The following is a 56,924-nucleotide window of genomic DNA, read 5'->3' on the forward strand; positions in this document are numbered from 1 at the left end:
GCCCGAGCGCCTGCAACAGGGCGTAAAGAACTTCGCCGGCGATCAGGAACAAGCCACCTATAGTGAAGGATCGACACAGCAACATCGCGCCCCGGCCAGTGCTTGGGTACAATTGTCGGCCAACTTGATCGAGTAACAGGACCTTTACATGATCGCTTGCCTGCGGCTGCTCACAGCCCTCTGCCTCGCCGCCCTGCTGGCAGCCTGCGCCAGCTCGCCCTCATCCAGCCTGGGCGAACTGCCACGCACCCCGGACGCCAGCATCGAGCAACTGCTTGAAAAGGCCGCCTCCAGCAAGTCTGCAGAAGACGCCGCCCTGCTGCGCCTGAGCGCGGCCGACCTGGCCTTCAAGCAGAAGGACTTCCCACGCGCCGCACGCATTCTCGAGCAGGTCCCGCTGGACACGCTCAAGCCGGCCCAGCAAGTGTTCGCCAGCACCCTAGCGGCTGAACTGGCCATGAGCCGCAACCAGCCCAAAGCAGCGCTGACCGCCCTGGCCCACCCCAGCCTGCAGCGCCTTGCCGAGCTGCCGCCAGAGCTGCAAGCGCGTACCTACACCGTGCACGCCGCCGCGCTCGAAGCCGATGGCCAGGCCCTGGCTGCCGCACAACAGCGCATACTGCTGGCGCCACTGCTCAGCGGCCAGGCCGCCAGCGCCAACAATGACGCCATCTGGGCCCTGATCGCCTCGCTGCCTGCAGAGCAACTGCAGCAACCGACCAACGATCAGGCCCTGGCAGGCTGGACCAGCCTGGCGTTCGCCGTGAAAAGCGCCGGCACCCTGGAGCAGCAGCAAGCGGCCATCGAGACCTGGGTCAAACAGCATCCGGACCACCCTGCCGCTCAGCAACTGCCGCAGGCCCTGATCAAGCTCAAGGAACTGGCCAGCCAGCCGCTGACCAAGATCGCCCTGCTGCTGCCTCAGGAAGGCCCACTGGCCGGCGTTGCCCGCGCCCTGCGCGATGGCTTCATGGCCGCCCACTTCCAAGCTCAGCAGACCGGCCAGCCGGCACCTGCCGTGCAGGTATTCGACAGCTCGCGCATCGGCTCGCTGGACGAGTTCTATCGCCAAGCGCAGGCCGCCGGCGTGCAACTGGTCATTGGCCCGCTGGAAAAGCCGCTGGTCAAGCAGCTGGCCGCCAAACCGCAACTGCCGATCACCACACTGGCCCTGAACTACGCCGACGCCGGCCAGAAGGCCCCGCCGCAACTGTTCCAGTTCGGCCTGGCTGCCGAAGACGAAGCCCGTGAAGTCTCCCGCCGCGCCCGCGCCGACGGCATGGTCCGCGCCGTAGCCCTGGTACCGAGCGGCGAATGGGGTGACCGTGTCCTGGCCGCCTTCCGCCAGGACTGGGAAGGCAATGGCGGAACCCTGCTCGCCGCCGAGCGTATCGCTCAGCCGGTCGCCCTGGCCCAACAGATTGCCGACCTGTTCCAGTTGCGCCAAAGCGAAGGCCGCGCCAAGAGCCTGCAAAGCACGGTGGGCGGCAGCATCGCGGCACAACCGTCGCGCCGCCAGGACATCGACTTCATCTTCCTCGCCTCGACCCCGCAACAGGCGCAGCAGATCAAGCCGACCCTGAACTTCCAGTACGCCGGTGACGTGCCGGTCTATGCCACCTCGAACCTGTACAGCGCCAGCGGTGACGTCAACCAGTACAATGACATGAACGGCATCCGCTTCTGCGAAACACCGTGGCTGCTCGACACCAGCAACAGTCTGCGTCAACAGGTTGTACAGCAGTGGCCGCAAGCCGCTGGCAGCCTCGGCCGCCTGTACGCCATGGGCGTCGATGCCTACAGCCTGGCGCCGCGCCTTGGCCAACTGAAAGCGCTTCCGGACAACCGCATCCTGGGGCTTTCGGGCAGCCTGAGCATCAATGCCAACCAGCGCGTCGAGCGCCAGTTGCCATGGGCCGAGTTTACCGGCGGCCAGGTCAAGCGCCTGCCTGACACCGTGCGTTGATGGTCGCAGCATCGCCTACCCGTGCCGGGCAAGCGGCAGAAACCCAAGCCCTTGAGTACCTTCAGGGGCAAGGGCTGCAGTTGCTGGTGCGTAACTGGCGATGCAAAGGCGGCGAGCTTGATCTGGTCATGCTCGACGCCGATACAGTAGTATTCGTCGAAGTCCGCTACCGGTTGCACGCGGGCTTCGGAGGCGCCCTCGACAGTATCGACTGGCGCAAGCAGAAACGGTTGGTGCTCGCCGCCAGCCTGTTCCTGCAGAAGGAGCCCCACTGGGGCAACCACCCCTGCCGCTTCGACGTAGTCGCCCTGCAGGGCAGCCACCATGCAGGCAGACCGCTTCAATGGCTGAAAAACGCCTTCGAATGCTGAACCCACTTCGTTTTTTTTGCTCTATGTATCGCGGGCTGGTCGTAGTTGCGCGTAGCAAAGGCCACCGCCCCATTTAAGGTCACCAGATGGACATGCAATCCCGAATTCGCCGGCTGTTCGAGGCCAGCATCGAAACCAAGCAACAGGCAATGGACATCCTGGCACCGCACATCGAGCAGGCCAGCCTGGTCATGGTCAATGCGCTGCTCAACGAGGGCAAGATGCTCGCCTGCGGCAACGGCGGCTCGGCCGGCGATGCCCAGCACTTTTCATCGGAGCTGCTCAACCGCTTCGAGCGCGAGCGTCCCAGCCTGCCAGCCATCGCGCTGACCACTGACAGCTCGACCCTGACCTCGATCGCCAACGACTACAGCTACAACGAAGTCTTTTCCAAGCAGATCCGCGCCCTGGGCCAGCCCGGTGACGTTCTGCTGGCGATCTCCACCAGCGGCAATTCGGCCAACGTGATCCAGGCGATCCAGGCCGCGCATGACCGTGAAATGATTGTCGTAGCATTGACTGGTCGCGACGGCGGCGGCATGGCTTCGCTGCTGCTGCCCGAGGACGTGGAAATCCGCGTGCCTTCGACAGTTACTGCGCGCATCCAGGAAGTCCACCTGCTGGCGATCCACTGCCTTTGCGATCTGATCGACAGCCAACTGTTCGGGAGTGAAGAATGACCCCTATGCGCCTCGGCCTGATGGCCCTGACCCTGTGCCTGAGCGTCACTGGTTGCAGCTCGGTACTCACCTCTACCCGCAATTCGCCGATCGAGGACGATCGCGGCACGCGCACCATTGGCAGCAAGATCGACGACTCGCTGATCGAAACCAAGGCCGCCGTGAACATTTCCAAGGCCAGCCCAGACCTGGACAAGGGCTCGCACATCGTTGTCAGCAGCTACAACGGCATCGTCCTGCTGGCCGGCCAGACCCCGCGCGCCGACCTCAAGAGCCTCGCTGAGCAAACCGCCAGCCAGGTACAGCGAGTCAAGAGAGTGCACAACGAGCTGCAAGTGATGCAGCCTTCCTCCATTCTGGCGCGCAACAACGACGCCTGGCTGACTACCAAGATCAAGACCCAGATGCTGACTGACAGTGCCGTGCCCAGCTCGCGCATCAAGGTGATTACCGAAAACGGCATCGTCTACCTGCTTGGCCTGGTCACCCGCCAAGAAGCCAACTCGGCCACTGCCGTAGTGCAGGGCGTGTCGGGGGTGCAGAAGATCGTCAAGCTGTTTGAGTACATCGACTGATTGGTCTGCGTTGAGATTTATAGCGCCTGTGAGAGCGGGCGCCGCCCGCGCGGCGCATCGCGAGCTGGCGCTCGCTCCTACGTTTGTTTCGGGCCAATTAACCCTGTGGGATCTGCACGCGAACGCCTTGGCGCATGACTCGATATTGCGTCCTGCTACCAAGGCGGCTGCGCGCGATGCGCCACGCGGGCGACGCCCGGGCTCACAGGCGCCAGAAAACTCACTGCCAGCAAAAAGGCGATCCTTCTGGATCGCCTTTTTTGTTACTTGACCACTTTCAGGCTTGGCCGACCACTCGGACGCGGCGGCTGCCCTCCATCGTCTGGCGGGCCATCGTCATCCGGCTGCACATCATCGTCTTCCAGCTCGTCGCCATCCATCAAAGACGGCTCCAGCTCGAAGACCATACCCTGGCCATTTTCGCGGGCGTAGATACCCAGGATGGCACCAACCGGCACGAACAGCGAGTGAGCCACGCCACTGAAGCGCCCCTCAAAGCTGACCGCGTCATTGTCCATGTGCAGGCTGCGCACGGCACTTGGCGAGATATTCAAGACGATCTGGCCATCACTGGCGAAACCATCCGGCACCTGAACTCTCGGGAATTCGGCATTGACCAGCATATGGGGCGTGCAATCGTTGTCGACGATCCACTCGTACAGTGCTCGAACCAGATAGGGGCGACTGGAGTTCATCAACGGCTCCTTAAAGCTTGCGCATTTCACGTTCTACGGAGGACAGGCTCGCCTGGAAAGGCTCGCGGGCGAACTGGCGCTCCATGTAATCCAGCAGCGGCTTGGCTTGCCGCGGCAACTCGATACCCAACACCGGCAAACGCCAGAGTATGGGTAATAGACAGCAATCGACCAGGCTTTGCTCATCACTCATGAAGCAGGCGAACTCGCTGAACAACGGCGAGACCCCGGTCAGGCTTTCGCGCAAGGCCTTGCGCGCCTCGGTTCGGGCAGCTTCACTGCTACGCGGGTCAAGCACGGTATCAGCCAAGGCACACCAGTCGCGCTGGATGCGGTGCATCAGCAGACGGCTGTTGCCACGCGCAACCGGGTATACCGGCATCAGCGGCGGGTGCGGGTAACGTTCCTCAAGGTATTCCATTACCACGGTCGATTCATACAACGCCAGGTCACGGTCGACCAAGGTCGGCACGCTGCCGTAAGGATTGACCTCGGCCAGCTTCGGCGGCAGGCGGGCGGGATCGACATCGATAAACTGCACGCTGACGCCCTTCTCGGCCAGAACCAGGCGCACCCGATGAGAATAGTGATCAGCGGGATCGGAATAGCAGGCTAACCTGTTGGTTGCGCCCATGTAGCGGCTCCTCGCACGGATGCTTGTGCAACTTTAAATGAAAACGCGCCCGGGGTGGCCTGGCAATACTGCTAGGCCACCCCGGGCGCGTTCAACAACCAGAAACTACTGCGTGATCAGTGCACGTCCTTCCAGTATTCACGCTTGAGCAAGTAGGCGAATACGAAGAAGAAAGCCAGGTACAGCAGCACATAGGTACCGATGCGCTGGCTTTCCAGCTTGACTGGGTTGGCCGAATAGGCCAGGAAGGTCACAAGGTTCTTGACCTTCTCGTCGAACTGCTCGGTCGTCAGGGTACCGGAATTCGGCGTAATGGTCAGCTGATCGCAAGCTTCATGGGTCAACGGGCTCCCGGTCAACGGGTCGAATTGCTTCTTGCCATCGACCACAGTCTGCACCTGCTTGCAACCTACCACCTGATTGCCTTGCAGACCAACCAGCACGTTAGGCATGCCGACGTTCGGGAACACCTTGTTGTTCACCCCGTAAGGGCGCGATGGATCCTCATAGAAGCTGCGCAGGTAGGTGTAAAGCCAGTCGGTACCGCGTACGCGGGCCACCAGGGTCAGGTCGGGCGGCGCGGCACCGAACCAGGTCTTGGCATCGCTGGGCTTCATGCCGATCTGCATGTGGTCACCAATCTTGGCACCCGTGAACACCAGCTTCTCGAGCATCAGTTCATGCGGGATGCCCAGGTCATCAGCCACCCGCTCGTAACGCTGGAACTTGGCACTGTGGCAACCCATGCAATAGTTGGCGAAGGTGCGCGCACCGTCCTGCATGGCGGCTTTGTCAGTCAGGTCGATATCGACCTTGTCCAGCTCCATGCCCTCTTCGGCAGCGAAGGAAAAGGCAGGCATCACTGCCAGCAACAATACTGCAATCAACTTTTTCATCAGCCAGTCACCCTTTCCGGAACCGGTTTGGTCTTCTCGAGCCTTGTGTAGAACGGCATCAGCAGGAAGTAGGCGAAGTACAGCACCGTGCACACCTGCGACAACAAGGTACGCCCAGGTGTCGGTGCCAGTACGCCCAGCACACCGAGGATGACGAAGGCCACGCAGAACACCAGCAGGAAGGCCTTGCTGATCCAACCCTTGTAACGCATGGAACGTACCGGGCTGCGGTCGAGCCAGGGCAGCACGAACAGCACGGCGATGGCCGCACCCATGGCAATGACGCCCATCAACTTGTCAGGCACCGCGCGCAGGATTGCGTAGAACGGTGTGAAGTACCACACCGGCGCGATGTGCGCTGGCGTCTTGAAAGCGTTGGCCTGCTCGAAGTTCGGTTTCTCCAGGAAGTAACCGCCCATTTCAGGGAAGAAGAACACCACGGCGCAGAACACGAAGAGGAAAACCACCACGCCGACAATGTCCTTGACGGTGTAGTACGGGTGGAACGGAATGCCATCCAGCGGAATACCGTTTTCGTCCTTTTTCTTCTTGATGTCGACACCATCAGGGTTGTTCGAACCCACTTCGTGCAGGGCGAGGATGTGCAGCACCACCAGGCCAAGAATCACGATTGGCAGGGCAACCACGTGCAGGGCGAAGAAGCGGTTCAGGGTGATACCCGAGATCAGGTAGTCACCGCGGATCCACTGAGTAAGGTCACCACCGATCACCGGAATGGCACCGAACAGCGAAATGATCACCTGGGCGCCCCAGTACGACATTTGCCCCCATGGCAGCAGGTAGCCCATGAACGCTTCAGCCATCAGCGCCAGATAGATCAGCATACCGAACAGCCAGACCAGCTCGCGCGGCTTCTGATAAGAGCCGTAGAGCAGGCCGCGGAACATGTGCAGGTAGACCACGATGAAGAACGCTGACGCACCCGTGGAGTGCAGGTAGCGCAGGATCCAGCCGTATTCCACGTCACGCATGATGTACTCGACCGAGGCAAACGCCTCTTCCGCCGAGGGCGTGAAGCTCATGGTCAGCCACACGCCGGTCACGATCTGGTTGACCAGCACCAGCAATGCCAGCGAGCCAAAGAAGTACAGGAAGTTGAAGTTCTTGGGTGCGTAATACTTGCTCAGGTGGTCTTCCCACATCTTGGTGGCGGGGAAGCGAGCATCAATCCAGTCCATGAACTTGCTCATCATGCTTTCTCCTGGTCGACGCCAATGACGATGATCTCGTCCGACTCATAAGAGTGCGGTGGCACGGGCAGGTTGAGAGGCGCCGGCTGGGACTTGTAGACACGACCAGCCAGGTCATAGCGGGAGCCGTGGCACGGGCAGAAATAACCACCTACCCATTTCGGCCCGAGGTCAGCGGGTGCCACTTCCGGCCGAAAGAGGGGCGAACAGCCCAGGTGCGTGCACAGGCCGACGAGAATGAGAATTTCCGGCTTGATCGAGCGAACCTCAGGGTCGACGTACGCCGGCTGTACCGAGGCCTTGGACTCGGGATCGGACAGGTCAGCCGTGATTTTTTTCAGATTGCCAAGGATTTCCTCAGTTCGCCGCACGATGAATACGGGCTGGCCACGCCACTCGGCCACCATCTGCTGCCCTGCCTCGACCTTGGCGACGTTGACCTTCACCGGTGCACCTGCGGCTTTCGCCTTGGCACTGGGAAACCATGACCCCACGAACGGTACCGCAGCCCCCACTGCCCCCGCTGCCCCGACCACGGATGTCGCGGCTACGAGGAAGCGGCGCCGGCCTGCGTTGACGCCGTCATTGCTCATTCAGTCCTCTCCCATCAGCTTGCTTGGCCAGTTGGACCTGGCCTGTACTTAGGTTGTGTCAATGGCACTAAAAATTGGCCGCCATGGTAAGAAACAAATCCACACACTGACAAGGTGATTACCCCGGCAAGGGCGACAACCCGCGCTTTGCTTGATCTGCGTCTATGCGACAAGCGGCCACTGACTGCTGACAGGTTAGTTCAAGCCTAAAAAAAAAGCCCGGTTCCAAGGAACCGGGCTTTTTTCGACTGCCGAAGCGGTATTAACGCTTGGAGTACTGAGGACGCTTACGCGCTTTACGCAGACCCACTTTCTTACGCTCAACTTCACGAGCGTCGCGGGTGACGTAGCCAGCACGACGCAGAGCGCCACGCAGGGTTTCGTCGTATTCCATCAGAGCGCGGGTGATACCGTGACGGATCGCACCGGCTTGACCGCTGACACCACCACCGGAAACGGTGACGTAGATGTCGAATTTCTCAACGGATTCAGTCAGCTCGAGCGGCTGGCGAACAACCATGCGAGCGGTTTCGCGACCGAAGAACACGTCCAGAGAACGGTTGTTGATGGAAATGTTACCAGTACCCGGACGCAGGAATACGCGAGCGGTTGCGGTCTTGCGACGGCCAGTGCCGTAATTTTGAGTCGCCGACATAATGAACTATCCCGTTAGATCTTCAGTTCTTGAGGCTGCTGAGCAGTGTGTGGGTGAGCAGCACCCGCGTACACTTTCAGCTTGCGGTACATGTCGCGACCCAGCGGGTTCTTAGGCAGCATGCCCTTGACCGCAGTTTCGATAACACGCTCAGGGGCCTTGGCGATCAACTTCTCGAAGTTGATTTCCTTGATACCGCCTGGGAAACCGGAGTGGGAGTAGTACATTTTGTCGGAAGACTTGGCACCAGTCACACGAACCTGCTCGGCGTTGATAACGACGATGTAGTCGCCGGTGTCAACGTGAGGGGTGTATTCTGGTTTGTGTTTGCCACGCAGACGGGTAGCGATTTCGGTAGCCAGACGACCCAGGGTCTGGCCAGCGGCGTCGACTACGAACCACTCGCGCTTTACTGTTTCCGGTTTAGCAGTAAAAGTTTTCATTCTCTAAAGCCTCAGAGGCCGCCCAGCGAAAAATAGACGGCGAATCTTACTGGATAGTGCACAGCTTGCCAAGGGCAAGCGCGCAGCCGAACACAGACGCTTTTGGGGGCTCGGGTCGGGCACGCCAATGTTCGACGGGGTTCTTCCTGCGTGATGGTGCATCACTTCCGCCACGCGGAGAGGTGCTGAATTATCCAGATTGCGCGAAAAATTTCAACCTGCTTTGATGAGCATCTATTGCCAAGGAGTGACTAACCGATGGAATACCGCCAGCTCGGCCGTACCGATCTCAACGTCAGCGCCCTGTGCCTGGGCACCATGACCTGGGGCGAGCAGAACATCCAGGCCGAGGCCTTCGCACAAATTGCCCGGGCCAAGGCCGCCGGGGTCAACTTCATCGACACCGCCGAGATGTACCCGGTCCCTCCACGCCCGGAAACCTACGCAGCCACCGAGCGCATCATCGGCAACTGGTTCCGTGAACATGGCGACCGCGACGCGTGGATCCTGGCCAGCAAGGTTGCAGGCCCGGGCAACGGCATCAGCCATATCCGCGACGGGCAGCTCAAGCACAACCGTCAGCACATCGTCGCGGCGCTGGACGAAAGCCTGAAGCGCCTGCAGACCGACCGGATTGACCTGTACCAGTTGCACTGGCCAGAGCGCAGCACCAACTTCTTCGGCAAGCTGGGCTACCAGCACCTGCCGCAGGATCACTTCACCCCACTGGAAGAAACCCTCCAGGTGCTCGACGAGCAGGTACGTGCGGGCAAGATCCGTCATATCGGCCTGTCCAACGAAACGCCGTGGGGCACCATGAAATTCCTGCAACTGGCCGAGAGCCATGGCTGGCCGCGGGCGGTATCGATCCAGAACCCGTACAACCTGCTCAACCGCAGCTTCGAGGTGGGCCTGGCAGAAGTGGCCATACGCGAGCAATGTGGCTTGCTGGCCTATTCGCCGCTGGCATTCGGCATGCTTTCTGGCAAGTACGAGAACGGCGCACGGCCGGACAATGCACGCCTGACCCTGTTCAGCCGCTTTGCCCGTTACTCCAACCCACAGACCGTGGCGGCCTGCAGCCGCTACGTGCAGCTGGCCCGCGAGCACGGCCTGGACCCGGCGCAAATGGCCCTGGCGTTCGTCACCCGACAGCCGTTCGTGACCAGCAACATCATTGGCGCCACCAGCCTGGAGCAGTTGGACAGCAACCTGGCCAGCCTTGAACTGAACCTGAGCGCCGATCTGCTGACAGCGATCGAAGCCATTCATCAGGAACAACCCAACCCGGCGCCTTGAGCCAAACACTGCGCGCCGCTGTTCCATGGGGTAGACACAATCGCCAAAAAATAAGACGATCCAGCCGGTGATTGACCACTCTACCCTATAAGAACAATGACAATGATGTTTACCCAACCCTCAGCGTCGCTGCGGCGCGTCAGCATCCTGGCCATTGACAAGGTGTTCGCTTCGACCTTGATGCAGGCCAAGGACTTCTTCCACCTCGCCAGTCTGCGCTACAGCAAGCAGCTGGGCCTGGGCTTGCAGCCCATGTTCGAAATCCGCCTGGTGAGCCCCGACAGCCAGCCCGTGGACAGCTTCAGCAATGTGCAGTTACCGGTTGACGGCGGCCTGGACGACGCCGATGTGATCATCCTCCCGGCCTACTGGGATGACTTCGACAACCTGCTGCAACGTTATCCCCAGGTGCTGCCGTGGCTGCGTGAACAGCATGCGCGTGGCGCGGTGCTGTGCGCCGAGGCCAGTGGTGTGTTCTGGCTGGCCGAATCCGGCCTGCTCGATGGCAAGGAGGCGACCACCTACTGGCGCTTCTTCAACAGCTTTGCCGAACGCTTCCCGCAGATCCGCCTGAACCAGGACAAGCACCTGACCGATGCCGACAATATCTATTGCGCCGGCGGTGCAACTTCAGCTTGCGACCTGTACATCTACCTGATCGAACGCTTCTGCGGCGCCAACGTGGCCCGTGCGGTGTCCCGCGATATCCTCTACGAAGTACAACGCAACTACACCCCGGGGCGCATGGGCTTTGGCGGGCAGAAGCTGCACCAGGACCTGATCATCCTGCAGATCCAGCACTGGCTGGAGGAACACTTCGCCGACAAGTTCCGCTTCGAGGATGTGGCCCGCAACCACGGCATGAGCATCCGCAACTTCATGCGCCGCTTCCAGGGCGCAACAGGTGACAAGCCCCTGCACTACCTGCAACGGCTACGCATCGAAACAGCCAAGGGGTTGTTGTCGAGTACGCGCAAAAGCATCAAGACCATCAGTTACGAGGTGGGGTATGACGATGCCAGTTTCTTTGCGCGACTGTTCCGCCAGCACACCGAGTTGTCGCCGAACCAGTATCGGCAGCAGTTCATGCAGGAAGCCTGAGAGGCCTCCAGAGCGGCAGGTTTCGCGCTTGAAGCGACAAGGAAAACCAGGGTGGATGGCGCTTTGCCCTGAATGTTCCTTGCCGCCTGAAGCTTGCCGCTGCCGTTAAGGCTTGTGCGCGCGCGCCAGGAATTCGTGCGACTGCATCTCCAGCAACCGGCTCAGGGTACGCTGGAACTCGAAGCTCAGACGCCCACCGGTATACAGGTCCTTCAACTCCACCTCGGCCGAGATGATCAGCTTGACGTTGCGATCGTAGAACTCGTCCACCATGTTGATGAAACGACGGGCGATGTCGTCGGTGGTGACACCCATCTGCTCTACGTTGCTCAGCAATACGGCGTGGAAGATCTTGCCCAGCTCAATGTAGTCGTTCTGGCTACGCGGCCCGTCGCACAGGGCGCGGAAGTCAAACCAGGCGACGTCGTCGCAAGTACGCAGGGCATTGATCGGGCGGTTCTCGATCATCAGCACGTCGTTTTCGATCGCCTGGGTGCACTCAGGGGTGAGCGCCTTGAAGCTGGCGCGCATGCTCTGGTGCGCCGCGTCATCGAGCGGGAAGTGGAACAGTTCAGCCTGCTCCAGGTGACGCAGACGGTAGTCGACCCCGCTATCGACGTTCACCACGTCGGTGTACTGCTTGATCATGGCGATGGCCGGCAGGAAGCGCGCACGCTGCAGGCCATCCTTGTACAGGCCGTCCGGCACGATGTTGGAGGTGGCCACCAGCGACACGCCATTCTTGAACAGCTCTTCCATCAAGGTGCCGAGGATCATGGCGTCGGTAATGTCCGACACGAAGAATTCGTCGAAGCAGATCACCTTGGCTTCTTCGCTGAAGCGCTTGGCGATGATGGTCAGCGGGTTCTTCTCGCCCTTGAGGGTTTTCATTTCCTCGTGCACACGCTTCATGAAGCGGTGGAAGTGCGTACGCATCTTCTGCTTGAACGGCAGCGCTTCGTAGAAGGTATCAACCAGGTAGGTCTTGCCTCGCCCTACCCCACCCCAGAAGTACAGGCCCTTGACCGGGGTCTGCCCCTTCTTGCCGAACAGCTTGCCGAACACGCCCGGCTTGTTGTTCTGCGCGTGCACCAGGTCGTCGTACAGGCGCTGGAGGTGACGCACCGCAGTTTCCTGCGCCGCGTCATGGAAGAAGTCGGGACGTTTCAGATCTGCTTGATAGCGTTCTAAGGGAGTCATGATTCGTTAGCGAGGCAACAAAAAACGGGCCGTCACTGTAGCGACAGGCCCGCTTAATGGCAATCAGTCTGTGGGAGCGGGCGTGCCCGCGAACACCGGCAAAGCCGGTGCCATGCAACGCGGCACCTGTTTCGCGGGCACGCCCGCTCCCACCGTTTGCCAGCCTCAGTCCTGCTGTGGCGCCAAAGCTTCGTTCAGGCTCTGAATGGCGGCATCACGAGCTTCGGCGCTTTCGAACTGCGGCCCTTCGGCGACCTGCTCGCCATCGAGCCACAGGCCGAAGCTCAGGCCTTCGACGCGGACATCGGCCTCGCCACCCTGCTGCAACTGCTTGCTCACGGCGCCAGCACTTTTGCCGTCGGCGAAGCTGCGCGACAGCAGCAGTTGCTCACCGTCGGCGGCCAGCAGGCGGAAACGGAAGCTGCCGTCTTCGTCACGGAAGCTGACGAAGCGTGCGCTCTTGGCAGCCTTCTTCTTCACCTCGGTGCTGGCCTGCACGCTGCTGCGGAACGAACGCAAGCCAACGGCCTCGCGCAGCTGCTCGAGGAACGGCGTGGCGATCTTGCGGGCCTTGGCGGCGCCGGCCAGCAGGATGTCTTCCAGGTCCGCCGGCCGGGCGATCAGTTGGTGATAGTACTCGCGCTTCTCGGCCAGCTGGCCGTCCAGCAGCTGGAACAGGCGCTGCTTGGCATCGCCCCAGCCCAGGCCCTGCAGCAGTTCTTCGCGGAACCCGGCGCATTGCTCAGGCGTCGAGAAGGCCTGGTAGAGGGTGAACAGGTGCGCGTTGTCCGGGTCTTTCGCCTCACCGGGCGCGCGCGAATCGGTGACGATGCGCGAGATGGCGTCTTTCATGTCCTTGGCGCTGGTGAACAACGGGATGGTGTTGTCATAGCTCTTGGACATCTTGCGCCCGTCCAGGCCCGGCAGGGTCGCCACGCTTTCTTCGATCACAGCCTCCGGCAAGGCGAAGAAGTCCTTGCCCTGGCCGAACAGGTGGTTGAAGCGCTGGCCGATGTCGCGGGCCATTTCCACGTGCTGGATCTGGTCACGACCGACCGGCACCTTGTTGGCGTTGAACATCAGGATATCGGCGGCCATCAGCACCGGGTAGCTGAACAGGCCCATGGTCACGCCGGCGTCCGGGTCTTCGCCGTTCTCGACGTTCTTGTCCACCGAGGCCTTGTAGGCATGCGCACGGTTCAGCAGGCCTTTGGCAGCAACGCAGGTCAGCAGCCAGGTCAGTTCGGGAATTTCCGGGATATCGGACTGGCGATAGAAGGTCACCTTGTCCGGGTCCAGGCCACCGGCCAGCCAGGTGGCGGCGATTTCCAGGCGCGAACGCTGGATGCGCAGCGGGTCGTCGCACTTGATCAGGGCATGGTAGTCGGCCAGGAAGTAGAACGAGTCGACACCGGGCTGCTGGCTGGCACGGATCGCCGGGCGGATGGCGCCGGCGTAGTTGCCCAGGTGCGGAGTGCCGGTGGTGGTGATACCGGTAAGAATGCGCGTGGTCATGGGTGTTCGCTTATTCAGGCTTGGCTCAGTTCGAAAGGCGCGGCAGCAGCAGATCCTTCAGATCGGTCAGCTTGCCATGGAAGAAGTGTCCGCATTCTGCCACTTTCAGCAGCTCATGGGGACGCGACAGGCTGTCGGACCATTCGTAAACCAGCTGCGGCGCGACGACTTCGTCGGCGTCCGGCTGCACCACGGTGATCGGGCAGCGCTGCGGCAGCGGGAATTCGGCGGTCAGGCGCATGACCGCCGGGGCGATCATGAACAGGTGCTGCAACTCGACACCTGCTGTTTCAAGGCGCCCGGCCAGGCTGGTGGCAACGAAACCACCGAACGAAAAGCCCATCAGCACCAGCGGTAGCCCGGGGTGCCTGGCACGCAGCCATGCTGCAGCGGCCTCGGCATCGGCCACTTCGCCAGCGCCCATGTCATGGCTGCCAGCACTCTGGCCGACGCCACGGTAGTTGAAACGCAGGGTCACATAACCGGCATCACGTGCGGTGCGCTGCAGGGTCGAGACAACCTTGTTGAGCATGGTGCCGCCCTGGACCGGGTTAGGATGGCAGATCAGCACCGCGCCACGGGCTTGCGCCACGTCGAGGTACAAAGCTTCAAGCTGGCCGCAAGGGCCATCGATGAACAAGGGGGTTTCGCGGACAAGCAAGGCACTACTCCGTGACCTCGGGAAGGGTCGATTCGTCTAGGTGTGAAATTCTGTTCTGATTTGCGATCGCTCGCGGTATACAGCGCAGGTCTGAGCCGTTAACGTAAAGCAAAGCCGTTTATAGAGGAAGGACTCGTGGAACTCTCGCTCCTTGTTTGGTTGTTGCCAACCCTGGCCTTGGTCATCGGTGTGGCAGTCGGTTTCATTGTTGCCCGCCTGCTGCCCAACGCGGCGCCGAGCAACACCCAGCGTCAACTGGATGACATCCAGAAGCGCTTCGACAGCTACCAGAACGAAGTGGTCACCCACTTCAACAGCACCGCCATGCTGGTCAAGAAACTGACCCAGAGCTACCAGGACGTACAGGATCACCTGGCTGAAGGCGCCAACAGCCTGGCCCTCGATGACGTCACTCGCCAACGCCTGCTGGCTGCACTGCACTCCGATGCGCCGCAAGGCCCACGTGACCGCCTGACCCCGCCTAAAGACACCGCCGAAGTGCCGCGCGACTATGCGCCGAAAGCGCCCAACTCGCCGGGCATGCTGGATGAGAGCTACGGGCTCAAGCGTTGATCTGCTGAACATGCAAAAGGCCTCGCAAGAGGCCTTTTTTGTGGGCTGGATTCACTGGCCCCTTCGCGGGCACGCCCGCTCCCACAGGTACACCACAGCATGTGAAACTTGTGGAATACCTGTGGGAGCGGGCGTGCCCGCGAAGGGGCCAGTGCAGGCAACCTAACAGCAGGCCTGCAATGCCTGTTCGACATCTGCCAGCAGGTCCTCCACATCCTCCAGCCCCACCGACAGACGCACCAACCCCTCCGATATCCCATGATGCGCCCGCTCCTGCGGCGTGTAGCTAGAATGCGTCATACTCGCCGGATGCTGCGCCAGCGACTCGGCATCTCCCAGGCTCACCGCCCGGGCAAAGAGCTGCAGCGCATTCATGAAGCGCCGCCCCGCCTCAATGCCACCCTTGAGCTCAAACGCAATCATCCCCCCAGGCAAACGCATCTGTCGCTGGGCCAACGCGTACTGGGCAAAAGACGGTAGCCCCGGGTAATGAATCAATTCCACCTGCGGCTGCCGAGCCAGAAATTCGGCCACCTTCTGAGCATTGGCGCAATGCCGGTCCATTCGCAGGGCCAGGGTCTTGATACCGCGCATCAGCAACGCCGCGTCATGCGGTGACAGCACCGCCCCGGTCATATCCTTCAGCCCTTCCAGGCGAATGCGATCGACCAACGCCTTGCGCCCCACCACCAAACCCGCAGTGATATCACCGTGGCCACTGAGGTACTTGGTTGCCGAGTGCACCACCAGGTCCGCCCCCAGCTCCAGTGGCCGCTGCAGGTACGGCGTACAGTAGGTGTTATCGACCACAACATGCACATCATGCCCCCGCACCGCCTCGACAACCGCCTCAATGTCCACAAGCTGCATATTGGGGTTGGCCGGTGTTTCGAAGTAGATCATCCGCGTTTTGCTGTTTATCGCCGCCTTCAGAGCCTTGGCATCGTTGAGATCGACATGGCGTACTTTGACGCCGAACTCACCAATACCGTGGTGCAGAAAAGCGAAGGTGCAGCCATACAAGGTGCGCCCCACAATCAGCTCATCGCCAGGCCGTAGCAGGGTCCAGATGGTTGAGGTAATCGCACCCATCCCTGATGCCAACGCCAAGCCCGCCTCACCGCCCTCAAGCGAAGCCATGCGCTGCTCCAGCAAGGCCAGCGTGGGGTTGGAGATGCGGCTGTAGAAGTGCCCCGCCTCCTCTCCGGCGAAGCAGGCAGCGCCGTACTCAACAGTGGGGAAGGCATAGGTGGCCGTCTGGTACACCGGCGGCACCAAGGCGCCACCGTGGGACAGCGGGTCGTAGCCATGGTGAATGGCCCGCGTGGAAAAACCGGTGTTGTCGTGGGAGTCGCGCATGGCAACGGCCTCTTGTGGTTTGTTGTAAGCTTATGCCACCGAGCCGCCCAATTTTTTCCAAAATAGCCTACACATAGGCGTGCTTTCTGGAACAAAAACAATAATCACCGGACCAGGAGGGCAAAATATGCCTTCAAGCCTCGACCGCACCGACCGTGCCCTGCTCGCCGCCTTGCAGGACAACGCCCGCCTCACCGTTGCCGAACTCGCCGATCAGGTGGCACTGACCACCTCGCCCTGCTGGCGACGGGTCAAGCTGCTGGAAGAAAACGGCTACATCACCGGCTACCAGGCCATCCTCTCGCCCAAGTCGCTGGGGTTTGGCGTGACCGCATTCGTCAGCATCATGATGGACTCGCACACCAAGGACATGGCGCTGGCGTTCGAACAGCGGCTGATGGAAATTCCCGAAATCGTCGCCTGCCACAACATCTCCGGGCGCTATGACTTTCTGCTGGAGATCCTGGCACGGGACCTGGAGTCGTTTGGGGAATTTACCCGGGAGGTGCTGCAGCGGTTGCCGGGGGTGAAGGAGATCTATTCGAGTTTTTCGTACAAAGCAGTCAAGGAAAGGCGGGTGATACCGGTGTCGGAGAAACATATATAGGACAGATCTTTCCGAACAGTGGGAAGGATCCTGAACGCGAGACAAAAAACCCCGCCGAAGCGGGGTTCTCCTTGCAGGCTAGCGCTTAGATCGCGCCACGCTGACGCAGCACGTCCAGCACCTGTTTCACGCCTTCGTCCACGCTGGTGGCCTGGGTGTCGATCACAAGATCAGCATCCAGCGGCACATCGAACGGGAAGCTCTCGCCCGGGATGTTGTCGCCACCGGCAGCGTACAGGCCTTGCGGGTCACGCTCGCGGCAGACCAGCGGCGAGGCCTGGACGTAAACGGTCACCAGGCGCTCCTTGCCGATCAGCGCCTTGGCCTGTTCGCGGCCTTCGGCATCCGGGGCCACGAACGCAGCCAGGGTCAGCATGCCGGCTTCGTTGAACTGGCGCGCCACGTGGGCGGCGCGGCGCCAGTTCTCGGTGCGGCCGGCGCGGTCCTGTGGCAGGCCCTTGTTCAGGTCGTGACGCAGGTTCTGGCCGTCGAGCACGTACACCGCGCGGCCCATGTCGAACAGCTTGCGCTCCACGGCATAAGCCAAGGTGCTCTTGCCAGCACCCGACAGGCCGCTGAACAGCACGGTGGCTGGCTGCTGGCCGAAGCGCAGGGCGCGCTCTTCGGTGGACACGTGGGCCTGCTTGCCATGATGGCCGGTGCTGCCGTGTGGCAACACGGGCGGGGCGATGATCATGCCGGCGCCAACGGTGCCATTGGTCAGGCGGTCGATGACGATGAACGCACCGGTGGTGCGGTTGCTGTCGTAACCGTCCAGGGCAATCGAGGTGTCCAGGGCAACCTTGACGCGGCCGATCTCGTTCAGCTGCAGCGCGCTGGCAGCGCCCTGCTCCAGGGTGTTCACATCGACCTTGTGGGTGATGCTGGCAATCGAGCCTGGTACGTAGCTGGTGGCACGCTTGATGTCGTATTTCTTGCCCGGGAGCATCGGCTCCTCGGCCATCCACACCAGCATGGCGTCGAAGTGGTCAGTTACCGGCGGGACGTTGTCGGCATGTACCAGCAGGTCGCCACGGGAGATGTCGATCTCGTCTTCCATGGTCAGGGTCACGGCCTGGCCTGGGCCGGCGTTTTCCAGTTCACCTTCGTAGGTGACGATGGACTTGACCCGGCTGCTCTTGCCCGACGGCAGCACGACAATCTCGTCACCTTTGTGCACCACGCCGCTGGCAATGGTGCCAGCGAAGCCGCGGAAGTTCAGGTTGGGACGGTTGACGTACTGCACCGGGAAACGCAGGTCGGTGAAGTTGCGGTCGGCCGAAACCTCGACGGTTTCGAGGATTTCCATCAGCGTCGGGCCGGCGTACCACGGCGATTGCTCGCTGTGGTTGACCACGTTGTCACCCTTGAGCGCCGACATCGGCACGAAGTGCAGGCTGCTCGGGGTCAGGTTGATGGCTTCGGCAAACTTCAGGTAGTCGGCCTTGATCGACTCGAAGACGCCTTCATCGAAGCCCTTCAGGTCCATCTTGTTGACCGCGACCACGATGTGCTTGATGCCCAGCAACGACGCGATGTAGCTGTGGCGACGGGTCTGGGTCTGCACACCGTAGCGGGCATCGACCAAGATGATCGCCAGGTCGCAGGTGGACGCACCGGTAGCCATGTTGCGGGTGTACTGCTCGTGGCCCGGGGTGTCGGCGATGATGAACTTGCGCTTGGCGGTGGAGAAGTAGCGGTAGGCGACATCGATGGTGATGCCCTGCTCGCGCTCGGCCTGCAGGCCATCTACCAGCAGCGCCAGGTCGACTTCTTCGCCGGTGGTGCCGACTTTCTTCGAATCACGGGTGATGGCCTCGAGGTGGTCCTCGTAGATCATCTTCGAATCGTGCAGCAGGCGCCCGATCAGGGTGCTCTTGCCGTCGTCAACGTTGCCGCAAGTCAGAAAGCGCAGCAGTTCCTTGCGCTCATGCTGGGCCAGGTAGGCGAGGATGTCCTCGCTGATCAGATCAGATTGGTGCGACATGGAGTAACCCTGAAATTAGAAGTAGCCTTGGCGTTTCTTGTCTTCCATGGAACCGGCGCCATCGTGATCGATGACACGGCCCTGGCGTTCGGACGTACGGGTCAGGAGCATTTCCTGAATGATGTCCGTCAGGGTCTCGGCTTCCGATTCGACAGCGCCCGTCAGCGGGTAGCAGCCGAGGGTACGGAAACGCACCTTCTTCTTGACGATGCGGGCTTTTTCTTCCTCGGAGAGGTGCTCGAGGATGCGCTCGTCGTCGATCATGATCAGGGTGCCGTTCTTCTCGATGACTTCACGCTCGGCAGCGAAGTACAGCGGCACGATCGGGATGCCTTCAAGGTAGATGTACTGCCAGATGTCCAGTTCGGTCCAGTTCGACAACGGGAAGACACGGATCGACTCACCCTTGTTGACCTTGCCGTTGTACACGTTCCACAGCTCGGGGCGCTGGTTCTTCGGGTCCCAGCGGTGCTTGCTGTCACGGAACGAATACACACGCTCCTTGGCCCGCGACTTCTCTTCGTCGCGGCGCGCGCCACCGAAGGCAGCGTCGAAACCATGCTTGTCCAACGCCTGCTTCAGGCCCTGGGTCTTCATGATGTCGGTATGCTTGGAGCTGCCATGGGTGAACGGGTTGATACCCTGCGCCACACCCTCGGGGTTGACGTGGGTGATCAGCTCCAGGCCCATTTCCTCGACCATCTTGTCGCGGAAGCTGTACATCTCCTGGAATTTCCACTGGGTGTCGACGTGCATCACCGGGAACGGCAGCTTGCCCGGGAAGAAGGCCTTGCGCGCCAGGTGCAGCATCACGGCGGAGTCCTTGCCGATCGAGTACAGCATCACCGGGTTGTCGAACTCGGCGGCCACCTCGCGGATGATGTGGATGCTCTCCGCCTCCAGCTGTTTCAAGTGCGTCAGTTTGTCGACCATGGCTACTCACGAAAAACGATCTTATGGACGGCCTGCGGGCCGTGTTCGAGCGAGCCACTTTATCACAGCGGCTGCTTCTATTTAGGAGGCTGGCTAGATCGAAAAAATCTAACGATATGACTGGGGGTTTGGGCTGGCAGGGCCGGCCTCTACGCGGGTGAACCCGCTCCTACAGGCCCGTGTAGGAGCGGGTTCACCCGCGAAGAGGGCGACACCGCTATCAGATGGGATTAGGGCAATCGATGAACAGGTGCTCCACCGCGAACCGTCGTGCCAGGTAATCGCCCAGCGCCTGCACCCCATAGCGCTCGGTGGCATGGTGCCCGGCAGCAATGAAGCTGACGCCATTCTCGCGCGCACTGTGGTAGGTCTGCTCGGACGCCTCACCGGTCAGGTACAGGTCCACCCCGGCGGCAATCGCCGTGTCGATATAGCCCTGCCCGCCGCCGGTGCACCAGCCCACCCGGCGGATCATGTCGTTGCCTTCGACCAGCAACGGCTCACGCCCCAGCACGCCTTGAACCCGACGGGCAAAATCGCGCGCGGTCATGGATTCGGCCAGCGAACCAATCAGCCCGACCACTTTGGGGTTTTCCGGGTCAAGTGGCCCTTCGACAGTGATCTCCAGTTGCCGCGCCAGTTGCACGTTGTTGCCGACTTCCGGGTGCACGTCCAAGGGCAGGTGAAACGCCAGCAGACTGATATCGTTATTCAGCAAGGTCTTCAGGCGACGCTGGCGAATGCCGGTGATGCACGGGTTCTCGCCCTTCCAGAAATAACCATGGTGCACCAGCACCAGATCGGCCTCGGCCTCGACCGCGGCATCCAGCAATGCCTGGCTGGCGGTAACACCACTGACAATACGGCTAACCTGCGGCCGGCCTTCGACCTGCAGGCCATTTGGGCAATAATCCTGGATCTTCGCACTGCCCAGATAACGCTCGGCTTCCTCGACCAGGGTACTTAGAGCAACGGCCATGAAAATCTCCTCGAAAACTGCGCTTTTCTCGGGCGCAACGCCTGACGAACGCCCGTATAATGCCGGCCATTATGGGCCGTCGCCGTCACTGGGGGAACCGGTGTATGATCGCGCGCGCTCATGCCCCACTGCCAGGCCGCTGGCCCCTGCTCTTTCCAGGATTCGTTCATGTTCAAGGCTTTGCGTTACTTCGGCTGGCCCCTGCTTACCGGCATACTGATCGCCATGCTGATCATCCAGCGTTTTCCGCAATGGGTCGGGCTGCCCAGCCAGGACGTCAACCTGCAGCAAGCGCCACAGACCACGCGGATCATGCAAGGTCCGGTGTCGTACGCCGACGCCGTGACCCTGGCCGCCCCGGCGGTGGCCAACCTGTACACCACCAAGGTGGTGAACAAAAGCGCCCACCCGCTGTTCGAGGACCCGCAGTTCCGCCGCTTCTTCGGTGACAACCTGCCCAAACAGCGCCGCTGGGAATCAAGCCTGGGCTCGGCGGTAATCATGAGCCCTGAGGGCTACCTGCTGACCAACAACCATGTCACCAGCGGTGCCGACCAGATCGTCGTCGCCCTGAAGGATGGCCGCGAGACTTTGGCCCGCGTGATCGGCAGCGACCCGGAAACCGACCTTGCGGTGCTGAAGATCGACTTGAAGAACCTGCCGGCAATCACCATCGGCCGTTCCGACAACATTCGCATCGGCGACGTGTCGCTGGCCATCGGCAACCCGTTCGGCGTCGGCCAGACTGTGACCATGGGCATCATCAGCGCCACTGGCCGCAATCAGCTGGGGCTTAACAACTACGAAGACTTCATCCAGACCGACGCGGCGATCAACCCAGGCAACTCCGGTGGTGCGCTGGTGGATGCCAATGGCAACCTGATCGGCATCAATACCGCGATCTTCTCCAAGTCCGGCGGCTCGCAGGGCATCGGCTTCGCCATCCCGGTAAAGCTGGCACTGGAGGTGATGAAGTCGATCGTCGAACATGGCCAGGTGATACGTGGCTGGCTGGGCATCGAAGTACAGCCACTGAGCCAGGAGCTGGCAGAGTCGTTCGGCATGAAGGACCGCCCAGGCATCGTGGTGGCGGGCATCTTCCGCGAAGGGCCAGCCGCCAAGGCCGGGCTGCAACTGGGTGACGTGATCCTGAGCATCAATGGCGAGCCGGCCGGAGACGGGCGCAAGTCGATGAACCAGGTAGCGCGGATCAAGCCCAACGAGAAGATCACCATTGAGGTGATGCGCAACGGGCAGCCGTTGAAACTGATCGCCGAGGTGGGGCTGCGGCCGCCGCCGGCGCCGGCTGCCAGCCAGGAAAATAAATAAAGCCGGGGCTGCGTTGCGGCCCTTCGCGGGCACGCCCGCTCCCACAGGATTTAAGTAGGCTCCAAAGCCAACGCTAAACATGTGGGAGCGGGCACGCCCGCGAAGGGCTGCCGCGCAGCCCAAACAGCATCAGTGGAGGATCTGGCTGAGGAACAACTTGGTCCGGTCACTGCGCGGCCGGTCGAAGAAATCATCCGGCGCGGCCTGCTCCACAATCTCGCCCTTGTCCATGAAGATAACCCGGTTCGCCACGGTACGGGCAAAGCCCATTTCGTGGGTCACACAGAGCATGGTCATGCCATCCTCGGCCAGGCCCACCATGGTATCGAGTACTTCCTTGACCATTTCCGGGTCCAGTGCCGACGTCGGCTCGTCGAACAGCATGATCTTGGGCTTCATGCACAACGCGCGGGCAATGGCCACACGCTGCTGCTGGCCGCCAGACAACTGGCCAGGGTACTTGTGTGCCTGCTCCGGAATCCGCACACGCTCCAGGTAGTGCATGGCAATTTCCTCGGCCTTGCGTCGTGGCATCTTGCGCACCCACATTGGCGCCAGGGTGCAGTTCTCCAGAATGCTCAGGTGCGGGAACAGGTTGAAGTGCTGGAACACCATGCCCACCTCGCGGCGGATGGCCTCGATCTGCTTGAGGTCGTTGGTCAGCTCCACGCCATCGACCACGATACGCCCTTGCTGGTGCTCTTCCAGGCGGTTAAGGCAGCGGATGGTGGTGGACTTGCCCGAGCCGGATGGCCCGCACAGCACGATGCGTTCGCCCTGGCGCACGTTCAGGTTGATGTCCTTGAGCACATGGAACTGGCCATACCACTTGTTCACACCCTGCATCTGGATGATGCCTTCGGGGCCAGCAGGCTGCTTGATCGCTTCACTCATTTCGAAACTCCTAACGCTTGTGGCCAGTGTCCAGCTTGCGCTCCAGATGCATGGAGTAGCGGGACATACCGAAACAGAAAATCCAGAACACCAGGGCGGCGAACACGTAGCCCTCGGTGGCCATGCCCAGCCAGGCCGGGTCTGCGGCTGCTTGCTTGACGCTGTTCAACAGGTCGAACAGGCCGATGATGATCACCAGGCTGGTGTCCTTGAACAGGGCAATGAAGGTGTTGACGATGCCGGGAATCACAAGCTTCAGCGCCTGCGGCAGGATCACCAGCCCCATCGAGCGCCAGTAGCCAAGGCCCATGGCCGCGGCGGCTTCGTACTGACCCTTGGGGATGGCCTGCAGGCCGCCACGCACCACCTCGGCGATGTACGCCGACTGGAACAGGATTACACCGATCATCGCCCGCAGCAGCTTGTCGAAGCTCATGCCTTCGGGCAGGAACAGCGGCAACATCACCGACGACATGAACAACACGGTGATCAGCGGTACGCCGCGCCAGAACTCGATGAAGGTCACACACACCACCTTCACGGCCGGCATCCTCGAACGCCGGCCCAGGGCCAGCAGGATGCCCAAAGGCAAGGCGCCGACAATGCCCACGGTAGCGATCACCAGGGTCAGCATCAGCCCGCCCCACTGGCTGGTGGGTACGTTTTGCAGGCCCAGATACCCCCCATGCAGCAGGGTGTAGGCCAACACCGGGTACAGCACCAGGAAGGCCAGGCCGTAGATGGCCTTGCGCGGGAAACGCTTGATGAACAATGGCGCGGCGCCGATGACTGCAAGCCACACGGTCAGGTCCACGCGCCAGCGCAGCTCGGTGGGGTAGTAGCCGTACATGAACTGGCCGAAGCGCTGCTGCACGAACACCCAGCAGGCGCCCTCCTTGGTGCAATCGGCACGGGTGGTGCCGACCCAGTTGGCGTCGAGCAACGCCCACTGTAGCAATGGCGGCACAATCAGCCATATCAGGTAGATCGCGAACAAGGTCAGCAGCGTGTTGAGCCAGTTGGAGAACAGATTGGTGCGCATCCATGCGAGCACGCCGACGGTTTTCACCGGTGGCGGCATGTCAGGTTTGAAAACATGGGCATTCACGGGCGTATCCTCATCGCTCGATCAGCGCAATGCGCTTGTTGTACCAGTTCATCAGCAGCGAAATGCTGATGCTGATGGCGAGATAGACGCTCATGGTGATGGCGATCACCTCGATGGCTTGTCCGGTCTGGTTGAGCACGGTACCGGCGAACAGCGAGACCATCTCCGGATAGCCGATACCGGCCGCCAGCGACGAGTTCTTCGCCAGGTTCAGGTACTGGCTGGTCAGCGGCGGAATGATCACCCTCAGTGCCTGGGGGATGATCACCTTGCGCAGGGTCGGGCCCTCGCGCAGGCCCAACGAGCGAGCCGCTTCGGTCTGGCCATGGCTGACCGAACGGATGCCGGAACGCACGATTTCGGCGATGAAGGCTGCCGTATAGATAGTCAGCGCCAAGGTCAGCGCCAGCAGCTCCGGGATCAGCACCCAGCCCCCGACGAAGTTGAAGCCCTTGAGCTGCGGCATATCCCAGGTTACCGGGCTGCCGAACACCAGCACGCTCAGGCTCGGGATAGCGATGAACAGCAGCAGCCCCACCCAGAACTTGTGAAACGGCACGCCTGTTTCGTTGAAGCGCTTGTTGGCGTAGCGCACCATCACGGCTATAGCGGCAATGGCTATTGCCAAGGCCACCACAAATGGCCAGAAGCCATCAGCCATGGTCGCGCCAGGCATGTTCAAGCCACGGTTGCTGATGAAGAACTTGTCATCGAAGTTGATGCTGCCCCGCGGTCCCGGCAGAGTCAGGAACACGGCGAAGTACCAGAACAGGATCTGCAACAACGGCGGAATGTTGCGGAAGGTTTCCACATACACGGTCGCCAGTTTGTTGATCATCCAGTTCGGTGACAGGCGAGCCACACCGATGATGAAGCCCAGTATCGTCGCCAGAATGATGCCGATGAAGGTCACCAACAGCGTATTGAGCAGGCCGATGACGAACACCCGCGCATAACTGTCGGATTCCACATAGGGGATCAGGTGCTGGGCGATACCGAAGCCGGCACTGCGGTCGAGGAACTCGAAGCCCGAGGTGATGCCCCGGTGTTGAAGGTTGGTCTGCGTGTTGTGGAACAGGTACCAGCCCAGACCGACCACGAAGACGATCGTGAGAATCTGGAACAGCCACGCGCGCACACGCGGATCATTCAGGGATAGCCCCTTTTGTGCGCCGATTCGATTTTGCATGAAATGCCCCGGAAAGTAGGGTTCCGAACAACCTGCGGCGGCCGAATGCCGCCGCAGGGTGCAGCCATCAGCGCACTGGAGGCGCGTACTGGATGCCGCCGTTGTTCCACAGGGCGTTCATGCCACGGTCGATCTTCAGGTTAGTGCTCTGGCCCAGGTTCTTCTCGAACACTTCGCCATAGTTACCCACTTGCTTGACGATCTGCACTACCCAGTCTTTGGGCAGCTTGAGGTCCTTGCCGTACTCGCCATCCGCACCCAGCAGTCGGGCGACATCCGGGTTCTTGGTGGACTTGGCTTCGGCCTCGACGTTCTTGGAGGTGATGCCCGCCTCTTCGGCGTTGAGCATGGCGAACAAGGTCCACTTGACGATGCTGAACCAATCCTCGTCGCCTTTGCGCACTACCGGGCCCAGCGGTTCCTTGGAGATGGTTTCCGGCAACACCACGTATTCGGTCGGCGCGGCCAGTTTGGAGCGCTGGGCGAACAGCTGCGATTTGTCCGAAGTCAGCACGTCGCAACGGCCAGACTCCAGCGATTTGGCGCTCTCGTCAGAGGTGTCGAAGGTAATCGGGGTGTACTTCAGGCCATTGGCGCGGAAGAAGTCCGAGACGTTCAGCTCGGTGGTGGTACCGGCCTGGATGCAGATGGTCGCGCCATCGAGCTCTTTGGCGCTGGAAACGCCGAGCTTCTTGTTGACCAGGAAGCCAACGCCGTCATAGTAGGTGACACCCGTGAATACCAGACCCATGCCGGCATCGCGCGAGCTGGTCCAGGTGGTGTTACGCGACAGCACATCGACCTCGCCCGATTGCAGGGCAGTGAAGCGTTCCTTGGCGTTGAGCTGGCTGAACTTGACCTTGGTGGCATCGCCGAATACGGCGGCGGCCACGGCGCGGCAGACATCGGCGTCGATGCCGACGATCTTGCCCTTCGCATCAGGTACCGAGAAGCCTGGAAGACCGTCGCTCACGCCACACTGGACGAAGCCCTTCTTCTTGACCGCATCATAGGTGGCGCCGGCCTGGGCATTGCTCACGGCGCCCAGCGCGGCGGCAGCGGTCAGGACTGCCAGGGTGGTTTTCAACATCTTCATTCACAACCTCCAAATCGCTCTTGTTGTATCGAGCCGGAATTGCACCGCACCCTTTTGAGGCGTATCCGACCCGTATTGGCTTGTTATTGGGTCAATTGGCGCAATGGACTGTTCTGTGACAGCCTTCGCGTGCAGAGGGTGTTACCGTCACGGCCTGCCCTTTGCATCACAGGTTGAACTGCAAAGCGCGTACCAGATTGTCGCGCTGTAGCGTTTAAGCGCTCGTCAAGTAGTAAAAGTTGTATCGTTGCGACATTCTTTTTCCGACAATCATTCCCGGTGCCTACTTTTCACGCACGCCATAACAAGACCCGCACACTTTCGGAGCAGTCATGACCAACCCGCTGATTCTCGAACCACAGAAAACCGCTGACGCCTGTGTGATCTGGTTGCACGGTCTGGGGGCCGACCGTTACGACTTCCTACCTGTGGCCGAATTCATGCAGGAGCGCTTGCTCAGCACACGCTTCATCATGCCCCAGGCACCGACCCGCCCCGTGACCATCAACGGCGGCTATGCCATGCCCAGCTGGTATGACATCAAGGCCATGACCCCGGCCCGCGCCATCGACGAAGCGCAGCTGGAAGAGTCTGCCGAGCAGGTGGTCGCACTGATCAAGGCCGAGCAGGCCAAAGGCATCAACCTGTCGCGGATCTTCCTGGCCGGCTTCTCCCAGGGCGGCGCGGTGGTGCTGCACACTGCCTATATAAAGTGGCAGGAAGCACTGGGCGGAGTGATCGCCCTGTCCACCTATGCCCCCACTTTCAATGACCAGCACCAGTTGAGTGCCTGCCAGCAACGCACCCCGGCCCTGTGCCTGCATGGCGTGCATGACCCAGTGGTAATCCCGTCCATGGGCCGCACCGCATTCGAGTACCTGAACATCTGGGGCGTCGCTGCCCGCTGGTACGAATACCCGATGGAACACGAAGTGGTGGTCGAAGAGCTGAACGATATCCACGACTGGCTGAGCAAGCAGCTGCAATAGGTTGCCTCGCTTGTAGTTGTGGGCGTATTCCGCTACGCCGCGCCCGGATCTTGCATTACACTGCCCGGCGTACATTCCTTAATCAGTTGATGAGACGACCGTGCTCAAAGCACTCAGAAAAATATTCGGCAAGGGAGAGGTCGCGCCGCAAGCCGCCGCTCCTGCTGCCAGCGTGACGCCGGAAGCCCGGCCCGCGACAATACCGGCCGCAACACATGCCAACCCCGCTCCCAAGGCTGAGCCAGCTGCCGCCGCTACACCACCTGCCGACCAGCCGGCCAAGGACAAACCCCGTCGCGAACGCAAGCCCAAGCCACAGGCGAGCCTGTGGAAGCCCGAAGACTTCGTGGTCGAGCCACAGGAAGGCAAAACCCGCTTCCACGATTTCAAGCTGTCCAACGAGCTGATGCACGCCATCCACGACCTGGGCTTCCCGTACTGCACGCCGATCCAGGCGCAGGTCCTGGGTTACACCCTGCGTGGCCAGGACGCCATCGGCCGGGCCCAGACGGGTACCGGCAAGACAGCCGCCTTCCTGATCTCGATCATTTCCCAGTTGCAGCAGACGCCACCGCCTAAAGAGCGCTACATGGGCGAACCGCGCGCGCTGATCATTGCCCCCACCCGCGAGCTGGTGGTACAGATCGCCAAGGACGCCGCTGCCCTGACCAAGTACACCGGCCTGAACGTGATGAGCTTCGTCGGTGGCATGGACTTCGACAAACAGCTCAAAGCCCTGGAGGCGCGCCACTGCGATATCCTGGTGGCTACCCCGGGCCGCCTGCTGGACTTCAACCAGCGCGGCGAAGTGCACCTGGACATGGTCGAGGTGATGGTGCTTGACGAAGCCGACCGCATGCTCGACATGGGTTTCATCCCCCAGGTCCGCCAAATCATTCGTCAGACACCGCCGAAAAGCGAGCGCCAGACCCTGCTGTTCTCCGCCACCTTCACCGACGATGTGATGAACCTGGCCAAGCAGTGGACCACCAACCCGGCCATCGTCGAGATCGAGCCGGAGAACGTGGCCAGCGAAACGGTCGAGCAACACGTGTATGCGGTGGCCGGCAGCGACAAGTACAAACTGCTGTACAACCTGGTGACCCAGAACAAGTGGGAACGGGTGATGGTGTTCGCCAACCGCAAGGACGAAGTGCGGCGCATCGAGGAGAAGCTGGTACGCGACGGCATCAATGCCGCCCAGCTGTCGGGCGACGTGCCGCAGCACAAGCGCATCCGCACGCTGGAGAGCTTCCGCGAAGGGCGCATCACCGTGCTGGTGGCCACCGACGTGGCTGGGCGCGGGATCCATATCGATGGCATCAGCCACGTGATCAACTTCACCCTGCCGGAAGACCCTGACGATTACGTGCACCGCATTGGCCGTACCGGTCGTGCCGGCACCAGCGGTGTGTCGATCAGCTTTGCCGGTGAGGACGACTCGTATCAGTTGCCGGCGATCGAAGAGCTGCTGGGGCGCAAGATCAAGTGCGAGATGCCGCCGGATGAGCTGCTCAAGCCGGTGCCGCGCAAGCATCACTGACCTTCAGCAGGCTACATGCGCCCTGTAGAGGCGAGCTTGTGTCGCAAGCGGGCCGCGCAGCGGGCCCTGGGGTTCGGGCTTTGATGCGGAGATTGTCGGGGGCCGCTACGCGGCCCTTTCGCGACACAAGGCCCCCTGTAGGAGCGGGTTTACCCGCGAATACGGTAGTGGCGGCAACGGTGAACGGCGGGTGGAGATTGGCCAGCAGGCCCGGCCCTTTCGCGGGTAAACCCGCTCCTACAGGCGACCGGCGGCGCCTTGATTACCAGCGCTGCGCCGCATCCTGGTCACTCTGTTTCCCCTCCACCCACCTTGGCCCTTCCTGGGTATTCTCCTTCTTCCAGAACGGCGCCCGGGTTTTCAGGTAGTCCATGATGAAGTTGCAGGCATCGAACGCCGCCTGTCGATGGGCACTGGCTACCCCCACGAACACAATCGGTTCACCCGGCTCCAGCGCACCGATGCGGTGCAGCACCTCCACCTTCAACAGCGGCCAACGCTGCTCGGCCTCGACCACGATCTTGGCCAGGGCCTTTTCGGTCATGCCCGGATAGTGCTCGAGGAACATCCCCGCCACTTCGCGGCCATCGTTGAAATCCCGCACATAGCCGACAAAACCGACCACCGCGCCCACGCCCACATTGGCCGCATGCATGGCATTGGTCTCGGCCCCGGGGTCGAACGCGCCTTCCTGTACTCGCACAGCCATGTTCAGCCTCCGGTCACCGGCGGGAAGAACGCCACTTCATCGCCCTCTTCCAGCGGTTCATCGAGCTTGCACAGCTCTTCGTTGCGCGCGCACATCAGGTTCTGCTCGGCCAGCACTTCGTACTGCCCGCCCTTGGCTACCAAGGCCTGGCGCACATCATCAAGCACCTTGAACGCCCCCTCCACCCGCTCGGCATCCACGCCCAACAGTTCGCGGTAACGGGCGAAGTACATCACCTTGACCTTCATCACGCCTCCACCTTGTAATGGCCACTCTTGCCACCGAGTTTTTCCAGCAGGCGCACCTGCTCGATGACCATACCTTTATCCACAGCCTTGCACATGTCATAGATCGTCAGCGCGGCCACACTGGCGGCGGTCAGCGCCTCCATCTCCACGCCGGTCTGCCCGGCCAGCTTGCAGCGGGCGACGATGCGCACGGCATCCTGCCCCTCAGCGCTGAGCTCGACCTTGACGCTGGTGAGCATCAGCGGGTGGCACAGCGGAATCAGGTCGCTGGTTTTTTTCGCCGCCTGTATCCCGGCAATGCGCGCCACGGCGAACACGTCACCCTTGGGGTGTTCACCGTCGACGATCATCTGCAAGGTCTGCGGCAACATGCGCACCCGCGCCTCGGCGGTAGCCTCGCGCTCGGTCACGGCCTTTTCAGTGACGTCGACCATGTTGGCCCGCCCCTGGGAATCAAGATGTGTCAGCACTGCTCTGCTCCTGTGAAGGGAGTTCGCAGTGTAAACCTGTGGGTCAGGTTTGAGCAGAGATATGTGTCGCCAGGTTTGGCCTCTTCACGGGCACGCCCGCTCCTACAGGCGCTCCACGATCTCGATTCAAGTGGACATCCTGTGAGCGGGCGTTCCCGTGAAGAGGCCGGGCAGTAATCTGCCCGGCTACATGGTTTACAAATGCGACTCGGCGTACTCGGCCAGCACCGAGCGAGGCACGCCCTGCAGGGTGATGTGCACGCCATTTGGGAAGTCCTTGAAGCGCTCGGTCAGGTAGGTCAGCCCCGAGCTGGTCGCGGACAGGTAGGGGGTGTCGATCTGCGCGAGGTTGCCCAGGCAGACCACCTTGGACCCGGAGCCGGCACGGGTGATGATGGTTTTCATCTGGTGCGGCGTCAGGTTCTGGCACTCGTCAATCAGGATCAGGCTCTGCTGGAAGCTACGGCCACGGATGTAGTTCAGCGATTTGAACTGCAGCGGCACGCGCTCGAGGATGTATTCGACGCTGCCATGGGTGCTTTCGTCATCCATGTGCAAAGCTTCGAGGTTGTCGGTGATGGCGCCCAGCCACGGCTCCATCTTCTCTGCTTCGGTGCCCGGCAGGAAGCCAATCTCCTGGTCCAGCCCCTGCACGCTGCGGGTGGCGATGATGCGCCGGTAGCGCTTGCTGACCATGGTTTGCTCGATGGCCGCAGCCAGCGCCAGGATGGTTTTACCGGAGCCGGCGGCGCCGGTCAGGTTCACCAGGTGGATATCCGGGTCCAGCAGGGCGAACAGTGCCAGGCTTTGGTGAATGTCGCGTGGTTTCAGGCCCCAGGCTTCCTGATGCAGCAACGGTTCCTGGTGCAGGTCGAGCAGTAGCAGTTCGTCGTCACGGATGCCCTTGATCCATCCGACGAAGCCCTGCTCATCGATGATGAACTCGTTGACGTGCACGGCTGGCAGGTTGTCGATCATCTGCACCCGATGCCAGGTGCGGCCACGCTCCTGACGGGTATCGACCTTGCTCACGCGGTCCCAGAACGAGCCGGTGACCGAATGGTAGCCCTTGGACAAAAGGGACACGTCATCGACCAGTTGGTCGGTGCTGTAGTCCTCAGCCGCTATACCGCAAGCGCGCGCCTTCAGGCGCATGTTGATGTCTTTGGTGACCAGCACGACATCCAGGTCGGTGCGCCGGGCCCGAACTTCGAGCAACTGGTTGATGATGATGTTGTCGTTGAGGTTTTCCGGCAGCAGCTTGTTCGGCTCGTTGCGCGGGGTCATCAGGATGGACAGGAACCCCTTGGGGCCACTCTTGTTGCGCTGGATCGGCACGCCCTGCTCGACATCGCTGGGCGAAGCGTCACCGAGGGTCTGGTCTATCAGGCGGATGGCCTGGCGGCATTCGGCGGCGATACTCTGTTTGCCGGTCTTGAGCTTGTCGAGTTCCTCCAGCACCGTCATCGGGATGGCGACATGGTGCTCCTCGAAGTTCAGTAACGCGTTAGGGTCGTGAATCAGGACGTTGGTATCGAGCACATACAGGATTGGCTTGCTGGAGGAAGGGTTGCGTCCTTGGTCATCCATACTCGGTCACCTTATGTCGAAGCCACACGGCGTGGTCTGTTACGCCGCAGAGTGACTGCCGCTGTCCCCGTATCCGCGTTGTTACGGGCGGGAAGCGAACCTGGCCAGGTGAGCCCGGATGACGCCACCTGTGCTGCAGGAATCGGCTGTCTGGTTTCTTCATACCGCAAAAACCATGACCGAAAAAAGCACTTTTACGTATTTTTGAAGTTTATTTTTCCGATTGACGAAGAGGCCTTGGCGCCAGCGTCAGAGGGGACTACGCTCAAAAGTCATACCCTCTATTCGCGGTATCCGTATTCGCGGCAATTCTCCCAGCCGATACCGCTTTGCGCGGTATTGCGCAGCAACCATTCCACGGCCGGCTGCGCCTTGGGAAGGCTGTCATGAAACTGGATCACGCCCTTGCGCCACAACAGCATCAGGGTCAATACGCGCTGCGCGGACGCCTCTGCGCTCAATGCACCGTCATCCTGGGCATCGATGTCCCACAACGATACCCGCAACTGCTGGCGGGCCATGAACGCCTCGCCGTCAGCCCGGCGCTGGCCATAAGGTGGGCTGAACAGCGGTACATACTGCTCGGGCAGATCAGCCTGCACCCGCGCCTGGCTGCGCCGCAGCGAATCCTGCCAGTCGATCCACTGCGCATGGGAGCGGTATTCCCACCCCTGGATGCCCACGCACTGCCCGCCATAGAGCTGGCGCAAGGCGTGTACCGAGGCACCATCACGACGTTGCTGCAAACGGTTACCGAGTGTAAAGAACGTGCCTTCGAGCTTTTGCCGGCGCAGGTAATCGGTGAGTAGATCCGTACTGCCCCCCTCGGGGCCGGGCCCGCCGACAAAGGTCAGCAGAAACATGCGGTCGTTCAGTTCGTCACCCTTGCGCTCGCGCGAAGACAACCGCTCAATTTCACTGCTGGTCTGCGGTAGCAACGCCGCCTTGCGCAGTTGCTCGTCCAGGTAACGTACATGGAACTGGTGGCTAGGCTCGACCCAACCGGTATAGAACGCACCGACATCGGTGGCGAACGTTGCCGCTTGTGTGCGTAACTCCGCCATGGACGTAACCGGGTAGCAGAATGAGGCATCCTGCTCACAACTGCGCTGCGCCTGTTGATAACCCTCCCACAACCGCAGCCACATGCGCGCCCGAACCTGGCGCACCTTCTGCAGGTTGATCTGCCGCAGCCCCAGCCGGGCCGCCAGGGTCGCGTCATCCAGCAACTCACTTTCGTGCAGTACTTGGGCGAACGAAAGGATTTCTGCCCGAGAGGCCACATCGAACAGCGCCGGGCTGTCCAGCTGTTCGGGCCACAGACTGCGGTCCAGGCTGACCTGGGGTGAAGGGGCGGCTTGCACGGCCAGGCTCAGCAGGCAGGCCAGCAAAGCAGAAGCAATGCGCACAGTGGAAGGCTCCGCAACGGCAAAACGCGAACTATAGCGCCTGCACCGACCATGGTCTGTGACTATCGTCGCCATAGTTTGGACTTGCACCGCCCACCCCGTAGAATCCTCGGCCAACGATGCCAGGAGCCGACCCGATGCTGACGGTGATTTCCCCCGCCAAGACCCTCGACTACGACACCCCGCCAGTGACCGAGCGTTTCACCCTGCCCCAGTACCTGGATGAATCCCAGGCCCTGATCCAGCAGTTGCGCGAACTGTCGCCGGCGCAGATCAGCGAGCTGATGCACCTGTCCGACAAGCTCGCCGGCTTGAATGCTGCGCGATTTGGCAGCTGGACCCCAGACTTCACCCCGGCCAATGCCAAGCAGGCGCTGCTGGCGTTCAAGGGTGACGTGTACACCGGCCTCGATGCCGAGAGCTTGAGTGAAGACGACTTCAGCTACGCCCAGGGCCACCTGCGCATGCTCTCGGGCCTATATGGCCTGCTGCGCCCGCTCGACCTGATGCAGCCCTACCGCCTGGAGATGGGCACCAAGCTGGCCAACGCCCGCGGCAAGGACCTGTACGCCTTCTGGGGCACGCGCATCAGCGAATGGCTGAACCAGGCCCTGGCCGACCAAGGCGATGACGTGCTGTTAAACCTGGCCAGTAACGAGTATTTCAGTGCAGTGAAACGCAGTGCACTGAAGGCCCGAGTGATCAATGTCGACTTCAAGGACCAGAAAAACGGCCAGTACAAGATCATCAGCTTCTACGCCAAGAAAGCCCGCGGCATGATGAGCCGCTTCGTCATCCAGCAGCGCATCAGCACCCCGGAACAGCTCAAGCAGTTCGATGCTCAGGGTTACTACTACAGTGCCGAGCAGTCCAAGCCGGACCATTTGGTGTTCCTGCGCGATCACCCCGCGGAGTGAGGCTGCCACGCCCTCTTCGCGGCTAAAGCTGCGAAGAGGTCAGTTGCCGTGATCCCCTCTGCCCTGCAACAGGGCACGCTGCAAACCGCCATCACGCCACGAATTCGACGCCAAAAATTCGACGCGCATCCCTTTATCGCCAAACGCCATAAGACCGTTCATACCTTTTTTGACGAATTCTGAAAAAAAATTTCAGATGCTGGCATAAAAATATCTCGCAACAGTTACGTCCTTGATACACGGGGGTGAAACACCCGCGTGCTATCAATTTGAAATTGTCCGCAACTGAATAAATATTTAGAAATCTTTCATTCGAGTGAAACTGGCTCAGGAACTTCTGCCGAAGCCAATCGCTCATAGTGCCGTAACGATTTTCCTGCCTACGGGCTGTGAGAGATGACTTACAGATGACAGCGGCGGGTATCCACTGCCCGCCATGAGAAATTCGACAGGTATTACGGAAACCCCCGAAGACCTTGTCCATGCAGGAGAGACGCGCCCCTTAAAAATCGTCCTAGTGGTTGATTTCAAAGGATTTATCCACTTGAAAAAACAAGCACAGCAACGCGCCAAGTAGCGCATTGCAATAAAGACGGCTGCATTTCAGGGCACGTTTTTTAATTAATGGCTATCGAGTGCCAACTTTGAGTGCATAACTTTTTGCGCTCCGGATTTATTTTGCCTGCGCTCGGCGAAGTGTGCATTCGCCATGGATCCGTGCGCCCGAAAACTGTTGTTAATCAACCCAGCCCGGCTCTCTTCGGAGGTGTCGGCGTGATAAACACATGAGGTGATAGCGATGCGTATCAGCATCTTTGGTTTGGGTTATGTGGGTGCAGTCTGTGCAGGCTGCCTGACGGCGCGTGGCCATGAAGTGATCGGTGTGGACGTGTCCAGCACCAAGATCGACCTGATCAACCAGGGCAAGTCGCCCATCGTCGAACCTGGCCTGGAAGCACTGCTGCAACAGGGCATCGCCAATGGCCGCCTGCGCGGCACTACCGACTTCGCCGAAGCCATCCGCGCCAGCGACGTGTCGATGATCTGCGTGGGTACCCCCAGCAAGAAAAACGGCGACCTGGGCCTGGAGTACATCGAGTCGGTGTGCCGCGAAATCGGCTACGTGCTGCGTGACACCACCCGCCGTCACACCATCGTGGTGCGCAGCACCGTGCTGCCTGGCACCGTCAAGAACGTGGTCATCCCGATCCTCGAAGATTGCTCGGGCAAGAAGGCTGGCGTCGACTTCGGTGTGGCGGTCAACCCGGAATTCCTGCGTGAAAGCACCGCGATCAAGGACTACGACCAGCCACCGATGACGGTCATCGGCGAACTGGACAGCGCCAGCGGTGACATCCTCCAGGCCCTGTACGAAGAACTCGATGCCCCGGTGATCCGCAAGCCGATCGAGGTGGCCGAGATGATCAAGTACACCTGCAACGTATGGCACGCCACCAAGGTCACCTTCGCCAACGAAATCGGCAACATCGCCAAGGCCGTGGGCGTCGATGGCCGTGAAGTGATGGACGTGGTCTGCCAGGACAAGGTCCTCAACCTGTCCCAGTACTACATGCGCCCAGGCTTCGCCTTCGGTGGCTCGTGCCTGCCCAAGGACGTACGCGCCCTCACCTATCGCGCCGCCAGCCTCGATGTCCGAGCACCGCTGCTCGACTCGCTGATGCGCAGCAACGAATCGCAGGTGCAGAACGCCTTCGAGCTGATCGAAGCCCACGACAAGCGCAAGGTCGCCCTGCTGGGCCTGAGCTTCAAGGCCGGCACCGACGACCTGCGCGAAAGCCCGCTGGTGGAACTGGCCGAACGCTTGATCGGCAAGGGCTACCAGCTGGACATCTACGACGAGAACGTCCAGTACGCCCGCGTCCACGGCGCCAACAAGGACTACATCGAGTCGAAGATCCCCCATGTGTCGTCGCTGCTCAACGCCAACTTGCAGCAGGTGATCGACAACGCCGACATCATCGTCCTCGGCAACCGTGACGAGCAGTTCCGTGCGCTGGCCCTGCAAGCGCCAGCCGGCAAGCAGGTGATCGACCTGGTCGGGTTCATGAACAAACCGACCTGCACCACCAACCGTACCGAAGGCATCTGCTGGTAAGTGCCCGGCCGGGCAGCGATGAGGCACTCGACAAGAGCCGCCCCCTCGCTGCCCCCTTTCCCGAATTCTCGACGGATGCTGAACATGCAAAGGCTCCAGACAGTGCTGTTGCAGTGCGCCGGGTGGCTGCTCTACATGAGCCTGCTCATGCTGATCGCCCTGGCCCTGCCAGCTGATATCTTCGACTCGCAGTCGAAGCACTTCATCTTCCTGGTCGGCGCAGTCGGCATCTGGCGCTACTCCATGGGCGCCACCCATTTCATCCGCGGCATGATCTTCCTCTACGGCGTGTACCCGTACCTGCGCCGCAAGGTGCAGAAAATGGGCAATGCCACCGACCCGTCGCATGTCTACCTGATGGTCACCAGCTTCCGTATCGAAGCGCTGACCACCGCCCAGGTGTACAGCTCGGTGATTCGCGAGGCGATCAACTGTGGCTTCCCCACCACCGTGGTCTGCTCGCTGGTGGAAATGTCCGATGAACTGCTGGTGAAGAGCCTGTGGGCCAAGTACAACCCGCCGGCCCATGTGAAGCTGGACATCGTGCGAATCGCCGGCACCGGCAAGCGCGATGGCCTGGCCTACGGTTTCCGCGCCATCTCGCGCATGCTGCCGGACGAGAACGCCGTAGTGGCGGTGATCGACGGTGACACCGTGCTGGCCGACGGTGTGGTGCGCAAGACCGTACCCTGGTTCAAGTTGTTCCCCAATGTGGGCGGCCTGACCACCAATGAATTCTGCGAAGTGCGCGGCGGCTACATCATGAGCGAGTGGCACAAGCTGCGCTTCGCCCAGCGCCACATCAACATGTGCTCGATGGCCCTGTCCAAGCGCGTACTGACCATGACCGGGCGCATGTCGATGTTCCGCGCCAGCGTGGTGACCAACCCCGAGTTCATCGCCGACGTCGAAAGCGATTCGCTGATGCACTGGCGCCTGGGCCGCTTCAAGTTCCTTACCGGGGACGACAAATCCAGCTGGTTCAGCCTGATGCGCCTGGGCTACGACACCTTCTACGTGCCGGACGCCGCCATCAACACGGTCGAGCACCCGCCGGAAAAAAGTTTCCTCAAGGCCAGCCGCAAGCTGATGTACCGCTGGTACGGCAACAACCTGCGGCAGAACTCACGGGCACTGGGCCTTGGCCTGCGTCGCCTGGGCCTGTTCACCAGCATCGTGCTGTTCGACCAGCGCGTGTCGATGTGGACCAGCCTGCTGGGCCTGACCGTGGCGGTGATCGCCAGCCTCAAGTTCGGTATGGCCTTCCTGCTGGTGTACCTGCTGTGGATCGGCATTACCCGCCTGATCCTCACCATCATGCTGCTGTGCTCCGGCCACAGCGTAGGCCCGGCCTACCCGCTGATTCTCTATTACAACCAGATCATCGGCGCGCTGATGAAGATCTATGTGTTCTTCCGCCTCGACAAGCAGTCGTGGACGCGTCAGCCCACTGCCCTCAAGCGTGACCTCGCCAGCTTTCAACAATGGTTCAACACCTGGTCCTCGCGGACCATGACCTTCTCGGCTGCCAGCATCTTCGTTGCTGTGCTGTTCATGGTCGTGTGAGCCCAACCCGGATCGGATCTAACAGGAACAAACCACCATGAATACCGCCGTGAACGTCAATGTCGTGCATGAGTCCGAAGCCCAGCGCCAACACGCCCGGGTACGCATTCCCGCCAAGCTGCGGTTCCTGGACGCCCAGCGCCAGGTCCACGAAGTCAAGGTCGAAGACCTATCTGCCGGCGGCCTGAGCTTCCACGCCAAGCAACCGCAGTCGGTGGGCGATGTGCTGCGCGGGCGCCTGCAGTTCGTGGTCGACAACCTGGGCCTGTCCATCGACATCGAGTTCCAGGTGCGCTCGTACAACCCGGACAATGGCCGTATCGGTGCGCAGTTCCAGAACCTTGAGCCACGTGACATCGCCACGTTGCGGCACATCATCACCAGCCACCTGTCGGGTGAGCTGATCAGCATCGGCGACGTACTCAGCACCCTGCAGCGCGACAACTTCACCAAGGCGCGCAAGCAGAAGGATGGTGGGTCAGGCCTGAGCGCCTTCGGCCGCCTCAAGGCAGTCACCGTCACACTGGGCGTGTTCGTGGTCGGCGTTGCGGCCTTCGGCTTCGTCGCCAAATCGTTGTACGGCATGTACTTCGTCAGCCACGCCGAAGCCGGTGTGGTCGCAGTGCCGACCACCAACGTCACCATGCCGCGCGACGGTACCGTGAGCAGCCTGGTCGAAAGCGGTGGGCAGATCGTCAAGGGCGCGCCACTGGCCAGCTTCACCACCAGCATGCTGGACATGCTCAAGGGCAACCTTGAAGACGCACAGCTGGAGCCGGCAAAGATCGAGGAGCTGTTCGGCAAGCAGCTGTCCGGCACCCTCACCAGCCCCTGCGACTGCGTGGTCGCGCGCCAGTTGGTAGACGACGGCCAGTACGCAGCCAAGGGCCAGCCGATCTTCCAGCTGATCCCACGCACCACCAACCCGATGATCGAGGCGCGCTTCAGCTACCGCCAGTTCGACGAGGTCAAGCCGGGCACCCGGGTCAACTTCCAGGTGGCCGGCGAAGACGAAGTGCGCACCGGTCAGATCGTCAGCAGCACCAGCCTCAACAGCGAAGACCTGTCCTCCGACATCCGCGTGCAGATCAAGCCGGACAGCAGCCTGCCCGCCGAACTGGCAGGCCGCCCGGCGTCGGTCAACAGCGACCGTGGCCCGTCGCTGAACTGGCTGATCGACAAAGCCGTGGCCCGTGGCCTGTGAGGGACGGACGATGATCTCTGATACCAACACCTATCCTGTGGGAGCGGGCATACCCGCGAAGAGGCCAGCAGGGACAGCATCGTCGGCCATGCCAATTCGCGGGCTTGCCCGCTCCCACAGGGTCCGCGTGAACCTGGGATTGTGTGCACTGGCCGCCGCCATCACTTTGGCCGGCTGTGCCGGCCTGCCCGACCAGCGCCTGGCCAACGAGGCCCTGAAGCGCGGTGACACGGCATTGGCAGAGCGCAACTACAAGGCGCTGGCCGACCTGGGCTACAGCGAAGCGCAAGTCGGCCTTGCGGACATCAAGGTGGCCACCCGCGACCCATCGCAAATCAAGGAAGCCGAGGCCACCTATCGCGCTGCGGCCGCCACGTCGCCACGCGCCCAGGCGCGCCTTGGCCGCTTGCTGGTGGCCAAGCCTGACAGCACCCAGGCCGAACGTGAGGAAGCTGAAACCCTGCTCAAGCAGGCCGCGAAACAGGGCCAAAGCAATACCCTGATTCCGCTGGCAATGCTCTACCTCAGCTACCCGCAGAGTTTCCCCAAGGTCAACGCGCAGCAGCAGATCGACCAGTGGCGCGCCGCCGGCAACCCGGAAGCAGGCCTGGCCCAGGTGTTGCTGTACCGTACCCAGGGCACCTACGACCAGCACCTGGGCGAGGTGGAGAAAATCTGCAAGGCCGCGCTGAACACCACCGACATCTGCTACGTCGAACTGGCCACTGTGTACCAGATGCGTGGCCAGGCCGACCAGCAAGCCGCCCTGCTCGGCCAGCTGAAATCCGCCTATGCCCGTGGCGCCGTACCGGCCACCCGGGTCGACAGCGTGGCCCGGGTGTTGGCTGATCGCAGCCTCGGCCAGACCGACGAAAAAACCGCCAAGGACCTGCTCGAGCAAGTAGCCCCGGCCAACCCGGCGTCCTGGGTCAGCCTGGCACAGCTGGTATACGACTTCCCCGAACTGGGCGACACCGACCAGTTGATGGCCTACATCGACAAAGGCCGCGCAGCTGAACAGCCACGCGCCGAACTGCTGCTGGGCCGTCTGTACTACGAAGGCAAAACCCTGCCTGCCGACGCTCACAAAGCCGAGCAGCACCTGCAAGCCGCTGCCGAAGCCGGTGAGATCAGCGCCCATTACTACCTGGGCCAGCTTTACCGCCGCGGCTACCTGGGCAACGTCGAGCCGCAGAAGGCCGTCGACCACCTGCTGGCCTCCGCCCGTGGCGGGCAGAACAGCGCCGATTATGCCCTGGCCCAGCTATTCAGCGAGGGCCATGGCATTCGCCCGCAACCAGGCAACGCCTGGGTGTTTGCCCAGCTGTCGCAGGCCAACCCGACGCCGCAATCAGCGGAACTGCTGCAGAAGCTTGACCAGCAACTGACACCTGACGAGCGCAACCAGGCCCAGCAACTGCTGGACCAGGAAAAGCGTGCACGCGGCAGCATGGCGCAGGGCGCGAATAGCACCCTGGCCCTCGAAGCCCTGCAAGACGACGAAAAAGAAGTAGACGGTGAGGACTCGCTATGACGCTCAATCCCTTCGTGAAAGCCGGCATCGGCCTGAGCTTCGCCCTGCTGTGGTCCTGCCCGACCCTGGCGGAAATGACCGCCGAGAAAAACTTCGGCCTGGACGTGAAAATCACCGGGCAATCGGAAGACGATCGAGACCTGGGCACCCGCTCTGGCGGCGATGTCAACGGCCTGGGCCTGGATCTGCGCCCGTGGGTGTACGGCGAGCGCGGAAACTGGAGCGCCTACGCCATGGGCCAGGCGGTCGCTGCGACCGACACCATCGAAACCGACACCTTGCGCCAGAACGGCGACGGCACCAGCACTGAAACCGGCGACGACAGCCGTCAACCAGACAAAAGCTACCTGGCCATGCGCGAGCTCTGGATCGGCTACAGCGGTCTCACCGCCTACCCCGGCGAGCAACTGCGCTTCGGTCGCCAGCGCCTGCGCAGCGACGATGGCATGTGGCGCGATACCAACATCGAAGCGCTGAACTGGACCTTCGACACCACCCTGCTCAAGGCCGACCTGGGCGTGGCCCAGCGCTTCAGCGAATACCGCACCGACCTCACCGAGCTGGCCCCGGAAGACAAGGACCGCACCCACCTCTACGGCAACGTCGCCACTCAGTGGACGCCTGGCCACTGGGTCGGCGTGCGGGCACACCATACGCACGACAACGGCAGCCTGAAGAACCCCGGCGAAACCGTCGACGCCCTGGACAAGACCCGTACCGGCGACCTCACCTGGCTGGGCCTTGAGGCAAACAGCGACGCCTACAACTGGCGCAACGACCACACCGTGAATTACTGGGGCAGCGTCACCTGGCTGACCGGTGACCGCGACAAGCTGAGCACCCAGCAGGTGGGTGACGACCAGGTCGCGACCGGCAAGCAGAGCGGTGACGTCAACGCCTGGGCAACCGACCTCGGTATCCGCCTGCGCCTGGACCCGCAATGGCAGGTCGGCGCGGCCTATGCCCGTGGTAGCGGTGGTGGTGGCGATGACGGCTCGAACAACTTCGAGCAGACCGGCCTGGAAAGCAACCGCTCCAATTTCACCGGCACCCGCTCGCGCGTGCACCGCTTCGGCGAAGCGTTCCGCGGCGAACTGGGCAACCTGCAGGCAGCCACCCTGTTCGCTTCGTGGCAGCTGCGCGACGACTACGACGCGAGCCTGATCTACCACAAGTTCTGGCGGGTCGACGGTAACCAGAACATCGGCTCCAGCGGCATCAACGCGGTGGTCGACGACAACGGCGTGAACCGTCAGCTGGTTGACGGCGAGAAGGACCTTGGCCAGGAAATGGACGTGGTCGTGACCAAGTACTTCAAGCAAGGCCTGCTACCGGCTTCGATGAGCCAGGCAATCGACGAGCCGTCAGCCCTGGTGCGCCTGCGTGCCGGTGTATTCAAGCCGGGCGACGCCTACGGCAAGGAAGCGGACTCTTACATGCACCGCGCCTTCGTCGACGTCATCTGGCGCTTCTGAGGCCGGTAGGGGACTGACCGTGATGAACCTTCACCCGCACTTACGTCACAGCCTGTTGGCCAGTGCCTTGCTGCTGGCAAGCGGCCTGGCCACTGCCGCAGAGCCCCAGGTGATCGCCAAGGAGCTGCAGCAGGCCAAGACCTACACGGTGGCCAGCGCACCGATCGAGCCACTGCAGATGGACCCGCCAAAGCTGCCCGACCTTACCGGTTTCACGGCCGAGGCGGTGCAGAAGAAAATCGACCGCCGCCACAAGGGCAGGGTCAGCCTGCGCCGTATGTTCCAGGAGGACACCCTCAAGGAGTTCGTCGGCGGCGACAACAAGGCCGCCGAGTGGGTGCAGCGCCAGCACGGCATCCCGCAGGCCATCTTCATCGATGACGGCCATGTCGACCTGACCGAGTTGAGCAAGAAGGTGCCCAAACAGTACTTCAGCGAAGTCGAGCCTGGGGTTTACCTGGCTCGCCTGCCGATCGTGGTCGGGCAAAAGGGCATCCTCGAGATCGACGGCAAGGTCAAACAGCTGCGCCTGTCCCAGGAGGGCGGCGCATTTCTGGTCAATGACGGCAAGCTGTTCGTAACCGACACCCAGGTGACCGGCTGGCGGGAAAAGGACAATGGCCCGGCGACCTTCCGCTCGCCCAAGGAGTTCCGCCCGTTCCTGCTGTCGTGGGGCGGTACCGAGACCTACATCGTCAACACGAAGATGGCCAGCTTCGGCTACGCCAAGTCCAAGTCGTATGGCGTTAGCATCTCGCAGTACACGCCGAACATGGCCAAGCGCATGGGCCGCCCGGAACCCACCGGCTGGATCATCGGTTCTGAGTTCAGCGACATGTGGTACGGCTTCTACTGCTACGAAACGCAGGACTTCGTGGTCAAGGACAGCACCTACCGCGACAACATCGTCTATGGCATCGACCCACACGACCGTTCGCACCGCCTGATCATCGCCGGCAACACCGTGTACGGCACCAAGAAGAAGCACGGCATCATCGTCTCGCGTGAGGTCAACGACAGCTGGATCATCAACAACAAGAGCTACGACAACAAGCTCTCGGGCGTGGTGATCGACCGTAACAGCGTCAACAACCTGGTGGCCTACAACGAGATCTACCGCAACCACACCGACGGCATCACCCTGTACGAAAGCGGCGACAATCTGATCTGGGGCAACAAGCTGGTCAACAACCGCCGCCACGGCATCCGCGTGCGTAACAGCGTGAACATCCGCCTGTACGAAAACATCGCCATGGCCAACGGCCTGGTTGGCGTATACGGCCACATCAAGGACCTGTCCGACACCGACCGCGACATCGCCCTCGACCCGTTCGACACCAAGGTGTCGCTGATCGTGGTGGGTGGCGAGCTGTCGGCCAACGGCTCCGGCCCGCTGTCGATCGACTCGCCGCTGTCGGTCGAGCTGTACAAGGTGTCCATGCTCGCCCCGCGCAAGGCCAGCGGCATCAGCCTCAATGGTGTGCTGGGCGAGCGCCAGGACGAAATCCTCGACTTGCTGGTACGCCAGCAGAAGGCTGTGCTGATCGACCCGGTCGAACGCCAGACCGAAATGATCGATTAAGGAAGCCCAGACCATGACTCCACACCTGATGAAACTGCTGGGCCTGTCCGCCGCCCTTCTGGCAATCAGCCAAGGCGTACGCGCCGAAGACGTCAAGGCCCCGACCTTCAAAGCCGAGCCCTGCTGCCAGTTGTGCCCTGAAGCGCACGATGCCAGCCGCTACACCACCCGCTATCAGCAAAATTTCACCACGCTGGTGCAGGCACAGGGCGACTGGCTGTTCCGGACTCGCGAAGACCTGCGCACCGAGTTCAATACCACCCCGGCCGGCTACAAACGCCTGCAACAAGTGCACGACGCGTTCAAGAAGCGTGGTGTGGAACTGGTGGTGGTGTACCAGCCGACCCGTGGCCTGGTGAACCGCAACATGCTCAACCCGGCCGAAAAAGCTGCCTTCGACTATCAGAAGGCCCTGGGTAACTACCAGGCCATGCTCAAGCGCTTCGCCAGCATGGGCTACAACGTGCCCGACCTGTCACCACTGACCAACGAGCAACTGGCCGCCGCCGACCAGGGCAAGGATTTCTACTTCCGTGGCGACCAGCACTGGACGCCGTACGGTGCCGAGCGCGCGGCGAAGATCGTGGCCGACACCGTGCACAAGATGCCAGCCTTCGAAGGCATCCCGCGCAAGGAATTCGAGACGAAGAAGTCCGGGCGCATGGGCAAGACCGGCACCCTGCACAACGTTGCCGGCCAACTGTGCGGTACCAGCTACGCCGTCCAGTACATGGACCAGTTCGCCACCGAGCCGAAAGGCTCGAGCGGCGGCGACGACCTGTTCGGTGACAGCGGCAACGCGCAGATCACCCTGGTCGGTACCAGCCACAGTGGCAAGAACTACAACTTCTCGGGTTTCCTCGAGCAATACATTGGCGCCGACGTGCTCAACGTCGCCTTCCCAGGCGGTGGCCTGGAAGGCTCGATGATCGAGTACCTGGGCAGCGAGGAATTCCAGAAGAACCCGCCGAAGATCCTCATCTGGGAATTCTCCCCGCTGTACCGCCTGAACCAGGAAACCATCTGGCGGCAAATCCTTGGCCTGCTCGACGACGGCTGCGACGACCGCCCAGCCCTGATGAGCGCCAGCACCACCCTCAAGCCGGGCAAGAACGAGCTGATGGTCAACGGCAAGGGCGGCGTGATCAAAGACCTGATCAACCGCGACCTGCAGATGGACGTCAAGTTCGAAGACCCCTCGGTGAAGGTGTTGCAGGCCACCCTGTGGTACCTCAACGGCCGTCACGAGGACATCAAGCTGGAAAAGCCTGAAACCTCCGACACCGACGGCCGCTTCGTCTTCCAGATGCGCGAAGACGAGGACTGGGCCAGTCAGCGCCTGCTGGCGTTCGAGGTACAGGGGCCGGAAAGCGGCACCCAGAAGGTCGAGGCCAAGCTCTGCAAACGCAACAACTTCGCCGTGCCTGCGCAAACCGCGCAGGCCGGCCAGTGAGGCGACCCATGACCATCATCAAGCGTATTTCCAGCCCCGCCCTGCTCGCGTTGGCCTTGTTTGGCGGTGCCGCGCACGCCGCGCTGGTACCGCCGCAGGGTTACTACGAGGGGATCGAAAAACTCAAGACCGGCGATGGCAATTTCCGCTGCGAAGCGGCGCCCAAGCCATACACCGGTGCGCTGCAGTTTCGCAGCAAGTACGAAGGCTCGGACAAGGCACGGGCAACGCTCAACGTGGCCTCGGAAAAAGCCTTCCGCAAGTCGACCGAAGACATCACCACGCTTGAGAAAGGCGTGAGCAAGATGGTCGGCCAGTACATGCGCGACGGCCGCCCGGCGCAACTCGACTGCACCCTGACGTGGCTGGGCACCTGGGCACGCGCCGGTGCATTGCTGTCCACCGACTACAACCATACCGGCAAGTCGATGCGCAAATGGGCGCTGGGCAGCATGAGCGGTTCGTGGCTGCGCCTGAAATTCTCCAACTCGCAGCCGCTGGCCGCACACCAGGCCGAGGCCGACCTGATCGAAAAATGGCTTACCCGCCTGGCCGAGCAGACTGTGCGTGACTGGAGCAACCTGCCGCTGGAGAAGATCAACAACCACAGCTACTGGGCGGCCTGGTCGGTCATGGCTACCGCCGTCGCCACCGACCGGCGCGACCTGTTCGACTGGGCCGTGAAGGAATACAAGGTGGGCGCCAACCAGGTGGATGACCAGGGCTTCCTGCCCAACGAAATCAAGCGCAAGCAGCGCGCGCTGGCCTATCACAACTACGCCTTGCCGCCGCTGGCGATGATTGCCAGCTTCGCCCAGGCCAATGGCGTCGACCTGCGCGCCGAGAACAACTTCGCCTTGCAGCGCCTGGGTGAAGGCGTGCTGGCCGGCGCCCGCGATCCCAGCCACTTCAAGGCGCGCGCGGGCAAGAAACAGGACATGACCGACCTCAAGGTCGACAGCAAGTATTCCTGGCTCGAGCCCTGGTGTGCGCTGTACCACTGCGTTGGCGACACACTTGAGCGCAAGCACGACATGCAGCCGTTCAACAGCTTCCGGCTGGGCGGCGACCTGACCCGGGTCTACGACCCGAGTGCAGAGCGTAAAAAGTAACACCATCCCTGTAGGAGCGGGTTTACCCGCGAAGAGGCCGGCACAGGGCACCGCAGATGGCAGGCCCGGCCCTTTCGCGGGTGAACCCGCTCCTACAGGGGACTAGGTATCTCCCACCTTTTTGTGGGGGGTTTGGGGGGCGCTTTGCCCTGGATGCTGTGAACAAATTAGGAGAACCGGGATGGTCTTCTCGTCCAACGTGTTCCTGTTCCTGTTCTTGCCGATCTTCCTCGGCCTGTACTACTTGAGCGGGCAACGTTATCGCAACCTGCTGCTGCTGATCGCCAGCTACATCTTCTATGCCTGGTGGCGGGTGGATTTTTTGGCACTGTTCGCCGGGGTCACCCTGTGGAACTACTGGATCGGCCTGAAAGTCGGTGCCGCCGGTGTGCGCACCAAGCCGGCACAGCGCTGGCTGCTGCTCGGCGTGGGTGTCGACCTGGCGATCCTCGGCTACTTCAAGTACGCCAACTTCGGCGTCGACAGCCTGAACGCGATCATGACGTCGTTTGGCCTGGAGCCATTCATTCTGACCCACGTGCTGCTGCCGATCGGTATCTCGTTCTACATCTTCGAGTCGATCAGCTACATCATCGACGTATACCGCGGCGACACCCCAGCTACCCGCAACCTGATCGACTTCGCAGCCTTCGTGGCGATCTTCCCGCACCTGATCGCAGGCCCCGTGCTGCGTTTCAAGGACCTGGTCGACCAGTTCAACAACCGTACCCACACCCTGGACAAGTTTTCCGAAGGCTGCACCCGTTTCATGCAGGGCTTCATCAAGAAAGTGTTCATCGCCGACACCCTGGCCGTGGTCGCCGATCACTGCTTCGCCCTGCAAAACCCCACCACCGGTGATGCCTGGCTCGGCGCCCTGGCCTACACCGCGCAGCTGTACTTCGACTTCAGCGGCTACAGCGACATGGCTATCGGCCTGGGCCTGATGATGGGCTTCCGTTTCATGGAAAACTTCAAGCAGCCCTATATCAGCCAGTCGATCACCGAGTTCTGGCGGCGCTGGCATATCAGCCTGTCGACCTGGCTGCGCGACTACCTGTACATCACCTTGGGCGGCAACCGCAAAGGCACCTTCAATACCTACCGAAACCTGTTCCTGACCATGCTGCTGGGCGGCCTGTGGCACGGTGCGAACTTCACCTACATCATCTGGGGCGCGTGGCACGGCATGTGGCTGGCCATCGAGCGCGCGCTGGGCATCGACACCAACCCGCAGCGCTTCAACCCAGTGAAGTGGGCCTTCACCTTCCTGTTGGTGGTGGTCGGCTGGGTGATCTTCCGCGCCGAAAACCTGCATGTGGCCGCCCGCATGTACGGCGCCATGTTCAGCTTCGGCGACTGGCAGCTGTCGGAGCTCAACCGTGCCCAGCTCACCGGTCTGCAGGTGGCCACCCTGGTCATCGCCTACCTCACCCTGGCGTTCTTCGGCCTGCGTGACTTCTACCGCAATGCCAGACCGACGCCCACGGCGACCCCGGTGCAGGTCAACGCTGACGGCTCGATAGGCCTGGACTGGACCCGGGTGATGACCCGCGCACTGATCCTGCTGCTGTTCGTCGCCTCGATCCTCAAGCTTTCGGCACAAAGCTACTCGCCGTTCCTTTACTTCCAGTTCTGAGGTTGATGACCATGACCCGGACATTACGCATCACCTACTCCCTGTCGTTCCTCGGCCTGCTGGTCGGCATGGGCGCCTGGTCCACCGGTGGCCTGCAGAATTTCCAGCGCACCGAGCAGATGACCCTGCTCAACGGCAAGCTGGCCAAAGCCGCCGAGACCCACTACGACGCCGAATTCCCGATCAAGCGCCTGGGCACCAACCTGTGGGCGGCAATGGACTTCAAGCTGTTCAACGAAGGCCGCCCGGGTGTGGTACTGGGCCGCGACCAGTGGTTGTTCAGCGACGAAGAGTTCAAGCCCACCGCCGGTGCCGAGCAATTGATGCAGGAAAACCTGGCCCTGATCCGTGGCGTACGCGACACCCTGCAGCAACACGGTAGCCAGCTGGTGCTGGCGATCGTGCCGGCCAAGGCGCGGGTCTACGCCGAGTACCTGGGCAAAGAGCAGCCTGCCAGCCTGCATGACGACCTGTATAACCAGTTCCATGCCCAGGCACGCCAGGCCAACGTGTTCGCACCGGACCTGATGGCACCGATGGAGCAGGCCAAGGCCCGTGGCCAGGTGTTCCTGCGTACCGATACCCACTGGACGCCTATGGGTGCCGAAGTGGCGGCGCAAACACTGGCCGAAGCGGTCAGCCGCCAGAGCCTGCTCAACGGCGCCCCACAAGCCTTCATCACCGAAGCCGGCAACACCGCCCCCTACAAAGGCGACCTGACCAACTTCCTGCCACTGGACCCGTTGTTCAGCAACCTGCTGCCGACCCCGGACAACCTGCAGCAACGCACCACTCGCCCAGTCGACACCGAGGGTGACGCCGGCGACGCGTTGTTCGCCGACAAGCAGATCCCGGTTGCACTGGTAGGCACCAGCTACAGCGCCAACCCGCACTGGAACTTCCTCGGCGCGCTGCAGCAGGCCCTGCGCAGTGACGTCGCCAACTACGCCGAAGACGGCCATGGCCCACTGCTGCCGATGCTCAAGTACCTGCAAAGCGATGCCTTCAAAAACGCCGCACCACAAGTGGTGGTGTGGGAATTCCCCGAACGTTATCTGCCAATGAAAAACGACCTCAGCAGCTTCGATCCGCAGTGGATCGCGCAGCTGAAAAACTCCCGTAAATCCGAACAAAACCTGGCCTTGTCGTCCACCCGGACAGACCACTGACTGATAGAGAGGAAACGCACATGACTACCAAGACTTCCATTGCCAAAGCCCTCACCCTCGCGGCCGGCCTTTCCCTTGCCTCGATGCAGGCCTTTGCCGGTGCCGACGCCGCGCTTTATGGCCCTAGCGCGCCGAAAGGCTCGACCTTCGTACGCCTGTACAACGCCACCAGTGCACCGGCCGCAGCATCGGTCGGCAACACCCAGATCAAACAGGTTGGTGCCCAGGCCAGCAGCGACTTCAGCTTCCTGCCAGGTGGCGACTACACCGCCCAGGTCGGCGGCAAGAGCGTGCCGGTCAAGCTGGCCTCGGACAAGTACTACACGCTGGTCAACAGCAACAACGGCAACCCGAAACTGATCGAAGAACCACCGTTCAAGAACAAGCAGAAAGCTCTGGTGCGCGTACAGAACCTGAGCGACCAGCAACTGACCCTGAAAACCGCAGACGGCAAGACCGAAGTGGTCAAACCAGTGGCCGCCAACGGCCGTGGCGAACGTGAAATCAACCCGGTCAAAGTCAACCTGGCGCTGTACCAAGGAGACAAGAAAGTGGGTGACGTAAAACCCGTCGCCCTGGAGCGCGGCGAAGCCGCAGTGCTGTACGTAACGGGTTCCGGCAACGCCTTGTCGCCGGTGTGGGTAACTCGCCCCGTGGCTAGCAACTGATTCCCCTGCCTCTCAACGACTATTGGAGAAACATGATGATCCCGGTAATTCTTTCTGGTGGTAGCGGTTCCCGTCTGTGGCCTCTGTCGCGCAAACAGTTCCCCAAACAGTTCCTGGCCCTGACCGGTGAACACACGCTGTTCCAGCAAACCATCGAGCGCCTTGTATTCGAGGGCATGGACACCCCGATCGTGGTCTGTAACAAGGACCACAAGTTCATCGTCCAGGAGCAGCTGGCCGCACTGAAGCTGGAAACCCAGGGCATCCTCATGGAACCGTTCGGCCGCAACACCGCGCCGGCCGTGGCCATGGCTGCCATGAAGCTGGTCAACGAAGGCCGCGACGAGCTGATGCTGGTGCTGCCTGCCGATCATGTGATCGATGACCAGAAGGCCCTGCAACGTGCACTGGCCTTGGCCACCGTGGCCGCCGAGCGTGGCGAGATGGTGCTGTTCGGCGTGCCGGCGACCAAGCCGGAAACCGGCTATGGCTACATCCGCTCCAGCCAGGACGCGCTGCTGCCCGAGGGCGTGGCGCGGGTTGCGCAGTTCGTCGAGAAGCCCGATGAAAAACGCGCCGCCGAGTTCGTCCAGGCCGGTGGCTATTTCTGGAACAGCGGCATGTTCCTGTTCCGCGCCAGCCGCTTCCTTGAGGAACTGAAAAAGCACGATGTCGACATCTACGACACTTGCGTGCTGGCCCTGGAGCGTAGCGAGGAAGACGGCGATGTGCTGAGCATCGACGAAGCCACCTTCGCCTGCTGCCCGGACAACTCCATCGACTACGCGGTAATGGAAAAGACCCAGCGTGCCTGCGTGGTGCCGATGTCGGCCGGCTGGAGCGACGTCGGCTGCTGGTCGTCGCTGTGGGAAGTGCACGAGAAAGACGACAACGGCAACGTCACCAAAGGCGACGTGGTGGTGCAAGACAGCCACAACTGCATGATCCACGGCAACGGCAAACTGGTGTCGGTGATCGGCCTGGAGAACATCGTGGTGGTCGAGACCAAGGATGCCATGATGATTGCCCACAAGGACAAGGTCCAAGGCGTCAAGCAGATGGTCAAGACCCTCGACGAACAGGGCCGCACGGAAACCCAGAACCACCTGGAAGTGTATCGCCCGTGGGGCTCGTACGACTCGGTGGACATGGGCGGCCGCTTCCAGGTCAAGCACATCACCGTCAAGCCGGGCGCCAGCCTGTCGCTGCAGATGCACCATCACCGCGCCGAGCACTGGATCGTGGTGTCCGGTACCGCCGAGGTGACCTGCGACGAGAATGTGTTCCTGCTGACCGAAAACCAGTCGACCTATATCCCGATCGCTTCGGTGCACCGTTTGCGTAACCCGGGCAAGATCCCGCTGGAGATCATCGAAGTGCAGTCCGGCAGCTACCTGGGCGAAGATGACATCGAACGCTTCGAGGATGTGTACGGGCGCACCTCCACCCCCATCGAGCGCGGCGTTTCGGTGAAGACCATCGCGCAGTAAATGCTGACTCGCCCCTGGGTTGACCAGGGGCGAGCCTGCTCATTCAAGGGTCGGAGCTATGACGTAGATGTCGAACGGGCCACCCACCACCCTGAAAGGTCGCTGCAAATCATCCTCCCCTTCAAATTCGAAGGATTCTGCCCTGATGCTTGTGGCGGTCATCTCAAGTTTCCGGATATGCCCGGATTTCGCATAGCCGCCATAGGTTGTGCCGCGCTTGTGGACAAGAGCCCGGTTCGCCTCATCATCGATAACGACATCCCGCACGCCCCCTTGCAATGCCAGGTCGAAGTCGATGTAGACGTCCGCATCGTCGGCCTGCCCCTTGTACGCATACAACCACGCTGATTGTTCAGCGTTCCCGTAGTCCACGCCCTCTGAAACGAAATCCTCCCTTTGACCCGCCAGGCTGATGACTGCCGTCACTTTGCCCTTGGCAGGCGCTTTTTTCATTTCTTGCACAGGCTTTTGCTCAATCGCTGTCTGACTCATGGCCTTGCTCCTTCTGAATAGGCATGGCGGAATCTAGAATGGATGTACCCTTTCCACTACTCGCAGCAATGCCAGGTCTGGCTTCTGGCATAGGTGCTCACCGGTTACCTGACCGCTGGGTTTTAGATAGGCTGTAGCCCTCCCTGCGCGCGAATGAGGCGATTACGCGATGCTGATCGGTGCCCTGCTGGTCCTCACCTGGCTGGTGTTGTTGTTGCGTTACCCAGCCAAGGCTCTCCCCATCTCCCTGGCGGCCGTGTGTGGCCTGGGCCTGGTGGCTTCGTTCGTCGTCTGGCAAGACAGCCGCGAAAGCAGCCGACTGGCACACCTGGCCCTGCGCCTGACCTACGCCCCCGAACACTGCCCCGCCGACCGTGCCCTGCTGGTACGCATGAAGAACGGCAACGACGTGCCGCTGACCGAACTGCGCTGGCGCGTGGCAGCGTACGCACCGGGCGATACCGTGAACCTGGCCGAGAACACCTACAATGCACCGCGATACCGAGGGCCAGGTGAATTGCAGCCGGGGGCCGAGTGGCAAGACTGCCTGCCATTGCCGCCGCTGCGTTCCGGCTATCGGCCGCAGACCCTGGAGTTCCGGGCAGAGCACCTGCAAGGTACGTTTGCCAATTGATGTGTTTCCTCCATGACAACAGGCCCCAACCATGCCCACCGTCCTGATCACCGGTTGTTCCAGCGGCATCGACCGCGCCCTGGCCGACGCTTTCCGCGATGCCGGCCACCATGTCTGGGCCACCGCCCGCAAGCCTGAGGATGTCGAACAACTGAGTGCCGCCGGCTACACGGCCCGGCAGCTGGATGTAAACGACGGCGAGGCGCTGGCCCGCCTGGCAGAGGAACTGGAAACCCTCGATATCCTGATCAACAACGCCGGCTACGGCGCCATGGGGCCACTGCTCGATGGTGGCGTCGACGCCCTGCGCCAGCAGTTCGAAACCAACGTTTTCGCCGTGGTCGGCGTTACCCGGGCACTGTTCCCGCTGCTACGCCGCTCACGCGGCCTGGTGGTGAATATCGGCAGTGTATCGGGCGTGCTGGTCACGCCATTCGCCGGCGCTTACTGCGCCTCGAAAGCGGCTGTGCATGCCCTGAGCGATGCCTTGCGCCTGGAACTGGCACCGTTCGGTGTGCAGGTGATGGAAGTACAGCCGGGCGCAATAGCCTCGCAGTTCGCCAGCAATGCCCAGCGCCAGGCCGAGCTGGTGCTGGCGATGGACTCGCCGTGGTGGCCTTTGCGTGAGCATGTGCAGGCGCGGGCGCGGGCATCGCAGGACAAGCCGACTTCAGCGGCGGTATTTGCCCAAGGCGTGCTGGCAGCCGTCGGCAAGTCGCCGGCGCCAGCACGGGTGCGGCTGGGGAATGGCAGTACCGCCTTGCCGCTGATGGCCCGGTTGCTGCCGCGGCGGTTGCTGGACTGGGCACTGCGCAAGCGCTTTGGCCTGCTGCGCCCGCTCTGAGTGTTCGGCTGCCTGTCCCCCGCAGAATCCATGCCTCCTCTCTAACCGTGAGCATTCTGCGGCGGCCCATCAAACGCCTGCCAGCCTCCACCCAGCGCCTTGTACAGCCCCACCAGCGCCTGCGACACCGCTGCCGAGCTGTCGATCCATTGCTCCTCGCTGGCCAGCAGCGCGCCTTGCACCGTCAGCACATTGAGAAAGTCCACCGCCCCTTCCACATACTGGCGCTGGGCGGTTTCCAGGGCGATACGGTTTTGCCGCACGGCCTCGGCAAGGTGATCACGGCGCAACTGACTGGCGTTGTACAGGCGCAGCACATCGTCAATTTCATGCCAGGCCCCCAGCACTACCTTTCGATAGTTCAGCGCGGCTTCCTGCTGTTGCGCCTCGCGCAGTTGCAGGGTGCCCTTGAGCCGGCCGCCTTCGAAGACTGGCAGCGACAACTGCGGACCGAAGGCAAACCGGCGCGAATCCCAGCCACCGAAATCCGACAGCTGCATGGCCTGGAAGCCGACACTGCCCGACAGGCGGATGCTCGGGTAGAAATCCGCCTTGGCCACGCCAATGCTGGCGGTGGCGGCATGCAGGCGGGCCTCGGCCTGGCGGATGTCCGGGCGGCGCTCGGCCAGTTCGGACGGCAAGCCGATGGCAAACTTCTGCTGCGGCGCGGGCAGCTCGCCGCCTTGCAGCAATTCGGCCTGGAGGTTGCGCGGCGGCTCGGCAGCAAGCAGGCTGAGGGCATTGATCAGGTCATCACGCCGCGCTTCCAGGCTTGGCAGGCGCGACTCGATAGACGCGACCTGGGCGCTGGCCTGGGCCACATCCAGGCGCGTGGCAACACCTTCGGCCTGGCGGTCCTGGGACAGCTTCAGGCTGTGCCGGGCGACCCTGAGGTTGTCCTGCGTCACATCGAGGGTGTGTTGCACGGCACGCAGCTGGATGTAATTGCCGGCGGTTTCCGAAAGCAGTGCCACCAGCACACCGCGGCGGTCATTCTCGGCCACTTCGACCGTGGCATCGGCAGCCTCGACCTGACGCCGCACACGGCCCCACAGGTCCAGTTCCCAACCGGCCACCAGGTCACCCTGCCAGAGGTTGAAGGCTTCTTTCCCGGCCCTGCCGGACGGATCGCTCAAGCCATCGGCGCTGTTACGAGCGCGGCTGTAACCGGCGTTCACGTCCACCGACGGTACTTCGTCGGCAGCCAAGGTACTGCGCAGCGCACGGCTTTGCAGCAGGCGCGCGCTGGCCATCTGCAAGTCGAGGTTGCGCTCGGCAACGCGCTGGATCAAGGCACTAAGCTTTGCATCGTGGAAGGTTTCCCACCAGCGCAGCTCCAGCGGTTCGGCCTGCGGCTGGCTGGCTGCCGCCTCGCCTTGCAATGGCGCCCACTGCTGCGGGGCCTGGCTATCTGGGCGCAGGAAGTCCGGGCCCATGGTGCAGCCGGCCAGCAGCACGGCCAGCAGCAACGGGCTCAAGCGTAATCCCGGCTTCATCGCGCGCTCACCTCTTTGCCGTCCAGCTTGTCGCCACGGGTGTCGATGGTTGCTTCTACCGACATGCCCACACGCAAGCGGGTGAGCAGTGGCTGGCCATCATCGAGAACGATCTTGACCGGAATGCGTTGCACCACCTTGGTGAAGTTGCCGGTGGCGTTGTCTGGCTTGACTGCGGCGAAGGTTACGCCGGTAGCCGGGGCAATGCTCTGCACATGGCCGTGCAGCGTTTCGCCGGAGAAGGTGTCGACGCTGATGCTCACCGGCTGACCCGGCTGAACGTGGGTCAGCTGGGTTTCCTGGAAGTTGCCGACCACATAGGCCTGCTGCAACGGCACCACCGACAGCAGGCGGGCACCCGGGTTGACGTAGGCCCCCACGCGCAGGGCGCGTTCGCCGACCATACCGTCCACCGGCGCTGTGATGCGGGTGTAGGACAGATCGAGCTGGGCCTTTTCCAGGCCTGCTTCGGCACGCTTGAGCTGGCCATCGGCGCTGGCCACTTGAGCCGTGAGGATGTCTACCTGCTTGCGCGCCGCGACCCGCGCAGCTTGAGCGTTGGCCAGGCGAGCTCGGGCTTGATCGACAGCGCTGCGCGCCTGCTGGGCGTTCTGCACGGTACCCGCGCCCTGCTCGGCAAGGCGGCTGTAGCGCTTGACTTCATGGTCGGCGAACGCCACCTCAGCCTGGGCCGCCTTCACTGCCGCTTCGGCCTGGGCAATCAGCGCATCCTGGCGTTCAAGCGTGGCGCGGGCATCGGCGCTTTGTGCCTGGGCTACCAGCAACTGCGCCTGCGCAGCATCCAGCGCGGCCTGGTAGTCACGGGCGTCGATGGTCGCCAGCAACTGGCCAGCCGTGACCTGCTGATTGTCTTCCACCAGCACTTGCTTGATGAAACCGGTGACTTTGGGCGCGACCACGGTGTAGTCAGCGGTCACATAGGCGTCATTGGTGCTCTGGCGGTGGTCGCTGCCAAAGATCCAGGGGCCGACGATGCCGGCCAGGACGGCAACGGCCAGCACCGAGCCGATAAAAAGGGTTTTGCGGTTGTTGGTCATTTCAATAGTTCTCGACATCATCCAGGGTTCAAGCCACCGCACGCGGCGGATAGACCCGGGTAGGCACGAAAGGAATCAGGCAGATCAGGGCCACGGCGATACAGGCCAGCACCAGATAGAGGTCGGCCGAGGTCAATACCTGCGCCTGGTCGTGAATACGCTTGGCCAAGCCAGCAGCGTTACCGTCGATCAACGGGGCGTTGCCCAAGCTGTCTACCAGGTGATTGGAATGAAAATGCCGGCGCAGGGTGCCAAGAACCTCCAGCAGGCCACCGGCGATCACGGCGGCCAGGCCCTTGACGGTGTTGAACCAGCTGGAGGCGAACGGGCCTTCCTGCGGGGTCATGCCATTGGTGGACAGCATCAGCAACGGCAGCACTGCCATCGGCTGGCCGAACACCTGCAGCAGGTAGAACGGGTAGAAGTCGCCACGGATCCACTCGCTGGTCAGCAGGCTGCTGCCAACACAGGACGCCGCCAGCATCGCCAGGCCAATGCCCAGCACCCAGCGGCAGTCCACTGCGCGGATGTTGCACAGTGCTGCTGTCAGCGGCAGGGCGATCAGTTGCGGCATGGCCACCAGCATCATCAACGGGCTGGTCTGCGCCGGGCGGTAGCCCTGGATCTGCGCAAGGTAGGCCGACGGGATGCTGCCCACACCCGAGAGCACGACCAGTACACCGGCCAGGGTCACCAGGGCGAAACTCAAGTTGCGCCGCTGCAACAAGCGCAACTGGAAGAATGGCAACGGCTCGGACCACTCGTTGTACATGAACAACACCAGCAACAGCAGGCCACCGCCCAGCAGCCAGCAGATCAGCGGCGAATCGAACCAACCCCAGCGGTCGCCCAGCGACAGGCCCAGCACAGTGCAACTGATGGCGGGCAGGCCCAGCAGTACGCCCCGCCAGTCGAACTGTTTGAAACGCTCCAGGCGCAGCGGGTCCTGCGGCAGCCCCCAGCCTACG

At 61.8% G+C, this 56,924-nt stretch carries 53 protein-coding genes (1 of these 53 running past the window's edge); 26 read left to right on the forward strand and 27 right to left on the reverse strand.

What is annotated here, in order from left to right; translation table 11 throughout:
* Positions 1-148: 148 nt before the first annotated feature.
* The 4 genes from AC3B5Q_RS21310 (at position 149) to AC3B5Q_RS21325 (ending at position 3,592) form a co-directional block, all read left to right on the forward strand.
* Positions 149-1,966: a penicillin-binding protein activator gene (locus AC3B5Q_RS21310; protein WP_021784146.1), complete on the forward strand. Its 1,818-nt coding sequence runs from the start codon at positions 149-151 to the stop codon at positions 1,964-1,966.
* The gene (locus tag AC3B5Q_RS21315; protein ID WP_103443780.1) at positions 1,966-2,337 is read left to right on the forward strand and encodes a YraN family protein; all 372 of its coding nucleotides are present in this window, start codon (positions 1,966-1,968) and stop codon (positions 2,335-2,337) included. The genes AC3B5Q_RS21310 and AC3B5Q_RS21315 overlap by 1 nt, the downstream gene beginning before the upstream one ends.
* Positions 2,338-2,423: 86 nt before the next feature.
* Positions 2,424-3,017 (forward strand): phosphoheptose isomerase, encoded by a 594-nt coding sequence (locus tag AC3B5Q_RS21320; protein WP_012053657.1) that lies wholly within the window; start codon positions 2,424-2,426, stop codon positions 3,015-3,017.
* Complete coding sequence (locus tag AC3B5Q_RS21325) at positions 3,014-3,592, forward strand: BON domain-containing protein (RefSeq protein WP_021784144.1); 579 nt, start codon at positions 3,014-3,016, stop codon at positions 3,590-3,592. Before AC3B5Q_RS21320 ends, AC3B5Q_RS21325 begins: the two co-directional genes overlap by 4 nt.
* Before the next feature lie 263 nt (positions 3,593-3,855).
* On the opposite strand, the gene AC3B5Q_RS21330 is transcribed toward AC3B5Q_RS21325, so the two are convergent.
* The 7 genes from AC3B5Q_RS21330 to rplM form a co-directional block, all read right to left on the reverse strand.
* A complete protein-coding gene (locus AC3B5Q_RS21330) occupies positions 3,856-4,287 on the reverse strand; it encodes a ClpXP protease specificity-enhancing factor (protein ID WP_021784143.1) in 432 nt (143 codons plus the stop codon).
* A 10-nt stretch (positions 4,288-4,297) separates the two neighbouring features.
* Positions 4,298-4,921 (reverse strand): glutathione S-transferase N-terminal domain-containing protein, encoded by a 624-nt coding sequence (locus AC3B5Q_RS21335; RefSeq protein WP_021784142.1) that lies wholly within the window; start codon positions 4,919-4,921, stop codon positions 4,298-4,300.
* A gap of 116 nt (positions 4,922-5,037) precedes the next feature.
* Complete coding sequence (locus tag AC3B5Q_RS21340) at positions 5,038-5,817, reverse strand: cytochrome c1 (RefSeq protein WP_021784141.1); 780 nt, start codon at positions 5,815-5,817, stop codon at positions 5,038-5,040.
* A complete protein-coding gene (locus AC3B5Q_RS21345) occupies positions 5,817-7,028 on the reverse strand; it encodes a cytochrome b (protein WP_028697485.1) in 1,212 nt (403 codons plus the stop codon). The genes AC3B5Q_RS21340 and AC3B5Q_RS21345 overlap by 1 nt, the downstream gene beginning before the upstream one ends.
* Entirely contained in the window at positions 7,028-7,621 is a 594-nt protein-coding gene (gene petA, locus AC3B5Q_RS21350) for a ubiquinol-cytochrome c reductase iron-sulfur subunit (RefSeq protein ID WP_028697484.1), read from the reverse strand. The genes AC3B5Q_RS21345 and petA overlap by 1 nt, the downstream gene beginning before the upstream one ends.
* Before the next feature lie 262 nt (positions 7,622-7,883).
* Positions 7,884-8,276, reverse strand: a complete 393-nt coding sequence (gene rpsI, locus AC3B5Q_RS21355; RefSeq protein WP_003251821.1) for a 30S ribosomal protein S9 — start codon at positions 8,274-8,276, stop codon at positions 7,884-7,886.
* A 14-nt stretch (positions 8,277-8,290) separates the two neighbouring features.
* Positions 8,291-8,719 (reverse strand): 50S ribosomal protein L13, encoded by a 429-nt coding sequence (gene rplM / locus AC3B5Q_RS21360; protein WP_003251819.1) that lies wholly within the window; start codon positions 8,717-8,719, stop codon positions 8,291-8,293.
* Between the two features lie 258 nt (positions 8,720-8,977).
* On the opposite strand from rplM, the gene AC3B5Q_RS21365 reads away from it, so the two are divergent.
* Positions 8,978-10,018 (forward strand): NADP(H)-dependent aldo-keto reductase, encoded by a 1,041-nt coding sequence (locus tag AC3B5Q_RS21365; RefSeq protein ID WP_021784138.1) that lies wholly within the window; start codon positions 8,978-8,980, stop codon positions 10,016-10,018.
* Between the two features lie 180 nt (positions 10,019-10,198).
* Entirely contained in the window at positions 10,199-11,119 is a 921-nt protein-coding gene (locus tag AC3B5Q_RS21370) for a GlxA family transcriptional regulator (RefSeq protein ID WP_172402841.1), read from the forward strand.
* 105 nt (positions 11,120-11,224) lie between these two features.
* Here AC3B5Q_RS21370 and zapE read toward each other — a convergent pair whose 3' ends face one another.
* From zapE to AC3B5Q_RS21385, 3 genes are all read right to left on the reverse strand, one after another.
* Positions 11,225-12,319 (reverse strand): cell division protein ZapE, encoded by a 1,095-nt coding sequence (gene zapE, locus AC3B5Q_RS21375; RefSeq protein WP_021784137.1) that lies wholly within the window; start codon positions 12,317-12,319, stop codon positions 11,225-11,227.
* Between the two features lie 165 nt (positions 12,320-12,484).
* Positions 12,485-13,834: a tryptophan--tRNA ligase gene (locus AC3B5Q_RS21380; protein ID WP_021784136.1), complete on the reverse strand. Its 1,350-nt coding sequence runs from the start codon at positions 13,832-13,834 to the stop codon at positions 12,485-12,487.
* A gap of 25 nt (positions 13,835-13,859) precedes the next feature.
* Positions 13,860-14,495 (reverse strand): alpha/beta hydrolase, encoded by a 636-nt coding sequence (locus tag AC3B5Q_RS21385; protein WP_084850857.1) that lies wholly within the window; start codon positions 14,493-14,495, stop codon positions 13,860-13,862.
* A gap of 135 nt (positions 14,496-14,630) precedes the next feature.
* Between AC3B5Q_RS21385 and AC3B5Q_RS21390 the strand changes: the two genes are divergently transcribed.
* On the forward strand, positions 14,631-15,068 hold the full coding sequence (locus tag AC3B5Q_RS21390) for a Z-ring associated ZapG family protein (RefSeq protein WP_010952432.1): 438 nt from the start codon (positions 14,631-14,633) through the stop codon (positions 15,066-15,068).
* A 162-nt stretch (positions 15,069-15,230) separates the two neighbouring features.
* Here the strand turns inward: AC3B5Q_RS21390 and AC3B5Q_RS21395 are convergent, their stop codons facing one another.
* Complete coding sequence (locus AC3B5Q_RS21395) at positions 15,231-16,427, reverse strand: methionine gamma-lyase (RefSeq protein ID WP_021784133.1); 1,197 nt, start codon at positions 16,425-16,427, stop codon at positions 15,231-15,233.
* 127 nt (positions 16,428-16,554) lie between these two features.
* Here AC3B5Q_RS21395 and AC3B5Q_RS21400 point away from each other — a divergent pair, with 127 nt between their 5' ends.
* Positions 16,555-17,034, forward strand: coding sequence for an Lrp/AsnC family transcriptional regulator (locus tag AC3B5Q_RS21400; RefSeq protein ID WP_003251803.1), 480 nt, complete (start codon positions 16,555-16,557; stop codon positions 17,032-17,034).
* Positions 17,035-17,119: 85 nt separating this feature from the next.
* On the opposite strand, the gene cysN is transcribed toward AC3B5Q_RS21400, so the two are convergent.
* The 3 genes from cysN to AC3B5Q_RS21415 form a co-directional block, all read right to left on the reverse strand.
* Positions 17,120-19,021, reverse strand: a complete 1,902-nt coding sequence (cysN, locus tag AC3B5Q_RS21405) for a sulfate adenylyltransferase subunit CysN (protein ID WP_084852049.1) — start codon at positions 19,019-19,021, stop codon at positions 17,120-17,122.
* Between the two features lie 15 nt (positions 19,022-19,036).
* Positions 19,037-19,954 (reverse strand): sulfate adenylyltransferase subunit CysD, encoded by a 918-nt coding sequence (gene cysD / locus AC3B5Q_RS21410; protein WP_003251799.1) that lies wholly within the window; start codon positions 19,952-19,954, stop codon positions 19,037-19,039.
* Between the two features lie 220 nt (positions 19,955-20,174).
* Positions 20,175-20,933: a Nif3-like dinuclear metal center hexameric protein gene (locus AC3B5Q_RS21415; RefSeq protein ID WP_021784130.1), complete on the reverse strand. Its 759-nt coding sequence runs from the start codon at positions 20,931-20,933 to the stop codon at positions 20,175-20,177.
* A gap of 168 nt (positions 20,934-21,101) precedes the next feature.
* Between AC3B5Q_RS21415 and algW the strand changes: the two genes are divergently transcribed.
* Positions 21,102-22,262 (forward strand): Do family serine endopeptidase AlgW, encoded by a 1,161-nt coding sequence (gene algW / locus AC3B5Q_RS21420; protein ID WP_021784129.1) that lies wholly within the window; start codon positions 21,102-21,104, stop codon positions 22,260-22,262.
* Between the two features lie 129 nt (positions 22,263-22,391).
* Here algW and AC3B5Q_RS21425 read toward each other — a convergent pair whose 3' ends face one another.
* The 4 genes from AC3B5Q_RS21425 to AC3B5Q_RS21440 all read right to left on the reverse strand — a co-directional run bounded on the left by AC3B5Q_RS21425 (position 22,392) and on the right by AC3B5Q_RS21440 (position 26,549).
* A complete protein-coding gene (locus tag AC3B5Q_RS21425; RefSeq protein ID WP_003251792.1) occupies positions 22,392-23,156 on the reverse strand; it encodes an amino acid ABC transporter ATP-binding protein in 765 nt (254 codons plus the stop codon).
* 10 nt (positions 23,157-23,166) lie between these two features.
* Positions 23,167-24,264 (reverse strand): amino acid ABC transporter permease, encoded by a 1,098-nt coding sequence (locus tag AC3B5Q_RS21430; protein ID WP_021784128.1) that lies wholly within the window; start codon positions 24,262-24,264, stop codon positions 23,167-23,169.
* Between the two features lie 10 nt (positions 24,265-24,274).
* The gene (locus AC3B5Q_RS21435) at positions 24,275-25,453 is read right to left on the reverse strand and encodes an amino acid ABC transporter permease (RefSeq protein WP_021784127.1); all 1,179 of its coding nucleotides are present in this window, start codon (positions 25,451-25,453) and stop codon (positions 24,275-24,277) included.
* 67 nt (positions 25,454-25,520) lie between these two features.
* Positions 25,521-26,549 (reverse strand): amino acid ABC transporter substrate-binding protein, encoded by a 1,029-nt coding sequence (locus tag AC3B5Q_RS21440; RefSeq protein WP_021784126.1) that lies wholly within the window; start codon positions 26,547-26,549, stop codon positions 25,521-25,523.
* Positions 26,550-26,881: 332 nt separating this feature from the next.
* Here AC3B5Q_RS21440 and AC3B5Q_RS21445 point away from each other — a divergent pair, with 332 nt between their 5' ends.
* Both AC3B5Q_RS21445 and rhlB read left to right on the forward strand, forming a co-directional pair.
* Entirely contained in the window at positions 26,882-27,538 is a 657-nt protein-coding gene (locus tag AC3B5Q_RS21445; RefSeq protein WP_021784125.1) for an alpha/beta hydrolase, read from the forward strand.
* Positions 27,539-27,638: 100 nt separating this feature from the next.
* Positions 27,639-29,081 (forward strand): ATP-dependent RNA helicase RhlB, encoded by a 1,443-nt coding sequence (gene rhlB, locus AC3B5Q_RS21450; protein WP_103469449.1) that lies wholly within the window; start codon positions 27,639-27,641, stop codon positions 29,079-29,081.
* A gap of 262 nt (positions 29,082-29,343) precedes the next feature.
* Here rhlB and moaE read toward each other — a convergent pair whose 3' ends face one another.
* The 5 genes from moaE to AC3B5Q_RS21475 all read right to left on the reverse strand — a co-directional run bounded on the left by moaE (position 29,344) and on the right by AC3B5Q_RS21475 (position 33,507).
* Positions 29,344-29,790: a molybdopterin synthase catalytic subunit MoaE gene (moaE, locus tag AC3B5Q_RS21455; protein WP_021784123.1), complete on the reverse strand. Its 447-nt coding sequence runs from the start codon at positions 29,788-29,790 to the stop codon at positions 29,344-29,346.
* Between the two features lie 2 nt (positions 29,791-29,792).
* Positions 29,793-30,038: a molybdopterin converting factor subunit 1 gene (moaD, locus tag AC3B5Q_RS21460; RefSeq protein ID WP_003251777.1), complete on the reverse strand. Its 246-nt coding sequence runs from the start codon at positions 30,036-30,038 to the stop codon at positions 29,793-29,795.
* Complete coding sequence (gene moaC, locus AC3B5Q_RS21465) at positions 30,038-30,508, reverse strand: cyclic pyranopterin monophosphate synthase MoaC (RefSeq protein WP_003251775.1); 471 nt, start codon at positions 30,506-30,508, stop codon at positions 30,038-30,040. The genes moaD and moaC overlap by 1 nt, the downstream gene beginning before the upstream one ends.
* 195 nt (positions 30,509-30,703) lie before the next feature.
* A complete protein-coding gene (locus tag AC3B5Q_RS21470; protein WP_021784121.1) occupies positions 30,704-32,098 on the reverse strand; it encodes a PhoH family protein in 1,395 nt (464 codons plus the stop codon).
* A 281-nt stretch (positions 32,099-32,379) separates the two neighbouring features.
* Positions 32,380-33,507, reverse strand: a complete 1,128-nt coding sequence (locus AC3B5Q_RS21475) for a polysaccharide deacetylase family protein (RefSeq protein ID WP_021784120.1) — start codon at positions 33,505-33,507, stop codon at positions 32,380-32,382.
* Between the two features lie 137 nt (positions 33,508-33,644).
* Between AC3B5Q_RS21475 and yaaA the strand changes: the two genes are divergently transcribed.
* From yaaA to AC3B5Q_RS21540, 13 genes are all read left to right on the forward strand, one after another.
* On the forward strand, positions 33,645-34,424 hold the full coding sequence (gene yaaA, locus AC3B5Q_RS21480; protein WP_010952418.1) for a peroxide stress protein YaaA: 780 nt from the start codon (positions 33,645-33,647) through the stop codon (positions 34,422-34,424).
* 799 nt (positions 34,425-35,223) lie between these two features.
* Entirely contained in the window at positions 35,224-36,540 is a 1,317-nt protein-coding gene (locus AC3B5Q_RS21485) for a nucleotide sugar dehydrogenase (protein WP_021784118.1), read from the forward strand.
* An 84-nt stretch (positions 36,541-36,624) separates the two neighbouring features.
* Positions 36,625-38,106: a glycosyltransferase family 2 protein gene (locus tag AC3B5Q_RS21490; RefSeq protein WP_033730431.1), complete on the forward strand. Its 1,482-nt coding sequence runs from the start codon at positions 36,625-36,627 to the stop codon at positions 38,104-38,106.
* 37 nt (positions 38,107-38,143) lie between these two features.
* Entirely contained in the window at positions 38,144-39,310 is a 1,167-nt protein-coding gene (locus AC3B5Q_RS21495) for an alginate biosynthesis protein Alg44 (protein WP_021784116.1), read from the forward strand.
* An 88-nt stretch (positions 39,311-39,398) separates the two neighbouring features.
* Complete coding sequence (algK, locus tag AC3B5Q_RS21500) at positions 39,399-40,844, forward strand: alginate biosynthesis TPR repeat lipoprotein AlgK (RefSeq protein WP_031322504.1); 1,446 nt, start codon at positions 39,399-39,401, stop codon at positions 40,842-40,844.
* A complete protein-coding gene (locus tag AC3B5Q_RS21505; RefSeq protein ID WP_488392732.1) occupies positions 40,841-42,319 on the forward strand; it encodes an alginate export family protein in 1,479 nt (492 codons plus the stop codon). Before algK ends, AC3B5Q_RS21505 begins: the two co-directional genes overlap by 4 nt.
* 22 nt (positions 42,320-42,341) lie before the next feature.
* Complete coding sequence (gene algG, locus AC3B5Q_RS21510) at positions 42,342-43,901, forward strand: mannuronan 5-epimerase AlgG (RefSeq protein WP_021784113.1); 1,560 nt, start codon at positions 42,342-42,344, stop codon at positions 43,899-43,901.
* 13 nt (positions 43,902-43,914) lie between these two features.
* Complete coding sequence (locus tag AC3B5Q_RS21515; RefSeq protein ID WP_021784112.1) at positions 43,915-45,354, forward strand: alginate O-acetyltransferase; 1,440 nt, start codon at positions 43,915-43,917, stop codon at positions 45,352-45,354.
* A gap of 8 nt (positions 45,355-45,362) precedes the next feature.
* Positions 45,363-46,466, forward strand: coding sequence for a mannuronate-specific alginate lyase (locus tag AC3B5Q_RS21520; protein WP_021784111.1), 1,104 nt, complete (start codon positions 45,363-45,365; stop codon positions 46,464-46,466).
* Between the two features lie 181 nt (positions 46,467-46,647).
* Positions 46,648-48,105, forward strand: coding sequence for an MBOAT family O-acyltransferase (locus AC3B5Q_RS21525; protein WP_084852069.1), 1,458 nt, complete (start codon positions 46,648-46,650; stop codon positions 48,103-48,105).
* An 11-nt stretch (positions 48,106-48,116) separates the two neighbouring features.
* Positions 48,117-49,274, forward strand: coding sequence for an alginate O-acetyltransferase (locus tag AC3B5Q_RS21530; protein ID WP_021784109.1), 1,158 nt, complete (start codon positions 48,117-48,119; stop codon positions 49,272-49,274).
* A 20-nt stretch (positions 49,275-49,294) separates the two neighbouring features.
* Positions 49,295-49,942: an alginate O-acetyltransferase AlgF gene (locus tag AC3B5Q_RS21535; RefSeq protein ID WP_021784108.1), complete on the forward strand. Its 648-nt coding sequence runs from the start codon at positions 49,295-49,297 to the stop codon at positions 49,940-49,942.
* Positions 49,943-49,977: 35 nt separating this feature from the next.
* Complete coding sequence (locus tag AC3B5Q_RS21540) at positions 49,978-51,432, forward strand: mannose-1-phosphate guanylyltransferase/mannose-6-phosphate isomerase (protein WP_028697479.1); 1,455 nt, start codon at positions 49,978-49,980, stop codon at positions 51,430-51,432.
* A 39-nt stretch (positions 51,433-51,471) separates the two neighbouring features.
* On the opposite strand, the gene AC3B5Q_RS21545 is transcribed toward AC3B5Q_RS21540, so the two are convergent.
* Positions 51,472-51,924 (reverse strand): hypothetical protein, encoded by a 453-nt coding sequence (locus AC3B5Q_RS21545; RefSeq protein WP_274118867.1) that lies wholly within the window; start codon positions 51,922-51,924, stop codon positions 51,472-51,474.
* Between the two features lie 169 nt (positions 51,925-52,093).
* Between AC3B5Q_RS21545 and AC3B5Q_RS21550 the strand changes: the two genes are divergently transcribed.
* Both AC3B5Q_RS21550 and AC3B5Q_RS21555 read left to right on the forward strand, forming a co-directional pair.
* Positions 52,094-52,558 (forward strand): hypothetical protein, encoded by a 465-nt coding sequence (locus AC3B5Q_RS21550; RefSeq protein ID WP_021784105.1) that lies wholly within the window; start codon positions 52,094-52,096, stop codon positions 52,556-52,558.
* A gap of 31 nt (positions 52,559-52,589) precedes the next feature.
* Positions 52,590-53,402 carry an SDR family oxidoreductase gene (locus AC3B5Q_RS21555; RefSeq protein WP_488392733.1) on the forward strand — a complete coding sequence of 271 codons (813 nt, stop codon included), beginning with the start codon at positions 52,590-52,592 and terminating at the stop codon, positions 53,400-53,402.
* 41 nt (positions 53,403-53,443) lie between these two features.
* On the opposite strand, the gene AC3B5Q_RS21560 is transcribed toward AC3B5Q_RS21555, so the two are convergent.
* The 3 genes in view from AC3B5Q_RS21560 to AC3B5Q_RS21570 are tightly spaced (at most 28 nt apart) and all read right to left on the reverse strand, a layout consistent with a single transcriptional unit that may run on beyond the window.
* Positions 53,444-54,898 carry an efflux transporter outer membrane subunit gene (locus tag AC3B5Q_RS21560; protein ID WP_103463052.1) on the reverse strand — a complete coding sequence of 485 codons (1,455 nt, stop codon included), beginning with the start codon at positions 54,896-54,898 and terminating at the stop codon, positions 53,444-53,446.
* A complete protein-coding gene (locus AC3B5Q_RS21565; protein ID WP_021784102.1) occupies positions 54,895-55,956 on the reverse strand; it encodes an HlyD family secretion protein in 1,062 nt (353 codons plus the stop codon). The genes AC3B5Q_RS21560 and AC3B5Q_RS21565 overlap by 4 nt, the downstream gene beginning before the upstream one ends.
* Positions 55,957-55,984: 28 nt before the next feature.
* Positions 55,985-56,924, reverse strand: partial view of an MFS transporter gene (locus AC3B5Q_RS21570; protein WP_021784101.1) — the 3' portion only. It continues 602 nt past the right edge of the window; only the last 940 of its 1,542 coding nucleotides appear in the window; the start codon falls outside the window, past its right edge; the stop codon is at positions 55,985-55,987.

The organism is Pseudomonas sp. D5(2026) (assembly GCF_057766845.1).

Excerpts from the sequence above, each read along its gene's own strand:
- AC3B5Q_RS21310 (WP_021784146.1), top strand. The coding sequence starts at position 149 with ATGATCGCTTGCCTGCGGCTGCTCACAGCCCTCTGCCTCGCCGCCCTG.
- AC3B5Q_RS21315 (WP_103443780.1), top strand. The coding sequence starts at position 1,966 with ATGGTCGCAGCATCGCCTACCCGTGCCGGGCAAGCGGCAGAAACCCAA.
- AC3B5Q_RS21320 (WP_012053657.1), top strand. The coding sequence starts at position 2,424 with ATGGACATGCAATCCCGAATTCGCCGGCTGTTCGAGGCCAGCATCGAA.
- AC3B5Q_RS21325 (WP_021784144.1), top strand. The coding sequence starts at position 3,014 with ATGACCCCTATGCGCCTCGGCCTGATGGCCCTGACCCTGTGCCTGAGC.
- AC3B5Q_RS21330 (WP_021784143.1), bottom strand. The coding sequence starts at position 4,287 with ATGAACTCCAGTCGCCCCTATCTGGTTCGAGCACTGTACGAGTGGATC.
- AC3B5Q_RS21335 (WP_021784142.1), bottom strand. The coding sequence starts at position 4,921 with ATGGGCGCAACCAACAGGTTAGCCTGCTATTCCGATCCCGCTGATCAC.
- AC3B5Q_RS21340 (WP_021784141.1), bottom strand. The coding sequence starts at position 5,817 with ATGAAAAAGTTGATTGCAGTATTGTTGCTGGCAGTGATGCCTGCCTTT.
- AC3B5Q_RS21345 (WP_028697485.1), bottom strand. The coding sequence starts at position 7,028 with ATGAGCAAGTTCATGGACTGGATTGATGCTCGCTTCCCCGCCACCAAG.
- petA (WP_028697484.1), bottom strand. The coding sequence starts at position 7,621 with ATGAGCAATGACGGCGTCAACGCAGGCCGGCGCCGCTTCCTCGTAGCC.
- rpsI (WP_003251821.1), bottom strand. The coding sequence starts at position 8,276 with ATGTCGGCGACTCAAAATTACGGCACTGGCCGTCGCAAGACCGCAACC.
- rplM (WP_003251819.1), bottom strand. The coding sequence starts at position 8,719 with ATGAAAACTTTTACTGCTAAACCGGAAACAGTAAAGCGCGAGTGGTTC.
- AC3B5Q_RS21365 (WP_021784138.1), top strand. The coding sequence starts at position 8,978 with ATGGAATACCGCCAGCTCGGCCGTACCGATCTCAACGTCAGCGCCCTG.
- AC3B5Q_RS21370 (WP_172402841.1), top strand. The coding sequence starts at position 10,199 with ATGCAGGCCAAGGACTTCTTCCACCTCGCCAGTCTGCGCTACAGCAAG.
- zapE (WP_021784137.1), bottom strand. The coding sequence starts at position 12,319 with ATGACTCCCTTAGAACGCTATCAAGCAGATCTGAAACGTCCCGACTTC.
- AC3B5Q_RS21380 (WP_021784136.1), bottom strand. The coding sequence starts at position 13,834 with ATGACCACGCGCATTCTTACCGGTATCACCACCACCGGCACTCCGCAC.
- AC3B5Q_RS21395 (WP_021784133.1), bottom strand. The coding sequence starts at position 16,427 with ATGCGCGACTCCCACGACAACACCGGTTTTTCCACGCGGGCCATTCAC.
- AC3B5Q_RS21400 (WP_003251803.1), top strand. The coding sequence starts at position 16,555 with ATGCCTTCAAGCCTCGACCGCACCGACCGTGCCCTGCTCGCCGCCTTG.
- cysN (WP_084852049.1), bottom strand. The coding sequence starts at position 19,021 with ATGTCGCACCAATCTGATCTGATCAGCGAGGACATCCTCGCCTACCTG.
- cysD (WP_003251799.1), bottom strand. The coding sequence starts at position 19,954 with ATGGTCGACAAACTGACGCACTTGAAACAGCTGGAGGCGGAGAGCATC.
- AC3B5Q_RS21415 (WP_021784130.1), bottom strand. The coding sequence starts at position 20,933 with ATGGCCGTTGCTCTAAGTACCCTGGTCGAGGAAGCCGAGCGTTATCTG.
- algW (WP_021784129.1), top strand. The coding sequence starts at position 21,102 with ATGTTCAAGGCTTTGCGTTACTTCGGCTGGCCCCTGCTTACCGGCATA.
- AC3B5Q_RS21425 (WP_003251792.1), bottom strand. The coding sequence starts at position 23,156 with ATGAGTGAAGCGATCAAGCAGCCTGCTGGCCCCGAAGGCATCATCCAG.
- AC3B5Q_RS21435 (WP_021784127.1), bottom strand. The coding sequence starts at position 25,453 with ATGCAAAATCGAATCGGCGCACAAAAGGGGCTATCCCTGAATGATCCG.
- AC3B5Q_RS21440 (WP_021784126.1), bottom strand. The coding sequence starts at position 26,549 with ATGAAGATGTTGAAAACCACCCTGGCAGTCCTGACCGCTGCCGCCGCG.
- AC3B5Q_RS21445 (WP_021784125.1), top strand. The coding sequence starts at position 26,882 with ATGACCAACCCGCTGATTCTCGAACCACAGAAAACCGCTGACGCCTGT.
- moaE (WP_021784123.1), bottom strand. The coding sequence starts at position 29,790 with ATGGCTGTGCGAGTACAGGAAGGCGCGTTCGACCCCGGGGCCGAGACC.
- moaD (WP_003251777.1), bottom strand. The coding sequence starts at position 30,038 with ATGAAGGTCAAGGTGATGTACTTCGCCCGTTACCGCGAACTGTTGGGC.
- AC3B5Q_RS21470 (WP_021784121.1), bottom strand. The coding sequence starts at position 32,098 with ATGGATGACCAAGGACGCAACCCTTCCTCCAGCAAGCCAATCCTGTAT.
- yaaA (WP_010952418.1), top strand. The coding sequence starts at position 33,645 with ATGCTGACGGTGATTTCCCCCGCCAAGACCCTCGACTACGACACCCCG.
- AC3B5Q_RS21485 (WP_021784118.1), top strand. The coding sequence starts at position 35,224 with ATGCGTATCAGCATCTTTGGTTTGGGTTATGTGGGTGCAGTCTGTGCA.
- AC3B5Q_RS21490 (WP_033730431.1), top strand. The coding sequence starts at position 36,625 with ATGCAAAGGCTCCAGACAGTGCTGTTGCAGTGCGCCGGGTGGCTGCTC.
- AC3B5Q_RS21495 (WP_021784116.1), top strand. The coding sequence starts at position 38,144 with ATGAATACCGCCGTGAACGTCAATGTCGTGCATGAGTCCGAAGCCCAG.
- algK (WP_031322504.1), top strand. The coding sequence starts at position 39,399 with ATGCCAATTCGCGGGCTTGCCCGCTCCCACAGGGTCCGCGTGAACCTG.
- AC3B5Q_RS21505 (WP_488392732.1), top strand. The coding sequence starts at position 40,841 with ATGACGCTCAATCCCTTCGTGAAAGCCGGCATCGGCCTGAGCTTCGCC.
- algG (WP_021784113.1), top strand. The coding sequence starts at position 42,342 with ATGAACCTTCACCCGCACTTACGTCACAGCCTGTTGGCCAGTGCCTTG.
- AC3B5Q_RS21515 (WP_021784112.1), top strand. The coding sequence starts at position 43,915 with ATGACTCCACACCTGATGAAACTGCTGGGCCTGTCCGCCGCCCTTCTG.
- AC3B5Q_RS21520 (WP_021784111.1), top strand. The coding sequence starts at position 45,363 with ATGACCATCATCAAGCGTATTTCCAGCCCCGCCCTGCTCGCGTTGGCC.
- AC3B5Q_RS21525 (WP_084852069.1), top strand. The coding sequence starts at position 46,648 with ATGGTCTTCTCGTCCAACGTGTTCCTGTTCCTGTTCTTGCCGATCTTC.
- AC3B5Q_RS21530 (WP_021784109.1), top strand. The coding sequence starts at position 48,117 with ATGACCCGGACATTACGCATCACCTACTCCCTGTCGTTCCTCGGCCTG.
- AC3B5Q_RS21535 (WP_021784108.1), top strand. The coding sequence starts at position 49,295 with ATGACTACCAAGACTTCCATTGCCAAAGCCCTCACCCTCGCGGCCGGC.
- AC3B5Q_RS21540 (WP_028697479.1), top strand. The coding sequence starts at position 49,978 with ATGATCCCGGTAATTCTTTCTGGTGGTAGCGGTTCCCGTCTGTGGCCT.
- AC3B5Q_RS21545 (WP_274118867.1), bottom strand. The coding sequence starts at position 51,924 with ATGAGTCAGACAGCGATTGAGCAAAAGCCTGTGCAAGAAATGAAAAAA.
- AC3B5Q_RS21550 (WP_021784105.1), top strand. The coding sequence starts at position 52,094 with ATGCTGATCGGTGCCCTGCTGGTCCTCACCTGGCTGGTGTTGTTGTTG.
- AC3B5Q_RS21555 (WP_488392733.1), top strand. The coding sequence starts at position 52,590 with ATGCCCACCGTCCTGATCACCGGTTGTTCCAGCGGCATCGACCGCGCC.
- AC3B5Q_RS21560 (WP_103463052.1), bottom strand. The coding sequence starts at position 54,898 with ATGAAGCCGGGATTACGCTTGAGCCCGTTGCTGCTGGCCGTGCTGCTG.
- AC3B5Q_RS21565 (WP_021784102.1), bottom strand. The coding sequence starts at position 55,956 with ATGACCAACAACCGCAAAACCCTTTTTATCGGCTCGGTGCTGGCCGTT.